Here is a 56,613-nt window from a genome sequence, read left to right on the forward strand (position 1 = left end):
GTGGGACAGCTATGACGACGACGCCTTCGTCCGCGACCGCGCCTCCGGGCGCTACCTGCTGCCCGAGAAGCTCCATTTCCTCGACCACCATGGCGAACACTTCGCGGTGCGCGGCCCGCTGAACATCGCCCGGCCGCCGCAGGGCTACCCGGTGCTGTTCCAGGCGAGCGCGTCGGATGTCGGCAAGGACCTCGCGGCGCGGATCGCCGAGGTGCTGTTCACACCGCTGCACGATCTCGAGCGGGCGCAGGCCTTCTACCGGGACATGAAGGCGCATGCGGCGACCTTCGGGCGCACCGCCGACGACCTTCTGGTCATGCCGGGCCTCAACGTCGTCGTCGGCACGAGCCGGAAGGAGGCCGAGGAGAAGCTCGACTTCCTCAACCGGTCGATCCATCCGGCGGTCGGCAAGGAGCTGCTCTCGAACGCGCTGGGCGGCATCGACCTTTCCGAGGTCGACGTCGACAAGCCGCTGCCCGACCACATCATCCCGGCCGAGCAGCGCCGCACCAACCCGCGCTATGCCTACCTGTTCAAGGAAAAGCTGACGGTGCGCCAGATGTACCAGCGCTACGGCGCGGCCCGTGGCCAGCGCACCGTGATCGGCACGCCGACGGAGATCGCCGACCAGATGGAGCGCTGGTTCGTCGAGCGCGGCGTGGACGGTTTCCTGGTGCAACCCCCTGTGCTGCCGCTCGGCCTGCGCGAATTCATCGAGATGGTGGTGCCGGAATTGCAGGATCGGGGCCTGTTCCGGACGGACTACACCGGCACGACGCTGCGCGAGCATCTGGGCCTGCGCCGTCCTGCGGGAATCCATGCGGTTCACTGAATGCGGCGCCATCGCGGGCCGCAACGTCGCGTGCGCGCACTGCGCGCCGATGCCGAAGCAGAAAGGATGATGGATGACGATGGCCCTGCCGATGAGGCGATCGTCCGCGCGGGCGGCAGAGCTGGCGCCGGCTCCGTCCACGGATGATCCCATTCTCCAGTTCCGCAATCTGTCGATGGACTATACCGGCCGCTCCGGCCGGGTGACTCGCGCCCTCGACGGCATCGACGCCAGCGTCGGCCGCGACGAGTTCGTCACCCTGCTCGGCCCCAGCGGCTGCGGCAAGAGCACGCTGATGAAGATCGCGGCAAGCGTGGTGCGGGCCACCGGCGGCGAGGTGCTGTTCGAGGGTCGCCCGCTGGCGAAGCCGACCTCGCGCATCGGCATGGTCTTCCAGCAGCCGATCCTGATGCCGTGGCGCAGCGTGCTCGACAACGTGCTGTTCCCGATCGAGATGATGGGCCGCTCGCCGCGCAAGCATGCCGAGCAGGCGCGCGAACTCCTGGAGCTGGTGGGGCTCAAGGGCTTCGAGAGCGCCATGCCGAGCGAGCTTTCCGGCGGCATGCAGCAGCGCGTCGCGATCTGCCGGGCGCTCATCTACGATCCCGTGCTGCTGATGATGGACGAGCCCTTCGCCGCGCTCGACGCCATGACCCGCGAGGATCTCGGCATCGAGCTGCTGCGCATCTGGAGCGAGCGGCGCAAGACGGTGCTGTTCGTCACGCACAGCATCCAGGAAGGCATCCTCCTCGCCGACCGCGTGCTGGTGATGACCGCCCGCCCCGGGCGCATCGCCGCGTCCATCCCGATCACGCTGCCGCGCCCCCGCGGCATGGACATGGTGTCAACCGATGAATACGGCCGCTACGCTCAGCAAATCCGCTCCATCATCGCCGGAGCCGGCCACTGACCGTCCCGTCCCCTCGCGGGTGATGCGCTTCGTGCGCGAGAACGCCGCCGCGGTGCTCGTCTTCGCAGTGCTGATCGCGGTGTGGGAGCTCTCCTGCGAGTGGGGCGACGTGCCGACCTGGCTGCTGCCCTCGCCGAGCCGCATCCTCGTCGAGCTGTGGGGCGCGCGGGCGATATTGCCGCTCCATCTCTACACCACGACCATCGAGGTGCTGCTCGGCTTCTGCCTGAGCGTGGTGGTCGGCGTGCCACTGTCGATCCTGATCGTGCTGTCGCCGCTGGCGCGCAAGGTGGTCTATCCGATCCTCGTCGTGCTGCAGTCGGTGCCGAAGGTGGCGCTGGCGCCGATTCTGCTCATCTGGATCGGCTACGGCACCGAATCCAAGGTACTGATCGCCTCGGTGACGGCGTTCTTCCCGATCGTCATCAACACCTCGGCCGGCATGGCGGCGGTGCCGCGTGAGCTGCTCGAGCTCAGCCGCTCGCTCGACTCGCCCAGCCTCAAGGTGTTCTGGAAGGTCCGGCTGCCCTTCGCCATGCCCTATCTGTTCAGCGGCATGAAGGTGGCCATGGCGCTGGCGCTGATCGGCGCCGTGGTCGGCGAGTTCGTCGGTTCGGACCGGGGGCTCGGCTACCTGATCCTGACCTTCTCCAGCACGATGAACACCGCCCTCGTCTTCGGGGCGATAACGCTGCTGGCGATCCTCGGCATCTGCCTGTTCTATCTCGTCAGCGGCGCCGAGCGCCTTTTCTGCCCGTGGTATGTCGGCAATGACGAGGGCCGGCTCTAGAGGGCCCTCGACGCGGCACGGCGCGCACCACTCGCAATGGCGATGCGCCGATAGGATGTCCGGCCGACCCTATTTCGGCAGGGCGTAGGCGATCACCTCGTCGCCGATCGGCGTTTCCATGAAGTGGTGGCCGCCGGTCATGATGACGACGTATTGCCGGCCGTTGGCCTCGTAGGTCATGGGCGTCGCCTGCCCGCCCGCCGGCAGCTTGTCCTCCCACACCGTCTTGCCGGTCTCGATGTCGATCGCCCGGATCAGGTCGTCGGTGGCGGCGGCGATGAAGATCAGGCCGCCGGCGGTGACGAGCGCGCCGCCATTGTTGGGCGTGCCGATGTTCACCGGCAGCATGGAGGGTATGCCGAACGGCCCGTTGTTGAGCGCCTGGCCGAGGGGACGGTCCCACAGCGTCTTGCCCGACTTCAGGTCGAAGGCCTGGATGCCTCCATAGGGGGGCTGCTTGCACAGCAGGCCGGTGAAGGGCAGGCGCCATCCGGCATTGACGTTGATGGCGTAGGGCGCGCCCGCCTGCGGGTCGCCGGCGCCCTCGGCGCCGCCGCCGAGATCGCCGCCACGCGCCTCGCCGCGCGGCGTCCAGCCCAGCTTGTCGGCCTCCGCGCGCGGCACCAGCCGGTTGTAGTTCGGCATGTCGTTGTAGTTGGCGATGACGATGCCGCGCTTGGGGTCGACCGCCACGCCGCCCCAGTCCGAGCCGCCATTATAGCCGGGATACTCCACCGAATGGGTGTCGCTGGTCGGCGGCGTGTAGAAGCCCTTGTAGGACGCCTCGCGGAACTGGATGCGGCAGGCCATCTGGTCGATCGGCGACATGCCCCACATCGAGGCCTCGGTCAGGTCGGGCTTGCGCAGCGTGTGGTAGAGCGAGAAGGGCTGGGTGGGCGAGCGCTGGTCCGGCTCCACCCCGCCCTGCGCCACCGGCCGCTCCTCGACGCCGGTCAGCGGCTTTCCGGTGCGGCGGTCGAGGATGTAGATGTCGCCCTTCTTGCTGGGCAGCACCAGCGCCGGCACCGTGCCGTTCGCCGTCGGGTAGTCGACCAGCGTCGCCTGCGAGCCGAGATCGTAGTCCCACACGTCCTTGTGCACGGTCTGGAACGTCCACACCGGCTTGCCGGTGGTCACGTCGATCGCGGTGAGCGAGGAGCTGTAGGCGTTCTCGGCGTCCGAGCGGCTGCCGCTCCAGTAGTCGACGGCCGAATTGCCGAGCGGCAGGTAGACATAGCCGAGCGCCTCGTCGCCGGTCGCGGTGGTCCACATGTTGGGCGTGCCGCGTGTGTAGATCTTGCCCTCCGGCGGCGGGTTGGGCAGGTCCGGCTGGGTCATGTCCCAGCCCCAGCGCTGCGCGCCGGTGACCGCGTCGAAGCCCTTGATCACGCCCGACGGGGCGTCGCGCTTCTGGCCGTCGAGTATCTGGTGCCCGATCACGATCACGCCGCGCACGATGGTCGGCGCGGAGGTCATCGACACCATGCCGGGCACGATGCTGCCCATGTTCTGAGAGGTCGAGACCTGCCCGTCCTCGCCGAAGTCGGCGCAGGGCTTGCCGGTGCGCGCATCGACCGCGATCAGCCGGGCGTCGAGCGTGCCCTCGATGATGCGCGTCGCGCAGGCGGCATCCGCGCTGGCGCCCGGCACCACGTAATAGGCCACGCCGCGGCAGGCCGCCGTGTAGGGAATGGCCTGGTCCGGCACGCCGGGGTCGTAGCGCCAGCGCTGCTCGCCGGTCGCCGCGTCATAGGCGATCATGATGTTCTTCGGCGTGCAGACATAGAGCAGCCCGCCGACCTTGAGCGGCGTGTTCTCGGCGCCGTACTTGCCGGCGGCGAAGTCGGACTGCGGCATGTCGCCGGTATGCACCAGCCAGGCGCGCTTCAGCTCGCCGACATTGCCGGCGTTGATCTGGTCGAGCGGCGAGTAGCGCCGGGCGCTGTAGGTGCCGCCATAGGCGGGCCAGTTCTCGCCCACCTTCTGCAGCGAGGGCTCGCCCATGCCGGCCTCGGTGGCGCCGGGAACCGGGCTCTTCAGGAAGGACGGGGCGCTGTAGGCGATGGCCGCGCCGACCACGACCGCGATCACCAGCACGCCGACGATCGCGCCCCAGGCGGTGCGCCAGCCACAGGTGTAGGGCCGCATCGCCGGCAGCGCGGCGAGCACGAAGACGAGCAGCACCAGCGGCGCCACGGTGCGCGGCACCAGGGCCCAGCCATTGGCGCCGACCTCCCAGAAGGCCCAGACGACGGTCGCCAGGAAGACAATCACATAGAGCCAGACGCCGAGGCTTCGTCGCATCGCAATGAGCACGCCCGAGACCAGGAGGCCGGCTCCGGCGAGGGCGTAATAGGGTGAGCCGCCGAGGCTGATCAGCCACACACCCCCCACGAGCAGGGTGATGCCGATCAGCGCGAGGACGGCGCCGAGGATGCGAGTCGCCCACACGGATGCGGTGCGCGCGTGATGGATGTCTGACATGGTCGTTCCGCGCTCTTCTGGGGGGACAGTGCAGAAGAAACCGGCCCCGGGCGCGTATGGTTCCGGATTTTCTGCCCTTCCCCAGCGCGAAAAGACTACTTACCTACCGGCATTTGCGGGCTCCGAAGCAACCTGCCGCGACGTCAGCGGCGCCTTGAAGTTCCACGATTTCCGACGGCCTGCGCGGGCGGTGTGGAGGTCCCCGCCTATTGCGGCGGCGGCGTCATGATGGGCGCGACGCCCGGCCCGACGGCGAACTCGTCGCTGACGAAGCCGATCACCGCGAGAATGAGCAGCATGATGACGAGGACGATGAGAAGACCCCGCATCCCGTAGGCGCGGTGGCCGAAGAAACCTCCCCCGCCGAGCAGGAGGAGGATGAGGATCACGATCAGAAGGGTCTGCATGGCGCTCTCCCCGATGGCCTGTCCCAATTGGGCTTGTGCCGACTGGGCCCTGTCCCGGAACCATCACGGCAATGCGCCGCGCCGGCTCCCGGTTCCCGGCCGTCGGTTCCCCTGGGTCGCGGGCCGCGGTTCGCGTGTCGCGCTAGCGGATGCAGCTTATGGCGGCGGAGAAGGACTGGGCCTTCTCCGCGAGATCCGCCGATTTGAGCGCCTCGCCGGGCGCCCCGGCCGTATAGCCGACGCCCTTCGCCTCGAGGAAGCTGACGGCGATCGCCGTCTTGATGGCGAAATTGATGTTCTGCGGGATGTCGTCGGTCACGGCGGCGACGGCGACGGCGTTGATCTTCGACACCACCACGCCAACCACGTTGCCAGCCTCGTCGAGCAGCGGCCCGCCGCTGTTGCCGGGCTGCACTGGCGCCGAGATCTGCAGGCGCCGCGTATCGTCGCCCATGCCGGCGGTCGCGGTCACCGTGCCCTTGGTGAAGTTGCCCGAGCTCGCCAGCAGGCCGCTGAGCGGATAGCCGAACACGGCGACGTCCTCGCCGAGCCGCACGCCGCTGCGCAGCTTCGCGACGGCACGTGAGCGCGCACTGGTCCTCACCAGCGCCAGATCGTTGGTCTCGTCGCGCCCGAGCACGGTGCCCGGCGCCCCCTCGCCGCCGACGGCGACCGTCACGCTGGTGCAGCCCCTGACCACATGCGCGTTGGTCAGCAGCTCGTCGGCGGTGACGAAGAAGCCGGAGCCGGTGGTCTCTTCGGTCGCGTCGGGGTCCACCGGCGCCGCGTGCGCGATGGTCGGCTCGGCGCGCCGGTCGGGGGCCAGCGCGACCTCCGCGAGAGGTTCGGGCGGCGAACGGCGCTGGCCGAGCTCGTTCTCGGCGCGGAACAGGTCCGACATCACGGTCGACAGGCGCTCGCCATGGACGGGCGAATCCGACGGCCAGATCAGGGTGAAGCCGACGACGCCCCCCGGCGTCTCCTCGAAGCGCGTGTACTGGGACATCTGGCCCAGATGCGAGCTGATGACGAAGAAGTCCGGCTTCACCACCGAATAGTCGATGACGTGCTCCTTCAACGCGCCGGTGAGGACCTGATAGCCGAAGATGGCCGAGACGCGCGGGAGGTAGGAGAAGGAGACCGACACGTCGTCCTGCGCCGAGCTGAAGGAGAGGCCGCCATCGGTGCGGGCGACGAGCGGAGCGAGGCCGCTCGGCACCCAAAGCGCGGCGCGGGTGCCGGGATGCGTCACCCGCTCGAGCGACCACATGCGCAGCAGTGGCGAAGCGGCCTGCCGTAGCGCCTCGTAGTCGCCGTCGCCGACGATGCCGCTCGGCACCCGCCCGAGGTCGCGCTGGAAGGAGCGGATCGCCGCCATCAGCTTCGGCCCGAAGCTGTCGCCCGCCACGGCGGGCCAGTATCCGGTCACGGCGAGCAGCACCTGGATGTCCTGCTGCTTCTTCAGCGGCATGGCGAGGAAGGCCGCGCGGGCCTGCTTCAGGGTCGTGGAGGCGGGTGGCTGGGTCGCGGGTGGCTGGGTCGCGGCGGTCGGGCTCTCCCCGCCCGGCGCATCGCCATAGCCGGTCTCCTTCATGAAGCGGCGCAGCCCCTCGGGAAAGGGCAGCTTGCGGCGGCTGGCGGCCGGGCAATCCTTCAGCGCGACCGACACGGCGCAGGTGTCGAGGCCGAAATCCGAGTTGCGGTCGTAGAGCGGCAGCATGCGCTCCCAGGCCTCATTGCCCTCGCCGATCCGGGTCCTGGCCGCGACCCATGCGGCGAGGAAGCCGTTGGCGTGCCACTGGTCGGGCTCCAGCTTCGCGTAGAACTCCATCCACCGCGCGTCCTGCACCAGACGGTGGCGGAAGGCGGGGCGCATCGTCACCTCGTCGAGCTCGGTGCCGTCCAGCCGGTCGATGAGGATCGGCTGCATCGATCCGGCATAGGAATCAAAGGTGTAGAGGAAGCGCTCGTCGCCGCGGACGATCTCCGCCGCGCCGTCGCCGTCCACGTCCTCGAAGTCCAGCCCGCCGCCGTCCCGCGTGCCGAGATCGACGAAGCGCCAGTCGCCCGCGCGCGAGCGGGTGAGCGCGATCGAGGTCGTGCAGCAATGCGCGCCGCCGGAGAAGGCGTCGAACACGATCTCGGGCGTGGCGTTGGTCCGGTCGAGCTCGACCAGCGTGAGGGAGGATTCGTAGTCGACCGCCTCCGGGAAAGCGTGGCGCAGGTCGAACGCCACCCCGCCGGCGTCGCGGCCGACGAGATGCGCGGTCCATCCCTCCGGCGCGCGCTCGCGGGTGAGCGTGACGCTGAGGCCGTCCATCCTCGCTGTGCCGGGCGTGTCCTTGGTGACCGTCGCGCGCGCCTGCTCCACCTCGGAGGCGCGCCAGACGGTCTGCATGTAGCCCGAGCCCTTCGACAGCAGCGCGTCGGCCGGCAGGGGCGGCCAGTCGATCTGGCGGCGGATCGCCTCCAGCGTGCCCGCGCGCGGCTCCAGCGTGACGGCGTACCAGCCGTTCTTCGCCTTCACCACCCGCGCCTTGCCGCCATAGGCGCGCGCGATGCCGATGGCGACATCGATGTCGCCGGTGCTGGCGAGCGTGACCCAGTGCGTGCCGGGAGGCGGCACGAAGCTTTCGGCGGCGGCGATGGCGGGGCCGAGCGGGGCCGTCGCCGCGACGAGCAGCAGGACCGGAAGACGACGCGCCATGCCACCTTGCCCCCTCTCTGGAACCGGCAGCATACCGCCCGGGAAGGCCCCCGCAATCCCGAGCGAGAGGTATCGAAGAGCTACGGCGTATTGGCGTGCGGCCCGCGGTGCCGCGGGCCGGCCGGATGCGGCGTCACTCGAAGGGCGCGAACTGCTCGGCGCGCCATTTCAGCGCCGCGGAAAGTCCCTCGCTGCGGCGGATGGTGTCGAAGGTCTCGGCCTCGGGCGAGCCGACCGCGTCCATGCTGGCGCAGATCTCCGCGCCGTACTCGATCGCGTTGCGCAGGCCCATGATCTCGAAGCTCTGGTTGATGGCCCGCTTGTTCGCCTTCAGGCACTCCATCGACACGCGCGACATGCGCAGCGCGATCTTGCGCACCTCGGCGGCGACGTCGGCCTTGGGGAACACCTTGTCGACGAGGCCGAGGCGGAACGCCTCCTCCGCATCGATCGTGTCGCCGGAATAGATCAGCGCGCGCGAGCGCTGGCCGAGCAGCCACGGCATGATCATGGTGGCGATGCCGGCCGAGAAGCGCGCCTCGATGGCGGCGAACTTCGAGACGTCCGAGCAGTAGCGCATGTCGCAGCACATCGCGAATTCGAGCGCGCCGGCGAAGCAGAAGCCGTCCACCATGGCGATGACGGGCTTGGAGCAGTCCCACACCGAATAGGTGAAGGTGATGTCCTTGTGCATGCGCGCGCGCCAGTCGGCCAGCGAGCGCTTGGGCAGCTCGGCGGATTCCTTGATGTCGTAGCCGGAGGAGAACGCCTTGCCGCCCGCGCCGGTGATGATCGCCACCCGAACCTCCGGGTCCGCGTCGACCTCCTTCATCACGGCGATGATCTCGTCGACCAGCGGCTGGCTCAGCGCGTTGTGGCGGTCGGGGCGGTTGAGCGTGATCGTGGCAACGCGGTCTTCGACGTCGTAGATGAGATGCTGGTAGGTCATGATCACGCCTTCGCGGTGTGGGTTTCGAACAGCACGTCGACGCCGGCCACGCCATCGGGGCCGACGATGAGCGGATTGATCTCGATGGCGGCGAAACGGTCGGCCAGCGCCGCGCCGACCTCCGACAGGCGCGCGATGGCGCGGGCGGCGGCGTCGAAGTCGAACGGCGCCTTGCCGCGAACGCCGCGCAGCAGCGTGCCGGCGACGGTCTCGTCCAGCATCCGGCGCGCCATCTCCTCGTCGACCGGGCCCATGCGCAGGCTCGACTGCGCTGTGACCTCGACCAGCACCCCGCCGGGGCCGGCGAGGGTGAAGCTGCCGAAGCCGGGCTCGTTGCGGATGCCGAGGATCAGCTCGACGCCGGGGCTCGCCATCGCCTGCACCACCACCATCGCGTCGGGTCCCGCCCCGTTGGCGGCGAGGATCGCCGACAGCTCGGCGAAGGCCGCGCGCACGCCCGCCTCGTCGCCGAGGCCGAGCTTGACGAGGCCGAGCTCAGTCTTGTGCGGCAGCGAGGGCGCGACACCCTTCAGCACGACGGGGTAGCCATAGGCGGATGCCAGCGCGACGGCCTCGTCGGCGTCGGCGGCCTTGCCGGTCTGCACCATCGGCACGCCGGCCTCGCGCAGGAAGGCGAAGCGGGAGGGCTCGTCCTCGGGCAGCGGCGGCAGGGCAGGCGCCGGCGCGATCTCCCGCGCCAGCGGGGTGCGCAGCGCCTTGATGGCGGCGAGCGCGGGGCGCATGCCGGACAGATAGGCGATGCCGGCGGTGTCGAGCACCGCGCGCACCTCGGCATTCACGCCGGTGCCCGAGGTGTTGTTGATGAAGCAGAACCGCTTGTCGGTGGGGATCGAGCCGCAGATCTCGCCCATGATGATGGCGTAAGGCACGTCGCCACCGCCCTGGCCCGGCGCATCGACCGAGACGGCGACGATGCCGACGCTCGGGTCGGCGGCCAGCGCCTCCATCTGCAGCCGGAAGCGCTCGGCGTTGAAGCCGAGCCCCCAGGCGTCGAGCGGGTTGCCGATGCGCGAATAGGGCGGGAAGGCCGGGCGCAGTGCCGCCAGCGTCTCGGGCGCCAGCGGCGGATAGGGAAGGCCCATGTCGTGGCCGAGATCGGCGAACAGCGCCGCCTCGCCGCCCGACAGCGTGACGACCACCGTGTTCGGGGTCGGCGGCGGCGCCGGGTTGGCCGCCAGCAGGGTCGCGGTCTCCAGCATCTCGTCGAGATCGTGCACGCGGATGATGCCGAGCGCGTCGAAATAGGCGTCGTAGAGCTTGTCGTCGCCGGCGAGGCCGCCCGTGTGGGCCTGCACCGCGACGCGCCCGCCCTCGCTGCTGCCGAGCTTGACGGCGATCACCCGCTTGCCGGCTGCTGCGGCGGCTCGGGCGGCGGCGGCGAAGCGCTCCGGCTCGCGGATGGTCTCCACGAACAGCATGATCACCGACACGCGGGGATCGGCGGCGACGCTCGCCAGATAGTCGGCGACGCCGACCACAGCCTCGTTGCCGGCGGTGATGACATAGGCGAGGCCCAGCTTGCGTTCGTCCTCGCTGAGGATGATGGCGACCGAGCCGCTCTGCGAGATCACCGCCACCGGGCCGGGGCGGATCGGCGTCATGTAGCGCGGCGTCCAGATCGCGGCGCGGTCGTGCACGTTGACGAGACCGATATTGTTGGGGCCGGAGATCGCGATCCCCTCGGCGCGCGCCACCGCCTCGATGCGCTGCTGCAGCGCCACGCCGTCGGCGTCGCCGTCGGCATAGCCGTTGGCGTTCAGGAACAGCGCCTTGATGCCGAGCTTCGCCGCCTCCTCGACCAGATCGGGACCCGCCGTCGCCGGCACGGCGAGGAAGGCCGCGTCCGGCGGCTCCGGCAGCTCGGAGAGCGAGGGGTAGCAGGGAAGCCCGAGTATCTCCTCATAGCGCGGGTTGACCGGCAGGATCCGGCCCTCATAGCCCATGACCTGCAGGTTCTTGACCACGCGGGTGCCGGTGGCTTCCTCGCGCTGCGAGGCGCCGACCACGGCGATGGAGCGTGGGCTCAGCAGGCGTTCGATGGCACTCACAGGACTTTCCCTCCATCAGCGACGGACGGGGCGTCCGTGAAGATCTGATTGCGTTCGACCCAGGTCTCCAGGAACTGCGCCAGCCGCTCGCTGCCGGGGTTGCGGAACAGCGTCTGCGGCGGCCCCTGCTCGACGATGGCGCCGTGATCGATGAAGATCACGCGGTCGGCGACCTGCGCCGCGAAGCCCATCTCGTGGGTCACGACGACCATGGTCAGCCCGTCGTCGGCGAGCCGCTTGATGACCTGGAGCACCTCGCCCACCAGCTCGGGGTCGAGCGCGGAGGTCGGCTCGTCGAACAGGATCAGCTCGGGGTCGATCGCCAGCGCCCGGGCGATGCCCACGCGCTGCTGCTGGCCGCCGGAGAGCTGGTTCGGGTAGGCGTCGAGCTTGGCGGCGAGGCCGACGCGGTCCAGCACCTGGCGGGCCTTGGCCTCGGCCTCGGCGCGCGGCTTGCGCTGCACCACGACGAGGGGCTGGGCGACGTTCTCCAGCACCGAGAGGTGCGGCCACAGATTGAACTGCTGGAACACCATCGAGATGCCGCGGCGCACCCGCGCCACGTTCTCGCGGCTGTCGGGCACGCGCCGGCCCTTGAGGTCCTCGCGATAGCCGAGCAGGCGACCGCCCACCCGCACCTCGCCCTCGGCGAAGTCCTCGAGGAAGTTCACGCAGCGCAGCAGCGTGCTCTTGCCGGAACCGGAGGGGCCGATGATGCACAGCACCTCGGAGCGGTTCACCTCCATCGAGACGTTGTGCAGCACCTGGTGGGCGCCGTACCACTTCGACAGGTTGCGGACGACGACCAGCGGCTCGCGGTCCGGGGCGGCGGAGGTTGGGGTGGTCATGCCGATGTCTCCAGATACCGTGCGGCCCGGATCTCGGCGCGGCGTCCCAGCGAGGCGGTAAGCTCGACCAGGACCCAGTAGCCGACCGACAGGGCGAGATAGGGCTCGACGAAGGCGAAGGTGTCGAGGGTCAGTCCGGTCACCTGGAAGGTGAGCTCGGGCACGGTGATGATGGACAGGATCGCCGTGTCCTTGAGCACGAAGATCGCGATGTTCACCAGCGGCGGCAGCACCAGCACCAGCATCTGCGGCACCACGATGTGGCGCAGGGTCTGGCTGCGCGAATAGCCGAAGGCGCGGGCGGCGCCGATCTGTCCCGGCGGGATCGCCTCGAGGCCGGCGCAGACGATCTCCGTGCAGTAGGCCCCGCCATAGAGGCCGAGGCCGATGATGCCGGCCGGCAGCGCGTCGAGCGTGATGCCGATGGACGGGCCGGCATAGTAGAGCACGAAGAGCTGCACCAGCAGCGGCGTGCCGCGGAAGAACTCGACATAGGCGCGCACCAGCGCCTTGGTCGGCCGCCGCCCCGCCGCCAGCAGGAAGCCGAGCGGGGCGCCGATCGCCATCGCCAGCGCGCAGCCCGCCAGCCAGATCTCGACGGTGAGCAGGAAGCCGCTCAGCAGGCTCGGCCAGGCGTCGGTGAAGATGCTGAAATCGATCACAGCCGGAACTCCGGCCGGCCGCGCCGCAACCTGCCCACCGAACGGTGGCTGAAATGGGCGAGCGTCAGGTTGATGGCGAGGTAGATGAAGGCGATGGCCGGGTACCACAGCAGCGGCTGCACGTCGCGGGCGACGATGTTCTGCGCCACCCGGGTCATGTCCGCCACCCCGACGACGGAGACCAGCGAGGACGCCTTCAGGATGGCGATCATCTCGTTGACCATCATCGGCATGGCGGCGCGGATCGCCTGCGGCAGCAGGATGTGGCGCCAGCTCTGGTAGCGGGAATAGGAGAAGGCGAGCGCTGCCTCCCTCTGCCCGGCCGGAATGATGAGGAAGCCGCCGCGCAGATTCTCGGCCTGGTAAGCGGCCGTGCACACGCCGAGCCCCAGCGCCGCCGCCGCGAAGGACGGCAGCTCAAGCCCGACGAAGGGCAGCAGGTAGTAGATCAGCAGCAGCAGCACCAGCAGCGGCACGCCGCGGAAGAAGCTCACATAGAAATGCCCGAGCAGGCGGGCGATGCGGCTTCCCGACATGTTCGCCGCGCAGACCGGCAGCGCGATGGCGAAGCCGATGGCGATCGCGCACAGCGAGATCGCCACGGTGACGCCGGCGCCGGTCGCGATGAGGCGCAGCCCGGTCAGATAGGCGGAGTGGTCCAAGATCAGCCTCGTCCAGGTCCCGCGGTGCGGCGGGCAGGACCGGACGCGCGGCCCGGTCCTGCGTCGTCCGGTGGATCAGTAGTTGGGCTCGGGCACCTTGTCGTAGGGCAGGGGCATTTCCGCGCCGAACCACTTGATCTGCAGTTCCTTCATCTTGCCGTTCTTGTTGTACTTGGCGATGCCTTCGTTGATCGCCGCCAGCAGCGACTCGCTCTCCGGCTCCTTGCGCAGCGGCCAGGCCTGGTAGCTCGGCTGGCCGAAGGCGGGCTTCACGACCTCGAATTCGGGCCGGGTCTTGGCGAGATAGGTCAGGTTCGGCAGCGAGCCGGAGGCCGCGACGGTGCGGCCGGCGAGCACGTCGGCATAGGCGTTGGTGCTGCCGATATAGATCTTGATGTCCGCCGGCGGCTTCAGCGTGGCGGAGAACTCCTCCAGCGTCTTGAGCTGGGACGAACCCTTGGTGCCGCCCACCGGCTTGCCGGCGATGTCCTCGGGCTTGGTGATCGAGGTGTCGCCGGCGCGCTTCACCAGCGCGACCGTCGCGTCGCCGATCGGCAGCGTGAAGTAGTAGCGCTCCATGCGTGCCTTGTTGATGGTGGTACCGGCGACCACCATGTCGAACTTCTTGGCCTCGAGCGCGGGCAGGACGCTGGCCCAGGGAAGGTCGATCCACTTGACCTTCAGGCCCATGTCCTTGGCGATCAGGGTGATGAGGTCGACGTCGAAGCCGACCGGCTTATCGCCGTCGAGGAATTCGAACGGGGCGTACTGGAATTCGGTGCCGACGACGAGCTCGCCGCGCGCCTTGGCGTCGCTCAGGACGTCGGCCTGGGCGCCCACCGCCATGGCGGAGACGAACAGAACCGTTGCCACGCAACGCTTCATCACACCTTGCATGCTGAACATGATCGTTCCCCTTTGGTTGGGTCTCTGGAATTTTGTCGATGGCGGGCTTGGCTGCCCGCTTCAGTGTTCGGGAAGCTTGACGACGACGCGCCCCCGCACGGCGCCGCGTACGATGTCGGCCGCCTTGTCGGCGACCTCGCCCAGCCCGATCTCCTCGACCACCTCGCCCGGCAGGCCGTCGGGAAGCAGCTCCGACAGCCGCCGCCAGGCGGTGGTCCGGCGATCGATGGGGCAGCGCACGGAATCGATGCCGAGCAGGCTGACGCCGCGAATGATGAAGGGCATGACGGTGCCGGGAAGATCCGCGCCGCCGACCAGCCCGCAGGCCGCGACCGCCCCGCCATAGGCGGTGGCCGCCAGCGCCGAGACGAGGGTCTGCCCGCCGACCGTGTCGACCGCCCCGCCCCAGCGCTCGGACGCCAGCGGGCGGGAAGGCTGCGCGAGCTCGGCGCGCGGCACGATGGTCTCGGCGCCGAGTTCGCGCAGATAGGCCCCGTGCTCGGGACGCCCGGTGGCGGCGGCGACGCGGTAGCCGAGCTTCGCCAGCAGCGCCACCGCGACGCTGCCGACCCCGCCGCTCGCTCCGGTCACCAGAACCTCGCGGGCGCGGTCGATGCCGTGGCGCTCCAGCGCGTCGACGCACAGCATCGCGGTCAGGCCCGCCGTGCCGAAGCTCATGGTCTGTTCCAGCGACATCGCCTGCGGGCGCGCGACCAACCAGTCGCCCTTGGCCCGCGCCTTCTGCGCCATGCCGCCCCAGTTGGTCTCGCCCACGCCCCAGCCGGTCAGCACCACTTCGGCGCCGGCGGGAAAGCGCGCGTCGCGGCTCTCCTCGACCACGCCTGCGAGGTCGATGCCCGGCACCATGGGAAAGTTGCGCACGATCCTGCCCTTGCCGGTGATCGCCAGCCCGTCCTTATAGTTCAGGCTGGAATAGCGCACGGCGATGGTGACCTCGCCGGCCGGCAGGTCGTCGTCGCGCATCGTCTCGACGGAGGCCGTGGTCGCGCCGTCGGCCTGGCGCAGGACGAGGGCTTGGAATGCGTTACCGGACATGGGGCACCTGTGACTGCGAACCTCTTCGAGCGTGTTGCAGTGCATCAGTTTCGACGGCCGTTGCTATTTGTCAAACAAATATTTTATTAGAGAGATAGACATTGCTTCAGCGTCCGGCACCGCCGATGCGCGTTGCCCATGGCGGGCGGCGCGGCACGCACGCCGGCCTTTTGCGGAATGCGCACGCAGGCTCCAGAATGCCGGCATCTGCGCACTGATTCACAGGCCCGTGGCGGCGGACACCGCCAATGGAGTTACGATGCCGATCGAGATCGAGCCCGTGGTCACAACGGGAGTCGCCAAGCAGATCGCCGAGAATATCCGCTCCGCGATCATGGACGGGCGGCTGAAGAGCGACGAGCGCCTGCCGACCGAGAGCGAGCTGGCCGAACAGTACGGCGTCTCGCGTCCCACCATCCGGGAGGCGCTGAAGCGGCTGGCGGCGCAGAACCTCATACGCTCGCGGCGCGGGCCGGCGGGCGGCAACTTCGTCGCCCGGCCGCAGCCCGACGACCTGGCCGAGGGCCTGAGCAGCGCGGTGCGCCTGATGGTCGGCGTGGGCGCCTTCGACCTCGACGAGATCGCCCGCACCCGCATGGAGATGGAGGCGATCTGCTGCCGGCTGGCGGCCGACAACCGCACCGACGAGCATCTGGCGCGCATGCGTGCGGAGCTTGAGGTGCAGCGGTCGCACGAGACCAGCGACGTCGACTTCTGCGCCTCGGACGTGCGCTTCCACCGCGCGCTGGTGGATGCCGCCGGCAACCGCCTGCTCGGCTTCCTGATGGTCACGCTGATCGAGGCGCTGCTGCCGGTCTCCAACCTCATCGCCTTCCTCATCCCGGAGCGCGAGCAGATCATCGCCTTCCACCGCGCCATCCTCGCCGGCCTCGAGGCGCATGACGCCGAGGCGGCCGTGGAGGCCTCGAACGCCCTCATCGCCTATCTGCGCGACCGCCACGAGCGCGCCATCGCCGTGCCCCGCACGCGCCACGCGGTCCAGCAGGCCAAGAGCTGACGCGCGCCTGAGGGAAACCGCTCGGCCCCGGGACGCGCCCTCACTTCGGCGGCGCGACCGAGCCGCCGCCGGCGATGGTCGGCTCCAGCCTGAAGGCGGGCGCGGTCGGGCGGCCTTCCACCCGCGCGGCGATGTAGTCCAGCGCCGCGCGGCCGCAGGTCTCGAGGCCGAGATCGACCCGCGTCATGCGTGCGCCCCACTCGCCGATGGCCCGCCCGCCGATGCCGATGACGGAGATGTCCTCGGGAACCGACCGCCCGGTCGCCGTCACCGCGCGTATGACGTTGATCGAGGTCACGCCGGAGGCCGCGACGATGGCGGTGATGGTCGGGCGCTGCTCGAACATCTGGGCGATGGCCGGCGCCACCCACGAGGCGCCGAACTCGGTCTCGACCAGATGCACCGAAAGGCCCGCCTCCTCGCAGGCCGCGGTGATGCCGGCTACGCGCTGGGTGAGGACGCGGTTGCGGATCGGTCCGACCAGGATGCCGATCTCACGATGGCCGACCGAGATCAGCTCGCGCGCAGCGCAGCGCCCGGCCTCGACATTGTCGGTGTGGAAGGCGGGGCTCTCGAGGTCGCGCGGGCTCAGCGTCGTCACGATCACGCCGCTGCGCTCCATCTTCTCGACCAGCAGGGCGAGGTCGTCGTGATAGGTGAACTGGTCGAAGCCGCCGCCGGCGAGGATCAGACCGGCCACGCGGTGCTCCCATAGCCGGCGGCAGTAGTCGAGCTCCAGCCGGGGATCGCGCTGCATGTTGCAGACCATGGTCAGCATGCGGCTGGTGGTCTCCGAATAGCAGGTCACCGTCTCGGCGATCTCGCCATAATAGGGATCGAGCATGTTGCCGATGACGAGGCCGACCAGGGCCGGCGCGCCGGCACGCAGGGTGCGGGCCATCACGTTCGGTACGTAGCCGAGCTCGATCGCGGCCGCGCGCACCCGCTCCTTCAGGCTTTCCTCGACCGGCCAGCCCTGGTCGCGCAGCACCCGGCCGGCGGTGCTGACCGACACGCCGGCCGAGGCGGCGACGTCCGCCAGGGTCGGCGCGCGCATCGCCCGGCCCGTCTTCGTCGCGTCTTCCCTGCCGATCGCCATCCCGCGCTCCGGTCCTCTCGTCACTCGAATTCGATATTGACAATTTAAGCGTTCGAGACAACGTTATCTCACGTCAGACAACGTTGTCTCAACAACGGAATTTAATCAGCGCCCGAATGGGCGCGCATTTTCGGGAGGAATCATGCTTTCAGCGCTCATCCTCACGGGAGCGGCCGGCCGTCGCTCGTCCGTGCTCCTGCCGTCCGTGCTCCTGCGCGGCGCCGCGGCCCTCGCGCTCGCGACCTGCCTCACGACCTCTCTCGTCGGCACCGCCAGCGCCCAGGACGGCTTCACGCCCAAGGGCCCGGTCACGATGATCGTCCCCTTCGGCCCCGGCGGCGGCAGCGACCTGATGGCCCGCTCCATGGCGGCCGGCATCACCACGGTCCACCCCGACGTGCAGGTCGCGGTCGAGAACCGTCCCGGCGGCAACGGCGTCATCGGCTACAATTATCTGCGCCAGAACAAGGGCAACCCGCAGATGCTGCTGGCCTCGGAGACCGCGGCGGTCGCCCTGCCGCTACTGATCCAGCCGCCGCCGTTCCAGTGGACCGACTTCACGCCGGTCGCCCAGATCGCCGCCGATTCCCAGCTCCTCGTGGTGCCCTACAACGCACCTTACAAGGGGCTCGACGACTTCCTCGCGGCGGCGAAGCAGAAGAAGTTCCGCGTCGGCCTGACCTCGACCACCAGCTCCGACGCCATCGTCGCCAACCTGCTCTCGCGCAGCCAGAACGTCGCGTTCCAGCCGGTGGTGCTCGAATCCGGCTCGGCCTCGGTGGCGCGGCTGCTGAACGGCGACATCGAGTTCACCATCCTCAACCCGAGCGAGACCATCGGCCAGCTGAAGGCCAAGATGCTGCGCCCGCTCGCCGCCTTCTCGGAGGTGCGCTACCCGGCCGACTCGCCGCTGGGCTCGGTGCCGACCGCCAAGGAGCAGGGCGTCGACGTGTCCTTCGCCCAGTATCGCGGCCTCTACGCCGCCGGCGGCATCACCAAGGATCAGGCCGACTACTGGGCCGACACCATGGAAGCCTGGACCAAGACCCCCGCCTACAAGGACTACATCGCCAAGAACAACCTGTTCCCGGAGTTCCGCCGCGGCGACGACTTCAAGGCCTACCTTGAGAAGACGCAGGCGACGCTCAAGCAGGCGCTCAAGAAGGATTGAGCACCATGAAGTTCCTGCGGACGTCGGAACGGTCGGCCGGAGAAGTCATCTGCGCCCTCTCGTTCCTGGCTCTGGGTGCCTTCGTCGTTCTCGACGGGCTCCAGTATCCGGTCATGGCCGACGGTATCGTCGGCCCTGGCCTCATGCCTCTGGTGTGGGGCGCCAGCCTGGCGGCGGTCGCCGTCGTGCTCGTGGTGAACGCGCTCCGGGGCGCGTCCGTCATGGACGACCTGCCGCCGCCGGTCGACGGGGAGAACCTGTCGATCGCCGACTTCGCCGAGGACGACACCGAGGCGGCCGGAAAGCCCACCACGGTCGCCGGCATCCTCATCCTGATGGGCCTGTCCGTGGTGCTCGCGCCCGCGGTCGGCCTCATCCCGATGCTCGGCGTGCTGGTCTTCGTGTGCGTTTTCGCCTTCGAGCGCGAAGGCTTCCTCACCGCCGCGCTGATGGCGATCGGCTCGATGGCCGCCGCCTGGGCGCTGTTCGTCTGGCTGTTCGAGGTGCCTGTGCCGGTCGGGTCGGTCTGGCAGGCGATGGGGTTCTGACCATGGATTCCTTCTACGCGATCATGGGCGGCTTCAGCTCCGCCCTCACCTTCTGGAACATCGTCTACTGCGCCTTCGGGGTCACGCTCGGCACCGTCATCGGCCTGCTGCCGGGGCTCGGCTCCTCGACCGGCGTCGCCCTCCTGCTGCCGCTGACCCTCGGGCTCGACCCTCTGGCGGCGATGATCCTGCTCGCCGGCATCTATTACGGCGCGCAGTATGGCGGCACGATCTCCTCGGTGCTGGTGGCGACGCCCGGCGAGGCGAGTTCGGTGCCCACCGTGCTCGACGGCTACAAGCTGGCGCGGCAGGGGCGCGGGGGCGCGGCGCTCGCCGTCGCCGCCATCGCCTCCTTCCTGGCGGGTACGATCAGCATCGTCTTCCTCAGCGTGCTGCTGGTGCCGCTCGCCCAGATCGCCCTCAAGTTCGGCCCGCCCGAGACCTTCGCGCTGATGCTGTTCGGCATCATCAGCGTGGTCGGGCTCGCCAGCGGCGACCGGTTCAAGGGCTTCGCCATGGCCGCCACCGGGGTGCTGATCTCCACCATCGGCATCGACGCCATGACCGGCACGGCGCGCTTCACCTTCGGCTTCACCGAGTTGCTGAACGGCTTCGACTTCCTCTATGTCGTCATCGGCCTGTTTGCCATCAACGAGGTGCTCAAGGCCGTCGGCACGGGCCAGCCGGAGCCGCTGCGCACCCGCTTCCGCGACATGATCGTCACCCGCGAGGACATGCGCCGCTCGGCCATGCCGATCTTCCGCGGCGGCCTGCTCGGCTTCTTCTTCGGCATCATCCCCGGCGCGGGGGCGACGCTGGCCTCGTTCTTCTCCTACGACATCGAGCGGCGCATCGCCCGCAAGAAGGGGATCATGCTCGGTACCGGCCGGATCGAGGGCGTCGCCGGGCCCGAGGCGGCCAACAACTCCTCGGTCAACGGCTCCTTCATCCCCACCCTCGCGCTCGGCATTCCCGGCTCGGCGACGACGGCGATCCTGCTCGGCGGCTTCCTGCTGTTCGGCATCCAGCCGGGGCCGCTGCTGGTGCGCGAGCAGCCGAGCCTGGTCTGGGGCCTCGTCGCCTCCTTCTATGTCGGCAACGTGCTGCTGCTGATCCTCAACCTGCCGCTGGCCCCCGTGTTCGCGCTGATGCTGAGGTTCCGCTACTGCTTCCTCTATCCCGGCATCCTGGTGGTCAGCATTCTCGGCGCCTACTCGCTCGAGAACGACCTGTTCGGGATCTGGATCGTCATCGGCTCGGCGGCGCTCGGCCTCGGCCTCACCTCCTACGGCTACCCCGCCGCGCCGCTTATCCTCGGCCTCGTGCTCGGGCGCCCGCTCGAGACCTCGCTGGTCCAGACATCCTCGATGGGGACCGGCAGCCTGCTGTTCTTCTTCGAGCGGCCCATCGCCGTGGTGCTGCTGGCGCTCTCGCTCGCCAGCGTGATCGTACCCCCGCTCATGGCGCATCTGGACCGGCAGCGCAAAGCCCGATCGGACCAGGCGCTGGCCCGGCCCTCTCGCTAGGCGCGCCCCGGCGCGCGACCCCGGCCAGCCCCATCAAACTCTTCTGTTGTGAATTGGAGACCTCAATGAAAATTACGGCCGTCGAAACCTACCTCGTCTCGGCACCTCTCGACGTCATCTGGAACACCGGTATCGGCTCCGGTACCCGCCGGGACGAACTGCTCGTGGTGGTGCGCACCGACGAGAACGTCTACGGGCTCGGCTCGTCCTATCACGCCCATGCGCCGCTGGCGGTAAAGGCGCTGATCGACGAGAAGCTGGCGCCGATGGCGATCGGCGAGGACGCGCTCGACATCCAGGGCGTGTGGGAGAAGCTGCATTACGGGTCGGTCTATCTCGGCGCCGCCGCAGTCTCCGCGCTCTCGGGCATCGACATCGCGCTGTGGGACATCCTCGGCAAGGTGACCGGCCAGCCCATCGCCCGCCTGCTCGGCGGCGGCGGCGTCGACCGGGTGGTGGCCTATATCGGCTGCATGGTGCTCGGCCACAAGCCGATGGAAGACCTCCTCGCCGAGGCCAAGTCCTATGCCGACATGGGCTTCAAGGCGCTCAAGGTGCGCGGCGGCGCCGGCGTCGAGCGCGACATCGAGGTGGTGCGCGAGACCCGCAAGCTGCTCGGCCCCGGCGTCGACGTGATGATCGACATGAACGCCAGCTACAGCTGGCCGGAAGCCGTGCGGGTGGCGCGCGGCCTCGGCGAGGTCGGCGCCTTCTGGATGGAGGACCCGTTCGACTACACCGTCGCCAACCATCACGACGATGTCGGCCGCCTCACCAAGATGGCGCTGGTGCCGATCGCCTCGGGCGGCAACGTCTATACGCGCTACGACGTGCGCAACCTGTTCGAGCGCGGCGGCGTCGACTTCATCACGCCGGACGCGGTGAAGTGCGGCGGCATCTCCGAAGCGATGAAGGTCGCGCATCTGGCGAGCGCCGCCAACGTGCTGGTCGCGCCGCACACGCTGAACGGCCTCGGCCAGGTCGCCAACGTCCACTTCGCGGCGGCGATCCCCTCGCATGTGCGCGCCCATGTCGAATGGGACCCGGGCTCCAACAACCCGCTGCGCGACGACATGCTGACCAACCCCATCAAGGTGGTGGACGGCTTCCTGAAGGTGCCGACCGGCCCGGGCCTCGGCACCGACCTGAAGTGGGACGTGGTGCGCCAGCTTCCCTTCAGCACCGGCGAGGAGATCAAGGGACACGGCAAGCGCCGCTCGCGCCGCTGGAACCAGTCCGCCGCTGCGCCGGCGCCCTCGAAGGCCGCCGAGCCGGTCAACGCCTGAACGGACACGTCCACTCATGCCCGGGGGAGCCGTCGAGGCTCCCCCTTTTTTTCGTGAATTCGCCGGCCGCGGGGCCCGGCCACTCAGCGCGCCGAGGCCATCATGTGCAGGCGGTACTCGCCCTGCCGCTCCAGCATCCAGCCGGGATATTCGGACGGCAGCGCGCTCGCCGCGTCGAGCGCCGCGAGTTCCTCGTCCGACAGGCGCACCTCGACCGCGGCGAGGTTGTCGGCGAGCTGGTCCGGCCGCTTGGCGCCGATGATGACGCTCGTGACGACCTGCTGGTGCAGCAGCCAGGCGAGCGCGATCTGCGCGACGCTCACGCCATGGGCTTCGGCGATCGGGCGCATGGCGTCGATCACCGCATAGCCGCGGTCCCGGTTCACCGGCGGGAAGTCGAAGCTCGCGCGGCGCCCTTCGCTCGCGCCCTCGTCGGCCCGGCCGTACTTGCCCGAAAGCAGGCCGCCGGCGAGCGGGCTCCACACCATCAGCCCCAGCCCCTCGGACTTCAGCATCGGCACGATCTCGCGCTCGAGGTCGCGCCCGGCCAGCGTGTAATAGGCCTGCAGCGACAGGATCGGCGCGAGCTGCCGGGCCTCGCCGATGCCGATCGCCTTGACGATCTGCCATGCCGCCCAGTTCGAGAGGCCGATGTAGCGCACATGCCCGTGGCGCACGAGCGTGTCGAGCGCCTCCAGCGTCTCGACCAGCGGCGTCGCCGGGTCGAAGCCGTGGATCTGGTAGAGGTCGATATGGTCGATCCGCAGCCGCTCCAGGCTCGCCTTGCACTGGTCGAGTATGTGCTTGCGCGAGGCGCCCCGCGCATTCGGGCCCTCGCCCATCGGGCCGAGCACCTTGGTGGCGATGACGAGGTCGTCGCGCGACAGGCCGAGATTGCGGATGGCGTTGCCGAGGATGCGCTCGCTCTCCCCGCCCGCATAGACGTTGGCGGTGTCGATGAAGTTCACGCCCGCCTCGACGGCGGCCTTCACCAGCGCGTCGGCCTCCTCCTGGCGGAGCTGGCCGATCTGGCCCCATATGCCTTCGCTGCCGCCGAAGGTCATGGTGCCGAGGCAGAGTTCGGAAACGAAAAGGCCGCTGGGGCCGAGCTGGCGATAGCGCATGGTCACGCTCCTTGTGCCGGGAAACGGGGTCGCCAAGAGATAGGCGCCGAGGGGCCCCGCCGCGACGCGGATCGTCGCAGTCTCTTGCCCGATTCTCTCAATCGCGCATTTGCGACTTTTCCCGTCCGCCTCCTGCGCTAGGAGTGAAGGCATGAACGACGATCTCCTGCGCCGTCCCCGCGAGCTGCTGCTGAAGCAATGGCGATGCTTCGGCCGCGAGACCCCGCTCGACGGGCTGACCTTCACGGTGGCCGAGGCGCCGTCCGGCCTCATCCATTCGGTCTACCGCACCTCGTTCTGCGGCGTGCTGCAGGGCGCCAAGCTCAGCCTGCTGGGCGAGCGGGCCTTTCGCTACGATACCGGCAAGTGCCTCGTCGCCTCGATGGACCTGCCCATCACCGCCCAGATCGTCGAGGCCAGCGCCGAGCGGCCCTACATGGCGTTCAGCCTCGCCATCGACCCGGCGATGATCGCCGAGCTGCTACTGGACGAGCCCGAGCTGCCGGGCGCCGCCACCCTCACCACCATCGCGGTGGGGCGGATGGAGACGGAGCTCGTCGACCCACTGGCGCGGCTGTTCGCGCTGCTCGACCGGCCGCGGGACCTCGCGGTGCTGGCGCCGCTGATCCGGCGCGAGATCGTCTGGCGGCTGCTCAACGGCCCGCACGGGGCGATGCTGCGGCAGGTCGGCCTCGCCGACAGCCGCATGGCGCGGATCGCCCGCGCCGTGGCGTGGATCCGCGATCACTATGCCGAGCCGCTCACCGTGCCCGACCTCGCCGCGCGGGCGGGCATGAGCGTGGCGAGCTTCCACCGCCATTTCCGCGCCGCCACCACCATGTCGCCGATCCGGTTCCAGAAGCAGATCCGGCTGCAGGAGGCCCGGCGCATGCTGCTGAGCGAGGGGATGGAGGTCGCCGCCATCGGCTTCTCCATCGGCTATGAGAGCCCCTCGCAGTTCAGCCGCGACTATCGCCGCCAGTTCGGCGAGCCGCCCGGCCGCGACGGGGCGATGATCCGCGCCGGCGTGCTGGCTCCGCCCGCGCCGTGGGAGGCGGCCCGGCGGCCGGCGGAAACGCTCTAGATCAGTGCGTTCGGGCGTATTCCCGGCCCGCAAGCGCACTCACAGATGGCCGGCGCGGCGCAGCAGGGCGCGGGCGGCCGGCGGCATGACGAGCAGCGTCACCAGCATGCGGGTAGCCTGCACCGCGAGCACGAAGGCGAGGTTGGCCTTGATGCCGGTGGCGATGATGGCCACCGTGTCGATCCCGCCCGGGCTCATGGCGAGGTAGCAGGTCATCGGGTCGAGCCCGAACATCAGCGACACCGCGACGGCGACGAGCCCGCACAGGGCGATGAGCGCCACCGTCGCCGCAATGAGCTGCGGCAGCCGCGCCAGCACCGCGCGCAGCAGGCGCGGCTCGAAGCGCAGCCCGACGCTCCAGCCGATCAGCGCATAGCCCGCGAGCAGCACCGCCTGCGGCATGGCGAGGTGCAGCCCGAACACCGCCTGCACGGCGATGCCGATCAGCATCGGCAGCAGCATCGCGCCCGCCGGGATGGGGAGGAAACGGGCGGCGACCAGACCGAGCACATAGACGCCCGCGCCAACCGCATAGGGCCCGTAGGCGCCGTCGGCATGGGCCACCGGAACCGGCGCCGCGCCCGGCGTGGAGAGATAATGCGCGACCATCGCGGCGGTGGCGGCGACGCTCGCCACCCGCAGATACTGCATGAAGGCGACGAGCCGGGCATCGGCGCCCGACGCATCGGCGATCGCGATCATCGCCGAGGCGCCGCCCGGCAGCATGCCCCACACCGCCGCGCGCACGTCAACCGTGCCGGTGACGACCAGCGCCTTGGCGATCAGAAGGCTCACCGTGAGCGTCAGCGCGCTGGCGACGACCACCTCGGTCGCATAGTCGGGAATGGCGAGCAGCACCTCGGCGGGCAGGGTGCTGGCGATCAGGCAGCCGACCGCGCACTGCCCGGCATGGAAGAAGCCGCGCGACACGCGGATGCGGTGCTCGATGCCGCAGAACGCCGCCGCCGCGAACATCGGGCCGAGCAACCCGCCGGCGGGCACCTCGAAATGGAGAAAGGCGGCGGTGACCACCACCGTGACGACCAGCACCGCTGCCCATTGCAGGGCGGGCGGCGAGGCGGCGAAACGGGCGGCGAGGCTGGGAGAAGTGCCCGGGCCGTCGGATGAAGGATCGCGCTTCGCCATCTCAGCGCAGTCCCCACGCCGGAAGGCGCCAAGGGTCGGCGCCCGGACGGCGACGGGTGCGGATGCGCTGGAAAGCGTCGCGGCCGGCGCTCCTGGCAAGGGCGCCGAAGGTGGCAGTCGGAAAGCGTGGGTGCATTGGCTGGCGTGTTGGACTACGGCATGGACGGAACGGGTAGTCCAAGCAGAATCGAGAATATACGATATCGACCCGCCGAAAAGTCATGGCGGACGGACAGCCGTCGTGCCTGCGCGTCCGCCTCCGCCAGCCGCAAGCGTCGGAAAGACTTGGCATCCGGCCATCCGCGGCGCGGCCGACCGGCGCCGCGACCCACTTCAGACCCCCGATATTTGCATAGGTGTAATGCGCAATTACCCGGGGCGAAGGGTGCCGGGCGGCCGGCTCCGTGCCGTCGCCCCGCCCTCACGCGGCCGGCGGGCGCGCGGCCTAGTCCTCCAGATCCTCGCTCTCGATGTCCGAGGAGAGCTCGGGCGAGGCTTCCTTGATCGGCTGGTGCGTGAAGCCCTTGAGGTTGGCGGTCGGCTGGAAATCGCGGGTGATCTCGACCGGGCTCAGCACATAGGCCGTCACCAGCTCGGCGAGCGAGCGCAGAGCGTGCATGTGGATGCGCTCATAGCCGTGCGAGCCGTCGACGCCGAAGGTGATGAGCGCCGTGCGCACATCCGCGCCCGCCACCACCGCGCTCGCCGAATCCGAACGGTAATAGCGGAACACGTCCTTCTGGTAGCGGATGTCGTTGGTCTGGCACAGCTCCTTGAGCTTCTTGGTGAGGTGGTAGTCGAACGGCCCGCTCTGGTCGGCGGTGGAGATGGTCACGCCGAACTCGTCGGAGTTCTGCCCCGGCGCGGTGGTGCCGTTGTCGATCACCACCAGCGAGGCGACGTCGGCCGTCAGCACCGAGGACGCGCCCACCCCCACCTCCTCGGCGATGGTGAACAGCCAGTGGATATCCACCGGCGTCTCGGCCTTCTCGTCGTGAATCGCCTTCAGCGCCGCCAGCATCACCGCGACGCCCGCCTTGTTGTCGAGATGGCGGGAGACGATGAATCCGCTGTCGAGGAACTCGGCCTGCGGGTCGATGGCGACGATGTCGCCGACCTCGATGCCGAGATGGGCAAGGTCGCCGGCGTTACGCGCCCGCGCATCCACCCGCATCTCGACGAAGTCCCAGCCGATCGGGAGCTGATCCACCTCGTCGTTGAAGGTGTGGCCGGAGGCTTTCAGCGGCAGGATGGTGCCGCGATAGCCGCCCTTCTCGGTGAAGACCGTGGTGCGCGCGCCCTCGGCGAAGCGCGCCGACCAGGTGCCGATCGGCACCAGCGCGAGCCGGCCATTCTCCTTGAGGAACTTCACCTGCGCGCCGAGCGTGTCGACATGGGCGACCAGGGCCCGCGCACCCAGATGCGTGCCGCCATGGCGCACCGCGCGGATCGCGCCGCGCCGGGTCAGCTCGACATTGAGGTCGAAGCCCGCCAGCTCCTTGGCGACGAAGCGGACGATGGTATCGGTGTAGCCCGTGGGGCTGGGGATCGAGAGCAGCTTCTTGAGGATCTTGGCGAGATAGTCGGCGTCGATGGTCAGGCGTGTCATTACTCCGCTCTCGCTTGGGGCGCCTCCAGCACCTGGCGCACGCTAGCGGGGATGGCCAGCGGGAACAACAGATCGATGAAGCGCTCGGCCGTCGGCTGCGGCTCGTGGTTAGCGAGGCCCGGACGCTCATTGGCTTCGATGAAGGCATAACCGGGCTGCATCGGCGACTTCACCATCAGGTCGACGCCCACCACCGGGATGTCGATGGCGCGGGCGACCTTCACCCCGGCATCGACGAGCAGCGGATGCACCACGTCTGTGACGTCGTGGATGGTGCCGCCGGTGTGCAGGTTGGCGGTGCGGCGCACCTTCAGCTCCTGGCCCGCCGGCAGCACCGCGTCGAAGGCGAAGCCCGCCTCGCGCACGGTGCGCTCGGTCTCGCCGTCGCAGGGAATGCGCGATTCGCCCCCGGTCGCCGCCGCGCGGCGCCGGCTCTGCGCCTCGATCAGCTCGCGCACCGTGCTGCGCCCGTCGCCGACCACGGCCGCCGGCCGCCGGATCGCCGCCGCCACGACCTTGAAGTTGATGACCACGAGGCGCAGGTCCTCGCCCTCCACGCATTCCTCGACCAGCACCTCGCTCGACACGCGGCGCGCCTCGCCGATCGCGGTCTTGAGCTCGGCCAGCGAGGTGATTCCGACCGAGATGCCCTGCCCCTGCTCGCCATGGGCCGGCTTCACGACCAGCCGCCCGTGGCGTTCGAGAAAGGCGACCATCTCCTCCATCGGCACGGCGGTGGTGATCTGCTCGGGCACGCGCACGCCGGCCTCGGCGACGATGCGGCTCGTCACGGCCTTGTCGTCGCAGATCGACATCGCCACTGCCGAGGTGAGCTCCGACAGGCTCTCGCGGCAGCGTACCGAGCGCGCGCCGTAGGTCAGGCGGAAGAAGCCGCTCGCGGCGTCGATCGCCTCCACCACGATGCCGCGGCGGCGCGCCTCGTTGATGATGATCCGGGCATAGGGGTTGAAGCCCTCGAGCAGTTCGGGGCCGGCGAACAGCTTCTCGTTGATCGGGTTCTTCCGCTTCACCGTGAAGTAGGGCACCCGCGCGAAGCCGAGCTTCTCGTAGAGCGCGATCGCCTGCGCGTTGTCGTGCATCACCGAGAGGTCGAGAAAGGCCGCGCCGGCTTCCGCCAGATGCTCGGCGAGCCGGCGCACCAGCGCCTCGCCGATGCCGGGCTGGCGCGCCTGCGGGTCCACGGCGAGGCACCACAGCGAGGCGCCGCGCTCGGGATCGTCGAAGGCGCGCACATGGTCGACGCCGGTCACGGTGCCGACTACCTGATGCGTCGTCTCGTCCTCGGCCACGAGATAGACGATCGGGTCGGGGTCGCGCTCCCTGTCGAAGAACTGCGGGGGCACCGTCACCATGCTGCGGGCGGCATAGATGCGGTTGATCGCCTCCGCGTCGGCCGGCGTCTCCACCGGCCGGATGACGAAGCCCGACAGCGGCCGATCCGAGGGGCGGTAGGCGGAAAGGTCCAGCCGGTAGGTGTGGGAGGGGTCGAGGAACACCTCCTGCGGGGCATGGGCCAGCAGCACGTGCGGGTCGAGCACATAGACCGCGATGTCGCGCCGGTCCGGCCCTTCCTCGCGCAGCGTCTCCAGAAGGTCGGACAGCTTCTCGAAGGTCTGGCCGAAGATCAGCCGTCCCCAGCCGACGTCGAATGCGCAATTGGGCGTCACGTCGTTCCCCCTCCTTTGCGCTCAGATGCCGTGCGACTGGAGCCACATCTCCAGAAGCGCGACCTGCCAGAGCTCGGAGCCGCGCAGCGGCGTGATGTGCGACACCGGGTCGGCGAACAGCGTGTCGAGATAACCCTGCCGGAACAGGCCGCGCTCGCGCGCCTTCTGCGAACCCAGCACGTCCTGCACCATGGTGAGGTACTCGCCGGAGATGTATTTGAGCTGCGGCACCGGGAAATAGCCCTTCGGCCGGTCGATCACCTCATGCGGCACCACGAGCCGCGCCGCCTCCTTGAGCACGCCCTTGCCGCCATGGGCGAGCTTGAACTCCGGCGGGATGGTCGCGGCGAGCTCGACCAGCTCGTGGTCGAGGAAGGGCACGCGGGCCTCGAGGCCCCAGGCCATGGTCATGTTGTCGACCCGCTTGACCGGGTCGTCGACCAGCATCACCTGCGAATCGAGCCTCAGCGCCCGGTCGACCGGCGTGGCCGCGCCCTCGGCCAGCAGATGGGCGGCGACGAGGTCGCGGCTGGCATCGGTGTCGGCGATCCAGTCGTCGCCAAGCTGGCTCGCGAGCGTCGCGTGGTCGCGGTCGAAGAACACGTTGGCGTAGTCGCCGACCACGTCGTTGCTGTTCGCCAGCGGCGGGTACCAATGATAGCCGGCGAACACCTCGTCCGCGCCCTGGCCGGACTGCACCACCTTGATCGACTTCGCCACCTCGCGCGACAAAAGGTAGAAGCCGATATTGTCGTAGGAGACCATCGGCTCCGACATGGCATGGATGGTGTCGGGCAGCGCGCCCATCAGGTCGCTGGAGGGCACGAAGATCTTGTGGTGGTCGGTGGCGAACCGCTTGGCGATGAGGTCCGAATAGATGAACTCGTCGCCCTTCTCGCCATTGGCTTCCTCGAAGCCGATGGAGAAGGTGGCGAGGTCCTTCTGGCCCTCTTCCGCCAGCAGCCCGACGATGATGGATGAATCCACCCCGCCTGAGAGCAGGACGCCCACCGGCACGTCGGCCACCATGCGCCGGCGCACGGCGGTGCGCAGCGCATCGAGCACCCGGTCGCGCCAGTCGTTGGCGGTAAGGCCGGAATCCTCCGCGCGGCGCTGGTAGGGCGGCGCCCAGTAGACCGTGTCCTTGTAGCTGCCGTCCGGCGCGTAGCGGCGCACCGTCGCCGGCGGCAGCTTGCGCACGCCCTTCAGGATGGTGCGCGGGGGCGGCACCACGGCGTGGAAGCTCATGTAGTTGTGGAGCGCGTCGCGATCGATCGAGGTGTCCACGTCGCCCGCCGCCAGCAGCGCCGGCAGGCTGGAGGCGAAGCGCAGCGTCCCGCCCTTGTGCGAATAATAGAGCGGCTTGATGCCGAAGCGGTCGCGCGCCAGCGTCACCGCGCCGGTGTCGCGCTCGACGATGGCGAAGGCGAACATGCCGTGGAAGCGCTCCACGCAGGCCGGGCCCCAGGCATGGTAGGCCTTGAGGATGACCTCGGTGTCGCCATGGGAGAAGAAGCGGTAGCCCTTCGCCTCCAGCGCCGCGCGCAGCTCGGGGTAGTTGTAGATGCAGCCGTTGAAGGTCAGCGTGAGGCCGAGATCGGGGTCCACCATGGGCTGGGCGGCCTTGTCCGACAGATCGATGATCTTGAGGCGCCGGTGGCCGAGCGCGGCCGCGCCGCGCGCCTCCACCCCGGCGCCGTCGGGCCCGCGCGGCGCCAATACGTCCATCATCGAAGCGATGGCGCGCGTATCGGCGAATGTTCCATCAAAGCGAATCTCCCCGGCAATCCCGCACATGCTGGTTCTCTGTCTCCTTCAGGCTGAAACAATGAAGAGTGGCGTATCGGATGATTGTGAGCGTTTGACGATCCTTAGCAAAAATACAGCACGAGACCAAACCTTCACCGATGGACAGCACCCTCGCGACTTGTCGGCCGGCGCAATATGTCTTCGCGCCGGCAGGGAAGAACCATCGGAGGCCGAAAAAGTTCACGCGCGTGGTGAGATGGCCGCCGCACCGGCCGGAATCGCGTGCGGCGCTACGGGGACGCGGGCAGCGATGAGCGGGACGCGCGCGGCACGGCCTATTCGGCCCGTCCGCAGGCGGCGTAAGTTCCTGCAGCTACGGGACAATAGGTTATGTTGGCGAGATAGCCGGACGAACGGCGCAGCGCCGCGAGATCAGCGTCGGTAATGCGGTAGCCCGACGGATGGCCGAGCTGTGCGTCGTCGCGAAACGCGTCGAGCGCCTCCATCACCGCCAGCGGCGGGGACGGGGAGGCGGGAAGATAGCGCAGCGCGACGAGCAGCCGCGCCGCCTCGGCCAGCGTCGCCTCGGGAATGGGCGATCGGCGCTCGACCAGCGTTGGCGCCACGGCGTCGGTCCATCGCGCGTTGAGGAACGAGCGCCCGTCGCCGACCGCGCAGGAACGGCCGGCATAGACCAGCAGCGTCAGCCCCTCGTCCATCTCGAGCGTCACGCGGTAGGGGCGGCAGACCTCGGTGCATTCGTTGCAGACCTGCCCGGTGCGCCGGGAGACGGCCTTTTCCGGCACCACGGTCGCCTGGACGCGCGGCGACAGCGGTCCGGCGAGAGGCCGCCCCGAGGCGCCCTTCGCCACCGCATCGCCGACCAGCGCGCGCAGCGCCGCGCGCTCGCCCTCGCTCAGCTCCTGCTGGCCGAGGGCGAGCCGCGCCGGCGGCAGGAAGAGGGCGGCGAGCAGCGCCGCCGCGAGGGCGAGAGCGCGCGCCCTCATCGCGTGCACCGCACCTTCACCACCACGTCCGCGACCTGACGGCTCGCGGGCACGCCGCCGGCATAGCGGGCGATGTCGGGATCTGCGGCGTGCACGGGCGAGGCGAAAGCCCTGCGCGCATCGCGGGTCAGCCGCCCGGACAACACGCCGACGACGGCGCCCTCACGCTCGCTCACCGGCCCGCCCGAGAGGCCATGGGGCAGCGGGCGCGGCAGGTCGAGCATGAGGATCGCGTCGCCGGCCCCCGGCGCGAGCTTGGCCTCGTAGGACTGCGGAAGCGCGTCGCCGGGATCGTCGGCGCGGTAGCCGTGGACGTTGAGCCGCGGCCCGGGCCGGAAGGGCGAGAGGGCGGCGAATTGGGCGCTCGCCTGCTGCGTCACCAGCACCGCGATGTCGCGGTCGCCATTGATGTAGTCCGGCTGTGCCATGGCGTAGCCGAAAAGCGGGCTCTCCACCGAATAGGCGGCGCAGCCGCTGAGCACATGGGCGCTGGTCAGCACCGCGCGGGGGCCGATGAAGACGCCCGAGGCGGCGACGACCGCGTTCTCCGCCAGCCCCTCGCGGGCCGCCTGCCGGTAGGATTCGCGCAGCAGGTTCACCTCGCCACGGGCCGGGCCGCCGGATGCCCCGAGCCAGACCGTGACCAGGAACGCCGTGACGAGGAGCGCCGCGGCGAGAAGCACGCCCCGGCCGGCATCGAGCCGGCCGGGGGACCCGTGGGGCGGGCGCGGGGCGCTCATGCGCGTCAGCCGCAGACCGTGGTTTCCCCGGAGATCGGCTCGCCGTTCTTGAAGTACAGCTCCTTCACCACCCGGCACTGGCGTCCGCCCTGGTTCACCGCGCGCAGCGGGGTGATGGTGCCGCTGTTGCCGGTCTGCGGGTTCTTCCACGAGACGGTGCCGGAGCTGCGCCGCGCCTGCTCGAGCGCCGCCTGCCGGCGGGCACGGTCGCGCTCGTCGATCTGCGCGCCGATGGCGCCGCCGATGATCGCGCCGGCGCCCGCAAGGGCGAGGCAGGCGCCCGGCTTGCCGCCCAGCGCCGCGCAGCCCAGCCCGCCGACGGCCGCGCCGAGGCCGGCGCCGACGATGGCGTTCTGGTGGTCCGTGCCCGTGGTCTGGCAGGCGGCGAGCAGCGGAGGCAGCAGGGCAAGGATGACCCAGGTTCGGAATGTGGTCGCGGCACTCATCGTCTTCTCCGGTGGGGTTGAGGAAGCGGCAGTCACGAAAGCGGGGGAGGCGGGGGAGGCACCGGCGTGGCCGGCGCCAGCAGCCCTTTCAGCGCCGGCACCTCGCCGACGGTGACCCAGGCCTGCGTCCCTTCCGGGCAGACCTTCAGCTCGGCGCTGAGCTGGCCGAGCTCGGCCAGCATGCGGAAGGCGGAGGCGTCATAGGGGCCGGCGACCTGCCCTTCCGCGTTGAACAGCCAGTAGCGCTGGGCCGGCGCGGCCGGCGGCGCTGGCGGGGAGATGCCCGGGGAGACCCCGGCGCCCGGCAGAGCCACGGCGACGCCGTTCGGCCCCGCGTGATCGGCCGCGCCGGCGCCCGACGCGATGCGCGCCAGCGTCGCCTCGTCGAAGCGGCTCCAGTTGACGGTGCGCTTGTCGGTAGCGCGCCGGTGCGCCGGCGCCTCGGGGTCGCGCGACACCTCGGTGTCGTCGACATCGTCCAGCGTGCCGCCGATGGCGGTGGTCCAGTCGGGGACCGCGTCGAACAGGTTCTCCAGCGCGGCGCCGGCGGCGAGATCGCCCGGCAGCGCGCCCCCCGTCTGGCGCGACTGGCGGCAGCTCGACCCCCTTGTCGCGGATGACGAAGAAGGTCCCGCCATCGCCGCGCGCCAGCGCGTCCTGCAGGCGCAGCGTGTCGGCGTCCAGCACCGAGAGCAGGCTGCGCACCCGCTTGCGCCTGGCCTGGAACTCGCCGATCAGCCCGCTCCAGCTGGTCTCGCCGCGCTCGTCCATGTCCTGCGGCACGCCGAGGAACTGGGCGACGTGTTCCAGCAGCACCACCGCCTCGCGGCAGGCGATGGCACGCAGCCGCGCCTGCAGCATGGCGATGAGGTCGTCGCGCACCTGGTTGAGGTATTTCTCGCTCGCCTTGCGCCCGCCGCCGGTGAGGAAGGAGCTCTGGGCCGCCTGCTGGAGGCGGTCGATCGAGGCCTGGAGCTGCTCGGCGTTGAGCCGGCTGGCGCGCTGGGCATAGGCCTCCTCGGCCGCACGCAGGCGGGCGATGATGCCGCCACCGGCATCGTCGAGCCGGGCGTGCAGCTTGGCGACGAGGTCGATCGTGTATTCGAGCCCGCCGCGCTCCTGGTCATCGAGCAGCCGGTAGAGCTCGGCATAGAGCCCGCCCTCATCGAGGTTGCGGCTGAGCAGCGCCGCCTCGAAGCGCTCGCGTGCGTGGGCGACTTCCGCGCCCTTCGGGCCATAGGCGGTGCCGGTGCCGACCCGCCCGTCGACGTCGCGCTGGCGCATCGCGACGATGCGGCGGACCTCGCCTTCCCAGGCCCGGTGGTCGGGAACGCGGCCGAGCAGGCCGGCGAAATCCTGCTCCACCTCGGCCGAGACCATGCCCGTGATGGCGCTCTTGTCCTCGCGCAGCAGGATGTAGTCGACCAGCGCGAAATCGGTGATCGGCTGCTGGGCGAAGCGGGCACGCTCGTCATAGTCGTCGACGAAGGCCTTGGGCGTGATCCGCACCCAGTCCTGATGCCGCCCTCACGGGCTGCGCCATGCTCGCTATGGTTGCTTAAATGTTGGGCGGATGTCGAGCCATCTCACGCATGCGTCGCGCGTGAGGACCCGCCGGCGACGGCAATGTCGCCGGCTACGCACTGCCGGCCCGCCCGGGAAACGCGATCAGCGCGTCCAGGTCGCGAGCCCGTTGGTGTCGAGATAGTCGACCGTGAACGACACCGCCTTGCCGTCCTTCACCACGAAGCGCAGCGAGGACAGCGAGCCGTCGGGCGCGTTCTCGGTGCGCGGGGCGAGCGAGAAGGCGTCACCGTCCCAATGCGTCATGGGAAGCGCGAAGTTGACGGGCCCGACATGGAACACCAGCCCGTCGCCCTGCTTCACGATCTCGGCGCGGCCGAAATAGGCGTTCTGGTAGGTGCCCACATAGTCCTCCAGCGCGCGGGCGGGGGCCGCATCCGCCTGCGGGCTCTTGCCGGCGAGGTCGCCGACCGGCTCGTAATAGTGGAGCAGGCGCGGATTGAGCAGGGCGAACCAGTCCCTCGTCGCCACGCCGTACTGGGCAATGTCCATGAACTGGCCGGCGATCGCCTCCGCCGCGCCGACCGGCCCGGCATTGGTCAGCACCACGATGGCGAGGTTGGCCGAGGGGAGGATCTGCACATTGGTCGCGGCGCCGAGCGTGAAGGCGCCCGAATGGCTCGCCGTGGTGCGCCCATTGGCGTTGACGCCCACCCCGAAGCCGAAGCCGTAGAAGCTCGAGCGGGTGTCGAGCGCATGGCCCGGCCCACTGAAGGCCTGCGGACTCATGGCCGGCAGCAGCGCGGCCTCGGCGATCATCTGCTCGCCATTATGGCTTCCGCGCGCGAGCAGCAGCGTGAGCCACCGGGCGAGGTCGCTGGCGCTCGAGGAGACGCCGCCGGCCGGCGCCTGCGCGTCCGCGTCGCGCGTGTAGAGTGGCTGGAAGCGCCCGCCGACAAGCGCGTGCAGCGTCGCCCGGTTCGCCCGCTTCAGGAAGTCGGCATGGCGGTAGCTGGTCGAGGCCATGCCGAGCGGCGCGAACAGCGCTTCGTCGGCGAGGTCCTCCCAGCTCCGGCCGGCCGCGCGGGCCACCGCCTCGGCGCCGGTGGTGATGCCGAAATTGGCGTAGTGGTAGGAGATGCGGAACGCGTCGAGCGGCAGCAGGTGCAGCCGGGCCAGGATCGCGGCGCGGTCGAAGCCGATATCCTCGAGGTCGTCGCCGGCGGCGAGCGGCAGGCCGGTGCGATGCGCGTAGAAATCGCCGATGGTCGCGTTCTGCGTCACATAGGGCGAGGCGAGGCTGAACGCGGGAAGGTATTTAACCACCTTGTCGTCCCAGCTCACCACGCCCTTCGTCACCTCGATGGCGGCAACGGTGCCGGCGATCGGCTTGGAGAGCGAGGCGATCTGGAACACGGTGTCGGCGTCGACCGGGTCCGGCTTGCCGAGCTCACGCACGCCGAAACCGCGCAGGAAGACGGTCCTGCCGCCCTGCACAACGGCGACCGCCGCGCCAGGCACGCCGCTGCGCCCCATAATGTCGCCGACCATGTCCGGCAGCGCCGCGAGGGCCTTCTCGACGCCGCCCTTCGCCATCGGCACGACATCGTCGGGCGGAATGGGGCCAAGATCGAGCGGGATCACGTCCGGCGCCGCCGTCTGCGCCCGCGCGGGCACGGGCGCGCCGGCCATGGCGAGCGCCAGCGCGAGGCCCAGCGATCCGGCCCACCGGAGGACGCGCGATGCCGGAGACACCGTTCCGGCGCGAGAGACGCCGCGCCGCGCTATCGTCCCGCCATCCGCGTTCCGCACATATGAAATGCCTGACATTCGCCCGCTCCTCATCAAGCCGATCCGCCCGTAACCGGATTACAGGGCTTTGCGCCCCGTCTCCACCCGCGCCGCAAGACCCCGCGCCGCAAGACAAGGCGCGTTCCGGCGAACAGGCTATCCGCTTCCCGCAGCCTTGAGCCACGGAACGCCGCCGGCCGCACGAGATCCGCGCCCCGGTTGTTGCCCTCGCGCTCCGCGTGGGAAGCTGCGGCGGTCCGCCCGAGGGGGCCTCAGGGGAGAGAGCGGGGCATGAATCCGGCAGAGCTCGTCCACATCCTTTATCTCGTCGCCATCGTCGCCGAGGCCATGACCGCCGCGCTCGCGGCGGGGCGCCGGCAGATGGACTGGGTCGGCGTCGCCCTTCTCGGCAGCATCACCGCGCTCGGCGGCGGCTCGGTGCGCGACGTGCTGCTGGGGCGGCACCCGCTAAGCTGGGTCGAGCACCCTTCCTATCTGCTGATCACCGGCGGGGCGGCGCTGGCGACCATCGCGCTCGCCCGGCAGATGCCCCATCTGCGCCGCGTCTTCCTGTTCCTCGACGCGGTCGGGCTGGTGGTCTTCACCGTCATCGGCTGCAACGTGGCGATCGCGCTCGACATGCCGGTCGTCATCGTCATCGCCGCCGGCATGATCACCGGCTGCGTCGGCGGCGTGCTGCGCGACATGCTGTGCGCCGACATCCCGCTGCTGTTCCGCGCCGAGCTCTACGCGACGGTCTCCGTCGTCACCAGCCTGGTCTATCTCGGCGGCCAGCGGCTCGGCTTCCCGCACGATCTCGTCATGCTGTCGGCCATGGCCGTCGGGCTGGCGCTGAGGCTGCTCGCGCTGCGCTTCGGCTGGAGCATGCCCAAATTCGTCTACACCGAATCCCTGCACTGACGCCTGCGCCGGCCTCAAAGGAAGGTCTCCGGCATGGGCACCCACTGGCCGGCCCTGGCACGGAACTGGGGGATGTGGCCGAGGCTGCGGATCAGCGCCCGGTCGGCGCCGAGCGTCGCCTGCCATTCGCGCGCCTCGGTGAGGATGACGCCGACGCCCACCACATCCGCGCCGGCGCTGCGCAGCAGCTCGAGCGAGCCCTTGAGGCTCGAGCCGGAAGCCACCACGTCGTCGACCATCACCGTCCGCTTGCCCGCCAGCAGCGGGATCGTGCGGCGGTCGAGCAGGAGGCGCTGCTCGCCCTTCGAGGTGATGGAGGAGATCTTCTGCTCCAGCGCGTCCTGCAGGTGGACCTTGGGCGACTTCTGCAGGATCACGTAGCGGTCGAGGCCGAGCGCGCGGCTGACCTCGATGGCGATCGGGATGCCGAGCGTCGCCGCGCCGACCACGACCTCCGGGTGGAACGGCGCCAGCTTGCTGGCGAGCCGGCGGCCGACGAACTCGCCGAACTTCACCCCGAGGTCGATCACCATCATCAGCGAGATGGCGAAGTCGGGCCGGATCGGCACGATGGGAAGATCCACGCGCATGCCGCCGACATCGGCGGCCCAGCTCTGGCCACTCAAGACCGGGCTGCCGCTCATTTGATCGCCGATCGCAGGCGAATTCCCGTCGGCCGTCATCGTGCGCGCCTCCCCCTCATTCGGCGGGTACGCTCCATACGCGAATGCCGCCGGCTCGATTTGTGGGCCGGTATCGCCGCGCTTTCCAGTGCGATCTTGTCCGGCGCGGGCGGGACGTACCGGCGGAGGGCACGGATGTGGCCGGAAATCATTGCGCGCAAAGGCGCCGAAGGGCCGTGCCGGACATAGATCCGACATTTTCCGGGGGGATTAGCTCGCCGGTTTTTCGAATGCCGGTGCGGCAAGCCGCGCTCCGGAACCGTCCCCGATCCCTGCCTGAGGCCGCCCGCGGCGCACCCCGTCGCGGTCCGGAAATGCGCCGCCGCGAGGCGGGCATGGGAACATCGGGCGGTCCGGAAGCGTTTGCCAACCCCGCCTCACACGTTTTTCGGTCCACACCTTCCCCAGCATTTCCTAGCTTCGCCGCGCGTCAGGCGATGATTCGCGTCAAGGAGAGCCAAGTTCATGAATGCCAAGTGGTGGCAGCGGGGCATCTTCTACCAGGTCTATCCCCGCTCGTTTCAGGACACCAACGGCAACGGGATCGGCGACCTCGAGGGCATCCGCGAGCGGCTGGACTATCTGGTCGAGCTCGGCATCGACGCCATCTGGATCTCGCCCATCTATCCCTCTCCGATGGCCGACCATGGCTACGACGTGTCGGACTATTGCGGCATCGACCCGGTGTTCGGCGATTTCGCGACCTTCGACCGGCTGGTCGAGGACATCCACGCGCACGGCCTGAAGCTGGTGCTCGACTTCGTGCCCAACCACACCTCCAACCAGCATCCCTGGTTCCTGGAGAGCAGCTCCTCGTGCGACAATCCCAAGCGCGACTGGTACATCTGGCGCGATCCCGCGCCCGATGGCGGGCCGCCGAACAACTGGGTGAGCTATTTCAGCGGCTCGGGCTGGGAGTTCCACGAGCCCACCGGCCAGTATTACTACCACGCCTATCTCAAGGAGCAGCCGGACCTGAACTGGCGCAATCCAGAGGTGCGCGAGGAGATGCACAACGTGCTGCGCTTCTGGATGAAGCGCGGCGTCGACGGCTTCCGCGTCGACGTGATCTGGCACCTCATCAAGGACGCGCTGTTCCGCGACGACCCGCCGAACCCTGACTACAAGCCGGGCGACCCGGAGAACAACCGCCTGATCCAGGCCTATTCCGCCGACCAGCCCGAGGTGCACCCGGTCATCGCCGGCCTGCGCCGCGTGGTCGACGAATATCCCGACCGCGTGCTGATCGGCGAGATCTACCTGCCGGTCAGCAGGCTCGTGACCTATTACGGCGAGGATCTCGGCGGGGCGAATCTGCCCTTCAACTTCCAGCTCATCGGGGCCGGCGGCCACGCCAAGGACCTGTCGAAGATCATCATGGACTATGAGGCCGCGCTGCCGCCCGGCGGCTGGCCGAACTGGGTGCTGGGCAACCACGACCAGCCGCGCATCGCCTCGCGCATCGGCCCGGAATTCGCGCCGCTGGCGGGCATGCTGCTGCTCACCCTGCGCGGCACGCCGACCATGTATTACGGCGACGAGCTCGGCATGGAGGACGTGCCGATCCCCAAGCGCGCCACGCAGGACCCGTGGGAGATCAACGAGCCCGGCATCGGCGTCAGCCGCGACCCGGAGCGCACGCCGATGCAGTGGGACGCCTCGCCCAATGCCGGCTTCACCACCGGCACGCCCTGGCTGCCGGTGTCGCCGGACTATGCGCAGCGCAACGTCGCCACGCTCGACGCCGACCCGCGCTCCATGCTGACGCTGCATCGCCGGCTGATCGAACTGCGGCGCTCGCATCCCGCGCTCGAGATGGGCTCCTACCGCACCGTCTCGGACGAGGACGAGGTGCTGGTCTATCTGCGCGAGCTCGACGAGCAGCGGGTGCTGGTCGTGCTCAATCTGAGCCGCGAGGCCCGCACCTTCACCCTGCCCGAAGAGATGAGCGCGGCCCGCGCCCTGCTCTCGACCCGGCTCGACGACCCGGACCGTTCCGGCCCCGAGATCCGCCTGCGGGTCCATGAGGGAATCATCCTCGAAATCGAGTAAAGGCGGGGCCTTCGAGCCCCATCTCGTCCTTGGCACGCGGATTCCGCTGCGGTAAGTTGATTCGCAGGGCAGCGGGCGGGCTGCCGGGGGCGAAGTCTTGCGGCAGGTCGTTTTCGACAGCGCGGATCTGCGTGTGGTCTGGGTGCCGGCGCATTGCGACGTCGTGCGCCCGAACAATACTTGCCCCAGCGGCATGATCGCGGGGCCCGGGGCCGTGGCGAATGGCGCGATGCCTGCCCGGCCCGATGTAGTGTTCGTCACCTTCGAATCGATGATGCCGGTGCGCGATCCGGACCGGCCCGGCTTCGCCGAACACTTCCTGCAGAGCCGCGGCTACGGCGCCTATCACATGCAGCCGAAGACCAATTCCTGGTACCAGTACCCGGAAATGGCGGAGGCGCTCGCCATGGTGCGCAAGGCCATCGCGCCGGGCACACGGGTCGTCACCTATGGCTCGAGCATGGGTGGCTACGGCGCCTACCGCTTCTCCGCGCCACTGCGCGCGGACAAGGTCATCGCCTTCTCGCCGCAATACAGCATCAACCGGTTCCGCACCTGGTGGGAGCGGCGCTGGGCCGCGGATGGCCGCCCCCTCATCTGGGACCGGCAGGCGCCGCATCACGGCGGCGACCTCTTCATCTTCTACGACCCGCTGAACACCGACCGCCACCACATACGCGGCATGCGCCGGGAGGCCGACATCCGGCCGGTGCGGATGTTTTTCAGCGGCCACGCCTCCATCGCCTATGTGCAGGAGCTCGGCTTCCTGGAGAAGGCGGTGCTCGACATCGCCGAGGACCGGTTCGACGCCGCCGCCTTCGAGGCCTTGCTGTGGGAGCGCCGGCTCGGCTCGTCCACCTACCAGCGCATGCGCCGGCGCAAGCGGACCGGGGTCCTGCGCCGGCTCAAATACGCGCTGATCGAGGCGCGGCTCGAACGCCACTTCTCCGGCACGCCCGCGCTGCCCCTGCCGGCAAAGGACGCGCCGGTGGCCGGCTGACGGCCCTGCAGGGCCAAGGCGACTTGAAACGCCAAGGCGCCTTGCAAATCCAAGGCGACTTGCAGGGCTGCGGCGCGCCTCAGGCCCTCAGGGCGATGCGGTAGGCGTGGGCCGGGTAGACGCCGAGAATGCGCACCTCCTTGGAGAAGAAGCTCAGCTCCTCCAGCGCGTTCTTCAGCCCGCGGTCCTCGGGATGGCCGTCGACATCGGCGTAGAACTGGGTGGCGAAGAACTCGCCGTCGAGCTGATAGCTCTCCAGCTTGGTCATGTTCACGCCGTTGGTGGCGAAGCCGCCCAGCGCCTTGTAAAGCGCGGCCGGCACGTTGCGCACCCGGAACACGAAGGTGGTCACGGTCGGCCCGTTATTGGCCGGCGCCCAGTCCGCCTCGCGGGCGAGGATGATGAAGCGGGTGGTGTTGTGCGCCTCGTCCTCGATGTTCTCGGCGATGATGTCGAGGCCGTAGATCTCGGCGGCGAGGCGCGAGGCGATGGCGGCCTGCGTCGGGTCGCCCTCCTCCGCCACCAGCCGCGCCGCGCCGGCGGTGTCGACGCCCACCACCGCCTTCAGCCCCAGCTTGCGGATGATGTTGCGGCACTGGCCGAGCGCCATGACGTGGCTGGTCACGCTCTTCACCGTGGCGAGCGTCGCACCCTTCACCGCCATGAGCTGGTGCGAGAGCGGCAGGAAGAACTCGCCGGCGATGTTGAGCCCCGATGTCGGCATCAGGTGATGGATGTCGGCCACCCGGCCGGCGACGGAATTCTCGATCGGGATCATGCCGAGATCGGCCTCGCCCGCCTGCAGCGCGGCGAAGGCATCCTCGAAGGTCGCGCAGGGCACCGCCTCGAAATCGGGATAGACCTCCCGGCAGGCGATGTGGGAGTTGGCTCCCGGCTCGCCCTGGAAGACGATGGTGCGCTTGGTCATGGGGTCGTCCTCGACTCAGCGGCGAGGATCGCCCTCGCCTTCTCAAGATCGTGCGGCGTGTCGACGCCGAGCGGCACCGTGTCGACCACCGCGACGTCGATGCGCATGCCCGCCTCCAGCGCGCGCAGCTGCTCCAGCTTCTCGCGGCTCTCCAGCGGCGAGGGCGGCAGCGCGACGAAGCGCTCCAGCGCCGGGCGGCGATAGGCGTAGAGCCCAATATGGTGGAACAGCGGGCCCTCGCCGAAGGGCGCCGTGGCGCGGGTGAAATAGAGCGCGCGCAGCCGGCCCGGCGCGACCTCGCTGCCGACCGCCTTCACCACGTTCGGATTGGTGCGCTCCTCGTCGACGGTGATCTGCGCCGCCAGCGTGCCGATGTCGACCGCCGGGTCGTCGAGCAGGTCGAGCGCGGCTCGGATCAGGGCCGGGTCGATGGTGGGCAGGTCGCCCTGCACGTTGACGATGCGCGTGACCTGGCCCGCGGGGTCGACCCGCCCCAGCGCCTCGAAGATGCGGTCCGAGCCGGTGGTGTGGTCGGCGCGGGTCATCGAGACGGCGAATCCCGCCGCCTCGACCGCCGCGCGCACCCCGTCATCGTCGGTGGCGACCACAACCTTGCCGATATCTGCCGCGGCGGAACGCCGCGCCACCTCGACGATCATCGGCCGGCCGCCGACATCGGCGAGCGGCTTGCCGGGCAGACGGGTGGAGGCCATGCGGGCTGGAATCAGTATAAGCGTGTCCGTTGGGGACATTTCTCAGTGCCTTGACGGAATTCCTCAGCGGAACGGCCCACGCCGAGAGTGGCGAAACGTAGCAACCACGGGGCGGCTTATACGGGTTGCACGCCAACCGTCAAAATGATTAGTTCCGCCCGCCAATGGCGGCGGCATAACGCGGCTGGTACAGTGCGTTAGGGGTGCGGAGAACTGGCCGGACAGTTCGCCGCACCGGCGGGAGGGAGCTAAAGTTTCGATGGACAGCTTCGAGCTGAATAAGATCGCTGGGGCCGTGCTGGGCGTGTTGACCTTCACGCTCGGGCTGAATGTCTTCGCCGACATATTGTTCTCCGTTCACGAGCCGGAGAAGCCCGGCTTCGAGATCGTGGTGCAGGAAGGCTCCAGCGGCGAGGCGCAGGCCGCCGCCCCCGCCGACGTGCCGATCGCCAACCTTCTCGCCACCGCCAGCGCCGAGAAGGGCGCCAGCCAGGCCAAGAAGTGCGCCGCCTGCCACAATCTCCAGGAAGGCGCCGGCGCCAAGGTCGGTCCCGACCTCTATGGCGTGGTCGGCCGCAAGGTCGCCAGCGCTCCGGGCTTCGCCTATTCCGAGGCGATGAAGGCGCATGGCGGCGAGTGGACCTTCGAGCAGCTCAACCACTTCCTGACCAACCCGAAGAAGTACATCCCCGGCACCGCGATGGGCTTCGCCGGCCTCGCCAAGGAGAGCGACCGCGCGGACCTGCTGGTCTATCTGAACACGCTGTCGCACGACCCGCTGCCGCTGCCCAAGCCCGAGGCCACCCCGGCCGCCGCCGAAGGCGCCGCCCCGGCTGAAGGTGCGGCTCCCGCCCAAGGCGCGGCCCCGGCTGAAGGCACGGCTCCCGCCGAGAAGGCGACGCCGGATGCCGGCGGCACCGCCCCCACTGGCGGTGAAGCGGCTCCTGCGGCCCCCGCCGCGGGCGCTCCCGCCCCGGCCGAGGGTGCCGCGCCGGCCGAAAAGCCGGCCGAGGCGCAGCCGGCCCCGAGCGAGCCCGCTTCCGGCGAGCCCGGCGGCAACACGCCGCCGACCGAGGGCGCTCCCGCCCCCGCCAACCCCTGAGCGCCGCGTCCGGGCCGCGACCGCATGGCCCGGACGACGACGCCGTTTCACGATCACGTCAGGCCGGTGGCGCTTCGCGCCCCGGCCTTATTCTTTTCCGAAGGTAACGGTTCATAGTCCCCGCCGACCCGCGCGTCCCGGCGCGCGACGGGCCGTTTCATCCGCGCGCGCCCGATCGGTGCGCCCCGTCGCGGCCCCGTCGCGGCCTCTTGCCGGGCGCCGCCGACGGGCACAACGTGCCGAGCGTCACATTGCCGACGCGCCAACAGGGATAAGTGCATGACGATCCGTCCTCCCGCCCCGTCCGTCCGCCCCGGCTCCGCCACGTTCCGTCCGGCTGGCCGGACCGACCGGGAGGGCCTCGTCTGTCCGACCCGCCGCGCGCTTCTCGCCAGCACCGTGCTCGGGCTCACCTTCGCCGCGCTCCCCGCCTTCCTGCACGGCGCCTTCGCGCAGGACGCCGCCGCCCCGAACGCCACCTCACCGGGCACCGCCCCCGACGCGGCCAAGTCCGCGGGAGCCGCTGCCGGCGAATGGCGGCACGGGTTGTCCCTGCTCGGCTCGCCGAAATATCCCGACGGCTTCAAGCGCTTCGACTATGTGAACGCCGACGCGCCCAAGGCCGGCCTGCTGCGGCTCTCGGTCGACGGCACCTTCGATTCGCTGAACGACATCATCACCCGCGGCACCCCGGCCGCCGGCATGCAGCTCGTCTACGACACGCTCATGTCCCCCGCCCTTGACGAGGTGGCGACCGAGTACGGCCTGCTGGCGGAGGCGGTCAGCTTCCCGGCCGACTTCTCCTCCGTCACCTACCGCCTGCGCGCCGAGGCCAAATGGCATGACGGCGAGCCGGTCACGGCGGACGACGTCGTGTGGTCGTTCGAGGAGCTGATCAAGAACAACCCGCGCCAGGCCTACTATTACAGCCACGTCAAATCGGTGGCGAAGACGGGCGAGCGCGAGGTCACCTTCACCTTCGACCAGGCCGGCAACCGCGAGCTGCCGCAGATCGTCGGCCAGATCCGCATCATGCCCAAGCACTGGTGGACCGGAACCGATGCCAGCGGGCGCAAGCGCGACATCAGCCAGACCACGCTCGAAGTGCCGCTCGGCTCGGGACCCTACAAGGTGAAGGAGGTCTCCCCCGGTCGCTCGATCTCGTTCGAGCGCGTGGCCGACTACTGGGGCAAGGACCTGCCGGTGAATGTCGGCACCAACAATTTCGACGAGCAGCGCTACGAGTATTTCCGCGATTCGACGGTCGAGCTCGAGGCCTTCAAGGGCGACCAGTACGACTTCCGCATCGAGACCTCGGCCAAGGACTGGGCGACCGCCTACGACTTCCCGGCGGTCAAGCAGGGCCGGGTGGTCCTCGAGGAGTTCCCGATCCGCTCCTCCGGCTCCATGCAGGCCTTCATCCCCAATCTGCGCCGCGCCAAGTTCCAGGACCAGCGCGTGCGCCGGGCGCTCAACTACGCGCTCGACTTCGCGGGCATGAACCGCACCCTGTTCTACGACCAGTACAAGCGGACCACGAGCTTCTTCCAGAACACCGAGCTCGCCTCCTCCGGCCTGCCGAGCGGGCTGGAGCTGGAGATCCTGAACAGCGTCAAGGACAAGGTCCCCGCCGACGTCTTCACCAAGCCCTACGAGAACCCGCCCTCGGGCGGGGAGGACGTGCGCCGCGCCAATCTGCGCGAGGCGATGAAGCTGCTGCGCGCGGCGGGCTACGACGTGAAGGGCGGCAAGCTGGTGAACGCCCAGGGCGAGCCCTTCACCATCGAGTTCCTGCTGGCGAGCCCGGCCTTCGAGCGGGTCGTGCTGTTCTACAAGCCCTCGCTGGAGCGGCTCGGCATCACCGTCACGGTGCGCCTCGTCGACACCTCGCAATACATCAACCGGCTGCGCGCGCGCGATTACGACATGATCATCACCGGCTGGGGCCAGTCGCTCTCGCCGGGCAACGAGCAGCGCGACTTCTGGGGCTCGGCCGCCGCCGACCAGGATGGCTCGAGCAACTATGCCGGCATCAAGGACCCCGGCATCGACGAGCTGATCGAGAAGGTCATCTACGCCAAGGACCGCGACGAGCTGGTGGCGGCGACCCACGCGCTCGACCGGGTGCTGCTGGCACATGACTACGTCATCCCGAGCTGGACCTACCCCAACATCCGCACCGCGCGCTGGAACCGCTTCGGCCATCCCGAGAAGCTGCCGGAATATTCCTTCGGCTTCCCCGACATCTGGTGGTGGGATGAGGCCAAGGCGGCGAAGACCGGGGGCACGCGGTGAGCGCACGCAGCCTCGGCGTCAGCCGCCGCCACCTGCTAGCGCTCGGCGGGGCGGTGGGCGCCGCGCTGGCGCTGCCGCGCCCACTCGCCGCGCAGCAGGCGACGACGCCGGATACGGCTGCCGTTCCGGGGGCGATGCCGGCCGGCGAGCGACATGGCCTCTCGGCCTTCGGCGACCTGAAATACCCGGCCGACTTCGCCCATTTCGACTATGTCGACCCGGACGCCGCCAAGGGCGGGATGTTCTCGCAGATCGGGCCGACCGGGCTGTTCAACCAGTCGCTCCAGACCTTCAACTCGCTGAATGGCTACATTCTCAGCGGCGACGCCGCGCAGGGCATCGGCCTGATCTTCGACACGCTGATGAAGCGGGCGCTCGACGAGCCCGATGCGGTGTACGGCCTCCTCGCCAGCTCCGTTGCCATCTCGCCGGACGGCACGCAGTACCGCTTCCGCCTGCGCCCCGAGGCGCGCTTCCATGACGGCACTGCGCTCACCGCCGAGGACGTCGCCTTCTCGCTGAACCTGCTGAAGGAGAAGGGGCACCCGATCATCGTGCAGAACCTGCGCGAGATGGAGGAGGCGCGGGCCGAAGGCGAGGACACGGTGCTGGTGCGCTTCACGCCGAGCCGCGCGCGCGACGTGCCGCTGTTCGTCGCCTCGCTGCCGGTGTTCTCCAAGGCCTATTACGGCACGCACCCGTTCGACCAGAGCACGCTGGAGCCGCCGCTCGGCTCGGGCCCCTACAAGGTCGGCCCGTTCGAGGTCGGGCGCTACATCGCCTATGAGCGGGTGCCGGACTACTGGGCCGCCGGGCTGCCGGTGAACCGGGGCGTGAACAATTTCGACACGCTGCGCTACGAGTATTTCCGTGACCGCGAGGTCGGCTTCGAGGCCTTCAAGGCCAAGGTCTACCTGTTCCGGCAGGAGTTCACCTCCCGCACCTGGGCGACCGGCTACGACTTCCCCGCGCTCAAGGAAGGCAAGGTGAAGCAGGCCGTGCTGCCGGACACCACGCCCTCGGGCGCGCAGGGCTGGTTCCTCAACCTGCGCCGGCCGCAATTCGCCGATCCGCGCATGCGCGAGGCGCTCTCCTACGCCTTCGATTTCGAGTGGACGAACAAGTACCTGATGTTCGACGCGTACAAGCGCACCACCTCGTTCTTCGAGAATTCGGACCTCATGGCGGAAGGTCCCGCAGGGCCCGAGGAGATCGCGCTGATCGCCTCGCTGGGCGACAAGCTCGCCCCGGCGGACGTCGCGGCACTGAAGGCGCCGCCCTGGTCGCCGCCGGTCTCGGACGGCTCGGGCCAGGACCGCAAGCTGCTGCGGCAGGCCACCAGGCTCCTCGCCGAAGCCGGGTTCCGGGTCGAGGGCGGTCGCCTCGTCGGCCCGGACGGCAAGCCCGTCACCATCGAGTTCCTCGACGATGAGAGCGGGCTCGAGCGCCACACCTCGACCTTCATCAAGAACCTCAAGCTGCTCGGCATCGAGGCGCATTTCCGCCTCGTCGACTCGCCGCAATATCAGCGCCGGCTCAACGATTTCGACTTCGACACCACGGTGCGGCGCTTCTCCCTCAGCACCGTGCCGGGCGAATCGCTGCGCAGCTTCTTCGGCTCGCGCGCGGCGGCGACGCCGGGCTCGAACAACCTGTCGGGCATCGCCGACCCGGTGGTCGACCTGCTGATCGACCAGGTGATCGCCGCCGACACGCGCGAGAAAATGCGCACCGCCTGTCATGTGCTCGACCGGCGCCTGCGGGCCGGGCGCTACTGGGTGCCACACTGGTACTCGGCCGAGTTCCGCATCGCCTTCTGGGACGAGTTCGCCTGGCCAAGCGCGCCGCGCCCGGTCTATGAGCGCGCCATTCCCGACATCTGGTCGGCACGCAGCCGGCCGGCGCAGTGAGGGACGGCGATCTCGAGCCGCTCCGGCGGGCGTGCCTTCCTATGACCTAACAGGACGTTAAGTTGACGGCATGACGCGCCATGGCCACCCTGTGCGCCGCTTGCCGAGAACCGCCGGCGGAGGAAGCCCGATCGCATGCTCGCCTATATTGTCCGTCGCCTCGCGCTGATGGTGCCGACCATCGTCGGCATCATGCTGGTGTCCTTCGCGGTCGTTCAGTTCGCGCCCGGCGGTCCGGTCGAGCGGGTGATCGCCCAGATCACCGGCGAGGGCGGCAACGCCACCGACCGCATCGCCGGCTCGAGCGGCGGCGATTTCGGCGGCATGCAGTCCGGCGCCGCGGCCGGCGACCCGGTCAACTCGAAATATCGCGGCGCGCAGGGGCTCGACCCCGCCTTCATCCACCAGCTCGAGAAGCAGTTCGGCTTCGACAAGCCCGCCCCCGAGCGCTTCCTGAAGATGATGTGGGACTACGCCCGCTTCGATTTCGGCCGCTCCTATTTCCGCGACATCTCGGTGATCGAGCTCATCAAGGAGAAGATGCCGGTCTCGATCTCGCTCGGCCTGTGGATGACGCTCATCACCTACACGATCTCGATCCCGCTCGGCATCGCCAAGGCGGTGCGCGATGGCTCGCGCTTCGACGTGTGGACCTCGGCGGTCATCATCGTCGGCTATGCGATACCGAGCTTCCTGTTCGCGATCCTGCTGATCATCCTGTTCGCCGGCGGCTCGTTCTTCTCGTGGTTCCCGTTGCGCGGGCTCACCTCCGACAACTGGGAGCAGCTGAGCTGGGGCGCGCGCATCCTCGACTATTTCTGGCACCTGGTGCTGCCGATCACCTCCATGGTGCTCGGCGCCTTCGCCACCATGGCGCTGCTCACCAAGAACTCGTTCCTCGACGAGATCCGCAAGCAATACGTCGTCACCGCGCGGATGAAGGGCCTGTCGGAGCGGGCGGTGCTCTACCGCCACGTGTTCCGCAACGCGATGCTGATCATCATCGCCGGCTTTCCCGGCGCCTTCGTCGCCGCCTTCTTCTCCGGCTCGCTCCTGATCGAGACCATCTTCTCGCTCGACGGGCTTGGCCTGCTCGGCTTCGAGAGCGTGCTCAACCGCGACTATCCGGTGGTGTTCGCCAATCTCTACATCTTCTCGCTCGTCGGGCTGCTGGTGAACCTCATCTCCGACCTCACCTACACCTGGGTCGATCCGCGCATCGACTTCGAGACGCGGGACGTGTGAGCCATGGACGCGTCCAACACGCAGGCCGCCGAGGCCTTGCCGGAGATGCCGGCGGCGCGCGCGCGGCTTTCGCCCATCAACCGGCGCCGGCTCGCCAATTTCCGCCGCAACCGTCGCGGCTGGTGGAGCTTCTGGATCTTCATGGTCCTGTTCGTGGCGAGCCTCGGCGCCGAGTTCATCGCCAACGACAAGCCGTTCCTGGTCGAATATGACGGCGGCTACTACTTCCCCGCCTTCAAGGCCTATCCGGAGACGGCGTTCGGCGGCGACTTCGAGACCGAGGCCGACTACCGCGACCCCTATCTGCAGAACCTCATCGCCTCCAGCGGCGGCTGGATGATCTGGCCGCCGATCCGCTACAGCTACGACACGCACAATCTCGACCTGCCCACGCCCGCGCCCTCGCCGCCGACCTGGATGCTCACCAACGAGCAATGCGCGCCGGTGGTGGAGCGGCTCGGCCTCAAGGGCGGATGCGACGCGCTCGAATGGAACTGGCTCGGCACCGACGACCAGGGCCGCGACGTGCTGGCCCGCCTCATCTACGGCTTCCGGCTCTCGGTGCTGTTCGGCCTCATCCTGACGGTCATCTCCTCGGTGATCGGCGTCGCCGCCGGCGCGGTGCAGGGCTATTTCGGCGGCTGGACCGACCTGCTGTTCCAGCGCTTCATCGAGATCTGGACCTCGATCCCGGCGCTCTATCTGCTGCTCATCATCTCCTCGATCCTCGCGCCCGGCTTCTGGGTGCTGCTCGGCATACTGCTGCTGTTCTCCTGGGTGTCGCTGGTCGGGCTGGTGCGCGCCGAGTTCCTGCGCGCGCGCAACTTCGAATATGTGCAGGCGGCGCGCGCGCTCGGCGTCTCAAACGGCGTCATCATGTGGCGGCACATGCTGCCCAACGCGATGGTGGCGACGCTGACCATGATGCCCTTCATCGTCTCCTCCTCGGTGATGACGCTGACGGCGCTCGACTTCCTCGGCTTCGGCCTGCCGCCCGGCTCGCCCTCGCTCGGCGAATTGCTGGCGCAGGGCAAGGCGAACGTGCAGGCGCCCTGGCTCGGCCTCACCGGCTTCTTCACCGTCGCCATCATGCTGAGCCTGCTCATCTTCATCGGCGAAGCGGTGCGCGACGCCTTCGACCCGCGGAAGACCTTCCAATGAGCGAGGCCATGTCGGAACACGCGCCGGACGGCCGGCCCCCGCTCCTGTCGGTGCGCGAGCTGTCGGTGGCCTTCGCCCAGGGCGAGCGGGAAACGCTCGCGGTCGACAGGGTGTCCTTCGACATCGCACGCGGCGAGACGCTGGCGCTGGTGGGCGAATCCGGCTCGGGCAAGTCGGTCACCGCGCTCTCCGTCCTCAAGCTGCTGCAATACCCCGCCGCCAGCCACCCTTCCGGGCAGGTGCTGTTCACCGGCGGCGGCGAGGGGCCCGAGGATCTTCTCGCCATGAGCGAGCGGCAGATCCGGCGTGTGCGCGGCAACAACATCACCATGGTGTTCCAGGAGCCGATGACCTCGCTCAATCCGCTGCACACGGTCGAGCAGCAGATCGCCGAGATCCTGTTCCTGCATCGCGGCATGCGCGGGCCGGCCGCCCGCGCGCGCGTCATCGAGCTGCTGACCGAGGTCGGCATACCCGAGCCCGAGACCCGGCTCGGCTCCTATCCGCACCAGCTCTCCGGCGGCCAGCGCCAGCGGGTGATGATCGCCATGGCGCTCGCCAACGAGCCGCAATTGCTGATCGCCGACGAGCCGACCACCGCGCTCGACGTCACGGTGCAGGCGCAGATCCTCACCCTGCTGAAGGAGCTGCAGCGTCGGCTCGGCATGGCGATGCTGTTCATCACCCACGACCTCGGCATCGTGCGCCGCATCGCCGACCGGGTCTGCGTGATGAACCACGGCAAGATCGTCGAGGCCGGCCCCGCCGCCGAGATCTTCGCCGCGCCCTCCCATCCCTATACGCGCGCGCTGATGGAGGCCCAGCCCAAGGGCAACCCGGCCCCGCCCGACCCGCAGGCGCCGATGGTGCTGGAGGCGGACAAGCTCAAGGTCTGGTTCCCGATCAAGGCCGGGGTGATGCGCAAGACCGTCGGCCACATCAAGGCGGTGGACGGCGTCTCGGTCGCCATCCGCAAGGGCGAGACGCTCGGCGTGGTCGGCGAATCGGGATCGGGCAAGACCACGCTCGGCCTCGCCCTGCTGCGGCTCATCTCATCGCAGGGGCCCATCGTCTTCATGGGCAACGCCATCGACGCGCTCGGCTTCCGGCAGATGCGGCCGAAGCGGCGCGAGATGCAGGTCGTGTTCCAGGACCCGTTCGGCTCGCTGAGCCCGCGCATGTCGATCGCCGACATCGTCGGCGAGGGGCTCAAGGTGCATCATCCCGAACTCAGCGCGGAGGAACGCGACGCGCGGGTGGTGGCGGCGCTGCGCGATGTCGGGCTGGAACCGGAGACGCGCCACCGCTACCCGCACGAATTCTCCGGCGGCCAGCGCCAGCGCGTCGCCATCGCCCGCGCCATCGTGCTGGAGCCCTCCTTCGTCGTGCTCGACGAGCCGACCAGCGCGCTCGACATGCTGGTGCAGGCACAGATCGTCGATCTGCTGCGCGACCTGCAGAAGAGCCGCGGCCTCACCTACCTGTTCATCAGCCACGACCTGCGGGTGGTCGCCGCCCTCGCCTCGCGGCTGATGGTGATGAAGCAGGGCGTGGTGGTGGAGGAAGGCCCGGCGCAGGAGCTGTTCGCCCATCCGAAGACCGACTATACCCGGGCGCTCTTCGCCGCCGCCTTCAATCTGGAGACGGCGGACGAGGACGCGCCGGCCGCCGGGCCGGCGGAAAACGGCTGAGCACGGAGGCGACATGAGCGAGCACGCGCGGGTCGAGACGGTCGAGGACCGCGCGGTGGAGGTGGAGGTATCGGCGCCGGAGCCGATCGGCCACGGCTTCCGCGCCTATCACCATTTCACCGCCACGCTCCCGGGCCATGGCGGCGCGCCGCTGACCCAGAACCGCGACATCATCCGGGTCGGACGGGTGGTCGCCGTGATCGCCTACGACCCCGATGCCGGCTGCGTGGTGATGATCCGCCAGTTCCGCCTCGGCGCCCATCTCGCCAACGGGCGGGGCGAGATCGTCGAACTGGCCGCCGGGCTGGTGGAGGACGGCGAGGACCCGGCCGAGGCGGCCCGACGCGAGTGCCACGAGGAGATCGGCGTCGCGCCGCGCGCGCTGCTGCCGGTGCTCACCTTCATGCCGAGCCCCGGCGTCTCGGACGAGATCGCCACGATCTATCTGGCGCTGGTCGATTCGCGTGGCGTCCCGGCCGAATCCGGCGCGCCGGGCGAAGCCGAGCACACGCGCCCCTTCCTGGTGCCGGTGGCGGACGTGGCGGCCAATCTCGCCGCGCCGTTCCCGGGCACCTTCAGCAACGGCTTCGTGCTGATCGCGCTGAGCTGGTTCATCCTCAACCGCGCCAAGGTCGACGCCTTCGTGCACGAGGCCGGCTGAGCGCCCTCGGGGGCCGTCCTAGAGCCGGCGCACGCTTCGAAGTGGCGTGCCGGTGGCCTCGATCCGGGCCAGCGCCGCGCCGAGCGGCTCGCGCACCACCGACATGAAATGCGCGGTGGCGTGCAGCAGCGTGACCGCATCCTCGACGATGCCGACATGACCGGGCCAGAACAGAAGGTCGCCGCGCCGGAGCGTCCCGATGTCGCCGTCGAACGCGACCGCGGTGCCGAGCGCCGCCTCCTGCATGTCGCTGTCGCGCGGGCAGGCGAGGCCGCAGGCATTGAGCGCGACCTGCACCAGGCCGGAACAGTCCAGCCCGAGGCTCGAGCGCCCGCCCCACAGATAGGCGGCGCCGAGGAAGCGCGAGGCGACCTCGACATAATCCGCCTCGACCGTATCGAGCGGCGCCAGATGGCCGACGAAGATGAAGCCGCCCTCCGGCGTCACCGCGAAGCGCTCGCGCGTGCCGGCAATGGCGAGGCGGCTGCCGAAGGAGAGCAGTTCGCTCGGCGGCAGCTTGATGCTGGGGCCGGGAAAGACCGGCGTGCGCAGGGCCCGCACCCGGTGCGTCGCCGCGGGCCCCGGCTGGCCCAGCGCCTCGGCCGCGATCCAGCCGACATAGCCGTCGGCGTCGAGCTGGCCCCAGGCCCAGCCTTCCTCATTCGTCTCGTAGACGGTCACGCCCTCGCCGAACAGCGCCTCGGTGACGAGCGGCGCGCCGGGCTGGGGCTCGCGCGTCACCCCCGCGCGGGCGGCCACCACCCGGCGGCCGGTGCCGGCGACGAAGCGGGCGGCCTCGACCACGCCCTCGAGATGCGCGGCGGCGAGGTCGGGGCGCGCCGGCGTCAGCCGGGGATCGAGGGTCCTGGTCGCTTCATCGATCGCGGACATGGGCGGCCTTCGTGTCAGCGCGGAAGGTTGCGGGCGGTGGCGACGACGAGGTCGCCGAGCCGCTCCAGATAGAGCGCGCCCTCCACCGTACGCTGAATGATGACGTTGCGCTTGTCCGCCTCGTCACGCCGGCGCGAGACGAAGCCGAGCTCGCCCATCGTGTCGAGCGCGCGGGTGATCACCGGCTTGGTCACGCCGAGCCGCGCGGCGAGCCCGCGCACCGTGTGGGGCGGGGATTCCAGATAGACGCAGAGCAGAATGGCGAGCTGGCGGGTCGACAGGTCCGGCGCGTCGTCGTGCACCTGCGCCAGCGAGAACTCGTGCAGGAGACGCAACGCCTGCGATGGGCGCATCTCGACGGCCATTTTCCCGGCTCCGGCCCAAATCGTTACGGCAGCGAATTGTTCGCCGGACTATGGCGCCGATGGGGCGAAGAAATCCTTAACGCGACCGGCCGGCCCAAGCCGCCGCGTTAACCCGCATAGCGCTCGGCCAGCAGCGCGTCGAGCGCGCGTATGGTCTGCGCCTCCCCGCCGTCGGGGCGCCCGGGGCGGGCGCTGGGATTCCAGGCGAAGATGTCGAGATGGAGCCACGCCCCCGCCCGCTCGACGAAGCGCTGCAGGAACAGGGCGGCGGTGATCGAGCCGGCGAAGCCGCCGGCCGGGGCGTTGTTGAGGTCGGCGATCGGGCTGTCCAGCATCGCCATGTAGGGTTGCCAGAGCGGCATGCGCCAGGACGGATCGGCCTCGGCCGCGCCATGGCGGGCGAGATCGGCGGCGAGCCGGTCGTCGTCGGTATAGGCGGGGGGGAGCTGCGGGCCGAGCGCGACCCGCGCCGCGCCGGTGAGGGTGGCGAAGTCGATCAGCAGCTCGGGCGCCTCCTCGTCGGCGAGGCTGAGCGCATCGGCCAGCACCAGCCGCCCCTCGGCGTCGGTATTGCCGATCTCCACCGAGAGCCCCTTGCGCGAGGGGAAGATGTCGCCCGGCCGGAAGGCCGATCCGTCGATCGCGTTCTCCACCGCCGGGATCAGCAGCCGCAGCCGCACCGGCAGCTCGCGCGCCATCACCATCTGCGCGAGGCCGATGGCGTTCGCCGCCCCGCCCATGTCCTTCTTCATCAGCAGCATGCCGCTCGGCGGCTTGATGTCGAGCCCACCGGTGTCGAAGCACACGCCCTTGCCGACCAGCGTGACCTTCGGTGCGTCAGGCGCGCCCCAGGTCAGGTCGATGAGGCGCGGCTTGCGCGGGCTCGCCTTGCCAACCGCGTGGATGAGCGGGAAATTGGCGGCAAGCAAATCATCGCCCGCCGTCACGCCCACCTGCGCGCCGAAGCGGGCGGCGAGGGCGCGCACGGTGGATTCGAGCTCGGCCGGACCGAGATCGTTGGCCGGCGTGTTGACGAGGTCGCGGGTGAGCGCGACCGCCTCGGCGATGCGCGTCACGTCCTCGCCGTCCACCCCGTCGGGCACGACGAGCCGGACCGCATTGGCGTTGCGCGCGCGGTAGCGGGTGAAGCGGTAGGCGCCGGTGAGCCAGCCGAGCGCAGCGAGACGCGGGTCGGCGGGCGCGCGGGCGAGCACGTAGTCGCCGGCGGGAAGACCGGTCGCCAGCCTGCCGAAGGAGAGCGGGTCGCGCGGCGTCTCCTCGACGCCGAACAGCACGCCGGCGATGGAGCCGTCGGCCGCCGGCAGCACCAGCAGCGCACCGGGCTCGGCCTTGAAGCCGCTCGCCTCGGCGAAGGCGCGGGCCGGCGCGGCGATGCCGGCGGCGACCTCATGCCAGTTCTGCGTGGTGACGCACCAGATCGGGCGCGGAGTGGAGGCCTCTTCGGCCCTGATCAGTGTCGCGCCCATCGTGCTTTCCCCCTTCGGCCGTCAGGCGACGGCAAGCTCGAACGCCCCGTTCTCAACCAGATAGACCGCGCCCTGGCGCACCGGCAGCCAGACTGCTTCCTCCGGCGGCATGCCCGCCAGCACGTGAAGCATCGCCCGCACCACGCCGCCATGGGTGACGACCACGCTGTCGCGCTCGATCTCGCCGATCGCCGCCATCACCCGCTCGGCCAGCATCGCGTAGCTCTCGCCGCTCGGCGGCACGAAGTTCCACGGGTCGGCCTTGCGGGCGGCGAGGCTCACCGGGTCGCGCCGGCGCAGTTCGGTCCAGGTGGCGCCCTCCCAGCGGCCGAAGGAAATCTCCTTCAGCCGCGCGTCGCGGCGGAAGCCGTCCGGCGCCAGGCCGAGCTTGGCGCGCAGGATCGCCATGGTCTGGGAGGTGCGGCTGAGCGGGCTCGACACGTAGTCGAGCGGCGCCCCGGCGTCGCGGCTCAGGCGCTCGATCACGCGCGCGGTGCCGGCCGCCTGCTCGCGGCCGAGATCGTTGAGCGGAATGTCCTGGTTGCCCTGAAGGCGGCCGGCGAGGTTCCAGTCGGTCTCGCCGTGGCGAACGAGGTAGATGCGCGGCTTCATCTGGCGGGAATGCTCACCACATGCGTGTAGCTGCGCCCGCCATTGCGGCCGACGAGCGGCCAGGAGACGCGGACCGTGACGTTGCCGCCGGCGCGCGGGGGGCGGCCGGAAAGCACCAGCCGCGTGCCGCGGACGGTGCGGCCGAGGCAGTAGGTCGAGCCGGCGTCGTTGCCGGTGGCGACGAAGCGGCCGTAATCGGTGGAGAGCTTCAGCCCCGGCGAGGCGCTGAGCACGGTCAGCCTCGGCGCGTCGGCCGGCTGGCACAGCGAATCGGCCATGCCGGCGGCGAAGAGCACGCCGTTCGCGCCGCCGCCGGTCAGGGATGCGAGGCGCTGGTAGCTGTTGCCGTCGCCGACCGGCGAGGTGTAGCCGGGGAAGACCGCCCCGCCCGGGCCGAGCAGGCGGTTGAGCAGCGGATATTGCTGCAGCGTCGGCGGCAGGCCGCTGTCCTGCGTCGGCGATCCCGGCGTCGCCCAGTCCGGCAGGCCGGAGCCCGGCGGCGGGTAGACGGTGACCGAGGACCGCGCGGCGGCCGGCTGCATGGCCGCGCCGGCGCCGATGAGGAGCGCCGCCGCCACCGCGACGCGCGCGGCGCGCCGCCAGATGCCGCGCCTGCCTAGGGAAGGCTCGATTGGGGAAGCCTCGATCGCGGAAACCTTGATCGCGGAAGCCTTGATCATCGTCCGTCTCCTGCTCGCCAGCCTGCGCGTTCCGTCGCCGGACTGGAGCATGTCCTGTTCATATACGGACCCGCGGCACGCTTGCCGCGCATCCCGCCGGAACTGCTCTAGTCGCGCTCGAGGGTGAGGTCGGGCGCTTCGGGGTTCTTCATGCCGACGATATGGTAGCCGGCGTCGACGTGGTGAACCTCGCCGGTGACCGCCCGGCCGAGATCCGAAAGCAGGTACATGCCGGTGTCGCCGACCTCGTCGATGGTGACGGTGCGGCGCAGCGGCGCGTTCAGCTCGTTCCACTTCAGGATGTAGCGGAAATCGCCGATGCCCGAGGCGGCGAGCGTCTTGATCGGGCCGGCGGAGATGGCGTTGACGCGGATGTTC

50 protein-coding genes (2 of these 50 running past the window's edge) are annotated in these 56,613 nt (G+C 69.7%); 19 read left to right on the forward strand and 31 right to left on the reverse strand.

Going from position 1 to position 56,613, the window contains the following annotated elements; genetic code table 11:
- The 3 genes from NVS89_RS06670 to NVS89_RS06680 all read left to right on the forward strand — a co-directional run.
- Positions 1-832 carry the 3' portion of an LLM class flavin-dependent oxidoreductase gene (locus NVS89_RS06670; protein ID WP_258731814.1) on the forward strand. It extends 506 nt beyond the left edge of the window, so only the last 832 of its 1,338 coding nucleotides appear in the window; its start codon lies off the left edge, out of view; it ends in the stop codon at positions 830-832.
- A 91-nt stretch (positions 833-923) separates the two neighbouring features.
- Positions 924-1,742, forward strand: a complete 819-nt coding sequence (locus NVS89_RS06675; protein WP_258731815.1) for an ABC transporter ATP-binding protein — start codon at positions 924-926, stop codon at positions 1,740-1,742.
- A 31-nt stretch (positions 1,743-1,773) separates the two neighbouring features.
- Positions 1,774-2,532 (forward strand): ABC transporter permease, encoded by a 759-nt coding sequence (locus NVS89_RS06680; protein ID WP_258731816.1) that lies wholly within the window; start codon positions 1,774-1,776, stop codon positions 2,530-2,532.
- 69 nt (positions 2,533-2,601) lie between these two features.
- Here the strand turns inward: NVS89_RS06680 and NVS89_RS06685 are convergent, their stop codons facing one another.
- From NVS89_RS06685 to NVS89_RS06730, 10 genes are all read right to left on the reverse strand, one after another.
- On the reverse strand, positions 2,602-5,016 hold the full coding sequence (locus tag NVS89_RS06685; RefSeq protein ID WP_258731817.1) for a membrane-bound PQQ-dependent dehydrogenase, glucose/quinate/shikimate family: 2,415 nt from the start codon (positions 5,014-5,016) through the stop codon (positions 2,602-2,604).
- Positions 5,017-5,222: 206 nt separating this feature from the next.
- Entirely contained in the window at positions 5,223-5,423 is a 201-nt protein-coding gene (locus NVS89_RS06690; protein WP_258731818.1) for a DUF3309 family protein, read from the reverse strand.
- Between the two features lie 142 nt (positions 5,424-5,565).
- On the reverse strand, positions 5,566-8,130 hold the full coding sequence (locus NVS89_RS06695) for a serine protease (RefSeq protein WP_258731819.1): 2,565 nt from the start codon (positions 8,128-8,130) through the stop codon (positions 5,566-5,568).
- A 133-nt stretch (positions 8,131-8,263) separates the two neighbouring features.
- Positions 8,264-9,079: an enoyl-CoA hydratase/isomerase family protein gene (locus NVS89_RS06700; RefSeq protein WP_258731820.1), complete on the reverse strand. Its 816-nt coding sequence runs from the start codon at positions 9,077-9,079 to the stop codon at positions 8,264-8,266.
- A 2-nt stretch (positions 9,080-9,081) separates the two neighbouring features.
- A complete protein-coding gene (locus NVS89_RS06705) occupies positions 9,082-11,148 on the reverse strand; it encodes an acetate--CoA ligase family protein (RefSeq protein ID WP_258731822.1) in 2,067 nt (688 codons plus the stop codon).
- Positions 11,145-11,996 carry an amino acid ABC transporter ATP-binding protein gene (locus NVS89_RS06710; protein WP_309486176.1) on the reverse strand — a complete coding sequence of 284 codons (852 nt, stop codon included), beginning with the start codon at positions 11,994-11,996 and terminating at the stop codon, positions 11,145-11,147. Before NVS89_RS06710 ends, NVS89_RS06705 begins: the two co-directional genes overlap by 4 nt.
- Positions 11,993-12,658, reverse strand: coding sequence for an amino acid ABC transporter permease (locus NVS89_RS06715; protein ID WP_258731823.1), 666 nt, complete (start codon positions 12,656-12,658; stop codon positions 11,993-11,995). The genes NVS89_RS06710 and NVS89_RS06715 overlap by 4 nt, the downstream gene beginning before the upstream one ends.
- Positions 12,655-13,320 (reverse strand): amino acid ABC transporter permease, encoded by a 666-nt coding sequence (locus NVS89_RS06720; protein ID WP_258731825.1) that lies wholly within the window; start codon positions 13,318-13,320, stop codon positions 12,655-12,657. Before NVS89_RS06720 ends, NVS89_RS06715 begins: the two co-directional genes overlap by 4 nt.
- A 75-nt stretch (positions 13,321-13,395) precedes the next feature.
- A complete protein-coding gene (locus NVS89_RS06725; RefSeq protein ID WP_258731826.1) occupies positions 13,396-14,193 on the reverse strand; it encodes a transporter substrate-binding domain-containing protein in 798 nt (265 codons plus the stop codon).
- Positions 14,194-14,286: 93 nt separating this feature from the next.
- On the reverse strand, positions 14,287-15,282 hold the full coding sequence (locus NVS89_RS06730; protein WP_258731828.1) for an MDR family oxidoreductase: 996 nt from the start codon (positions 15,280-15,282) through the stop codon (positions 14,287-14,289).
- Between the two features lie 259 nt (positions 15,283-15,541).
- On the opposite strand from NVS89_RS06730, the gene NVS89_RS06735 reads away from it, so the two are divergent.
- Positions 15,542-16,300, forward strand: coding sequence for a FadR/GntR family transcriptional regulator (locus NVS89_RS06735; protein WP_258731829.1), 759 nt, complete (start codon positions 15,542-15,544; stop codon positions 16,298-16,300).
- A 40-nt stretch (positions 16,301-16,340) separates the two neighbouring features.
- On the opposite strand, the gene NVS89_RS06740 is transcribed toward NVS89_RS06735, so the two are convergent.
- Complete coding sequence (locus NVS89_RS06740; protein WP_258731830.1) at positions 16,341-17,399, reverse strand: LacI family DNA-binding transcriptional regulator; 1,059 nt, start codon at positions 17,397-17,399, stop codon at positions 16,341-16,343.
- Between the two features lie 142 nt (positions 17,400-17,541).
- On the opposite strand from NVS89_RS06740, the gene NVS89_RS06745 reads away from it, so the two are divergent.
- The 4 genes from NVS89_RS06745 (at position 17,542) to NVS89_RS06760 (ending at position 21,930) form a co-directional block, all read left to right on the forward strand.
- Positions 17,542-18,570 (forward strand): tripartite tricarboxylate transporter substrate binding protein, encoded by a 1,029-nt coding sequence (locus NVS89_RS06745; protein ID WP_258731831.1) that lies wholly within the window; start codon positions 17,542-17,544, stop codon positions 18,568-18,570.
- Between the two features lie 5 nt (positions 18,571-18,575).
- Entirely contained in the window at positions 18,576-19,118 is a 543-nt protein-coding gene (locus NVS89_RS06750; protein ID WP_258731832.1) for a tripartite tricarboxylate transporter TctB family protein, read from the forward strand.
- A gap of 2 nt (positions 19,119-19,120) precedes the next feature.
- Positions 19,121-20,644: a tripartite tricarboxylate transporter permease gene (locus tag NVS89_RS06755; protein WP_258731833.1), complete on the forward strand. Its 1,524-nt coding sequence runs from the start codon at positions 19,121-19,123 to the stop codon at positions 20,642-20,644.
- A 65-nt stretch (positions 20,645-20,709) separates the two neighbouring features.
- Positions 20,710-21,930: a mandelate racemase/muconate lactonizing enzyme family protein gene (locus tag NVS89_RS06760; RefSeq protein WP_258731834.1), complete on the forward strand. Its 1,221-nt coding sequence runs from the start codon at positions 20,710-20,712 to the stop codon at positions 21,928-21,930.
- A gap of 83 nt (positions 21,931-22,013) precedes the next feature.
- Here the strand turns inward: NVS89_RS06760 and NVS89_RS06765 are convergent, their stop codons facing one another.
- A complete protein-coding gene (locus NVS89_RS06765) occupies positions 22,014-23,054 on the reverse strand; it encodes an aldo/keto reductase (RefSeq protein WP_258731835.1) in 1,041 nt (346 codons plus the stop codon).
- 151 nt (positions 23,055-23,205) lie between these two features.
- Here NVS89_RS06765 and NVS89_RS06770 point away from each other — a divergent pair, with 151 nt between their 5' ends.
- Entirely contained in the window at positions 23,206-24,138 is a 933-nt protein-coding gene (locus NVS89_RS06770) for an AraC family transcriptional regulator (RefSeq protein WP_258731836.1), read from the forward strand.
- Between the two features lie 39 nt (positions 24,139-24,177).
- Here the strand turns inward: NVS89_RS06770 and NVS89_RS06775 are convergent, their stop codons facing one another.
- From NVS89_RS06775 to NVS89_RS06820, 10 genes are all read right to left on the reverse strand, one after another.
- Positions 24,178-25,284 carry an AbrB family transcriptional regulator gene (locus tag NVS89_RS06775; RefSeq protein ID WP_258731838.1) on the reverse strand — a complete coding sequence of 369 codons (1,107 nt, stop codon included), beginning with the start codon at positions 25,282-25,284 and terminating at the stop codon, positions 24,178-24,180.
- Between the two features lie 445 nt (positions 25,285-25,729).
- The gene (locus NVS89_RS06780; RefSeq protein ID WP_258731839.1) at positions 25,730-26,893 is read right to left on the reverse strand and encodes an osmoprotectant NAGGN system M42 family peptidase; all 1,164 of its coding nucleotides are present in this window, start codon (positions 26,891-26,893) and stop codon (positions 25,730-25,732) included.
- Positions 26,893-28,581: an N-acetylglutaminylglutamine synthetase gene (gene ngg / locus NVS89_RS06785; RefSeq protein WP_258731840.1), complete on the reverse strand. Its 1,689-nt coding sequence runs from the start codon at positions 28,579-28,581 to the stop codon at positions 26,893-26,895. Before ngg ends, NVS89_RS06780 begins: the two co-directional genes overlap by 1 nt.
- Positions 28,582-28,602: 21 nt before the next feature.
- The gene (locus NVS89_RS06790) at positions 28,603-30,378 is read right to left on the reverse strand and encodes an N-acetylglutaminylglutamine amidotransferase (protein WP_258731841.1); all 1,776 of its coding nucleotides are present in this window, start codon (positions 30,376-30,378) and stop codon (positions 28,603-28,605) included.
- A 287-nt stretch (positions 30,379-30,665) separates the two neighbouring features.
- On the reverse strand, positions 30,666-31,337 hold the full coding sequence (locus NVS89_RS06795; protein WP_258731842.1) for a hypothetical protein: 672 nt from the start codon (positions 31,335-31,337) through the stop codon (positions 30,666-30,668).
- A complete protein-coding gene (locus NVS89_RS06800) occupies positions 31,334-32,077 on the reverse strand; it encodes a S1 family peptidase (RefSeq protein ID WP_258731843.1) in 744 nt (247 codons plus the stop codon). Before NVS89_RS06800 ends, NVS89_RS06795 begins: the two co-directional genes overlap by 4 nt.
- Positions 32,078-32,082: 5 nt before the next feature.
- Positions 32,083-32,523, reverse strand: coding sequence for a YMGG-like glycine zipper-containing protein (locus NVS89_RS06805; RefSeq protein ID WP_258731844.1), 441 nt, complete (start codon positions 32,521-32,523; stop codon positions 32,083-32,085).
- Between the two features lie 32 nt (positions 32,524-32,555).
- Positions 32,556-32,705, reverse strand: a complete 150-nt coding sequence (locus NVS89_RS06810; protein ID WP_258731845.1) for a hypothetical protein — start codon at positions 32,703-32,705, stop codon at positions 32,556-32,558.
- 16 nt (positions 32,706-32,721) lie between these two features.
- Positions 32,722-34,032 carry a hypothetical protein gene (locus tag NVS89_RS06815; protein ID WP_258731846.1) on the reverse strand — a complete coding sequence of 437 codons (1,311 nt, stop codon included), beginning with the start codon at positions 34,030-34,032 and terminating at the stop codon, positions 32,722-32,724.
- A 159-nt stretch (positions 34,033-34,191) separates the two neighbouring features.
- The gene (locus tag NVS89_RS06820) at positions 34,192-35,739 is read right to left on the reverse strand and encodes a serine hydrolase (protein WP_258731847.1); all 1,548 of its coding nucleotides are present in this window, start codon (positions 35,737-35,739) and stop codon (positions 34,192-34,194) included.
- A gap of 390 nt (positions 35,740-36,129) precedes the next feature.
- Here NVS89_RS06820 and NVS89_RS06825 point away from each other — a divergent pair, with 390 nt between their 5' ends.
- A complete protein-coding gene (locus tag NVS89_RS06825; RefSeq protein WP_258731848.1) occupies positions 36,130-36,759 on the forward strand; it encodes a trimeric intracellular cation channel family protein in 630 nt (209 codons plus the stop codon).
- A gap of 14 nt (positions 36,760-36,773) precedes the next feature.
- On the opposite strand, the gene NVS89_RS06830 is transcribed toward NVS89_RS06825, so the two are convergent.
- Positions 36,774-37,403: a phosphoribosyltransferase family protein gene (locus NVS89_RS06830; RefSeq protein WP_258731849.1), complete on the reverse strand. Its 630-nt coding sequence runs from the start codon at positions 37,401-37,403 to the stop codon at positions 36,774-36,776.
- Positions 37,404-37,907: 504 nt separating this feature from the next.
- Between NVS89_RS06830 and NVS89_RS06835 the strand changes: the two genes are divergently transcribed.
- Both NVS89_RS06835 and NVS89_RS06840 read left to right on the forward strand, forming a co-directional pair.
- Positions 37,908-39,494, forward strand: a complete 1,587-nt coding sequence (locus tag NVS89_RS06835) for an alpha-amylase family glycosyl hydrolase (RefSeq protein WP_258731850.1) — start codon at positions 37,908-37,910, stop codon at positions 39,492-39,494.
- 97 nt (positions 39,495-39,591) lie between these two features.
- Positions 39,592-40,494 (forward strand): alpha/beta hydrolase, encoded by a 903-nt coding sequence (locus tag NVS89_RS06840; protein ID WP_258731851.1) that lies wholly within the window; start codon positions 39,592-39,594, stop codon positions 40,492-40,494.
- A gap of 79 nt (positions 40,495-40,573) precedes the next feature.
- On the opposite strand, the gene NVS89_RS06845 is transcribed toward NVS89_RS06840, so the two are convergent.
- Both NVS89_RS06845 and NVS89_RS06850 read right to left on the reverse strand, forming a co-directional pair.
- Positions 40,574-41,422 (reverse strand): prephenate dehydratase, encoded by an 849-nt coding sequence (locus tag NVS89_RS06845; RefSeq protein WP_258731853.1) that lies wholly within the window; start codon positions 41,420-41,422, stop codon positions 40,574-40,576.
- The gene (locus NVS89_RS06850; protein WP_258731854.1) at positions 41,419-42,174 is read right to left on the reverse strand and encodes a 3-deoxy-manno-octulosonate cytidylyltransferase; all 756 of its coding nucleotides are present in this window, start codon (positions 42,172-42,174) and stop codon (positions 41,419-41,421) included. The genes NVS89_RS06845 and NVS89_RS06850 overlap by 4 nt, the downstream gene beginning before the upstream one ends.
- Before the next feature lie 220 nt (positions 42,175-42,394).
- Here NVS89_RS06850 and NVS89_RS06855 point away from each other — a divergent pair, with 220 nt between their 5' ends.
- The 7 genes from NVS89_RS06855 to NVS89_RS06885 all read left to right on the forward strand — a co-directional run bounded on the left by NVS89_RS06855 (position 42,395) and on the right by NVS89_RS06885 (position 52,200).
- Positions 42,395-43,237 carry a c-type cytochrome gene (locus tag NVS89_RS06855; RefSeq protein WP_258731855.1) on the forward strand — a complete coding sequence of 281 codons (843 nt, stop codon included), beginning with the start codon at positions 42,395-42,397 and terminating at the stop codon, positions 43,235-43,237.
- A gap of 279 nt (positions 43,238-43,516) precedes the next feature.
- Positions 43,517-45,532, forward strand: coding sequence for an extracellular solute-binding protein (locus NVS89_RS06860; RefSeq protein ID WP_258731856.1), 2,016 nt, complete (start codon positions 43,517-43,519; stop codon positions 45,530-45,532).
- Positions 45,529-47,442 (forward strand): extracellular solute-binding protein, encoded by a 1,914-nt coding sequence (locus NVS89_RS06865; protein ID WP_258731857.1) that lies wholly within the window; start codon positions 45,529-45,531, stop codon positions 47,440-47,442. Before NVS89_RS06860 ends, NVS89_RS06865 begins: the two co-directional genes overlap by 4 nt.
- A gap of 135 nt (positions 47,443-47,577) precedes the next feature.
- Positions 47,578-48,687 (forward strand): microcin C ABC transporter permease YejB, encoded by a 1,110-nt coding sequence (locus NVS89_RS06870; protein ID WP_258731858.1) that lies wholly within the window; start codon positions 47,578-47,580, stop codon positions 48,685-48,687.
- Positions 48,688-48,732: 45 nt separating this feature from the next.
- A complete protein-coding gene (locus NVS89_RS06875; RefSeq protein ID WP_258732353.1) occupies positions 48,733-49,848 on the forward strand; it encodes an ABC transporter permease in 1,116 nt (371 codons plus the stop codon).
- Entirely contained in the window at positions 49,845-51,539 is a 1,695-nt protein-coding gene (locus NVS89_RS06880) for an ABC transporter ATP-binding protein (RefSeq protein WP_258731859.1), read from the forward strand. Before NVS89_RS06875 ends, NVS89_RS06880 begins: the two co-directional genes overlap by 4 nt.
- 13 nt (positions 51,540-51,552) lie before the next feature.
- Entirely contained in the window at positions 51,553-52,200 is a 648-nt protein-coding gene (locus NVS89_RS06885; RefSeq protein ID WP_258731860.1) for an NUDIX domain-containing protein, read from the forward strand.
- An 18-nt stretch (positions 52,201-52,218) separates the two neighbouring features.
- Here NVS89_RS06885 and NVS89_RS06890 read toward each other — a convergent pair whose 3' ends face one another.
- The 6 genes from NVS89_RS06890 to fabI all read right to left on the reverse strand — a co-directional run.
- Positions 52,219-53,091 carry a C40 family peptidase gene (locus NVS89_RS06890; RefSeq protein WP_258731861.1) on the reverse strand — a complete coding sequence of 291 codons (873 nt, stop codon included), beginning with the start codon at positions 53,089-53,091 and terminating at the stop codon, positions 52,219-52,221.
- Between the two features lie 14 nt (positions 53,092-53,105).
- Positions 53,106-53,456, reverse strand: coding sequence for a MarR family transcriptional regulator (locus tag NVS89_RS06895; RefSeq protein WP_258731862.1), 351 nt, complete (start codon positions 53,454-53,456; stop codon positions 53,106-53,108).
- A 107-nt stretch (positions 53,457-53,563) separates the two neighbouring features.
- The gene (locus tag NVS89_RS06900; RefSeq protein WP_258731863.1) at positions 53,564-54,943 is read right to left on the reverse strand and encodes a leucyl aminopeptidase family protein; all 1,380 of its coding nucleotides are present in this window, start codon (positions 54,941-54,943) and stop codon (positions 53,564-53,566) included.
- 21 nt (positions 54,944-54,964) lie between these two features.
- Positions 54,965-55,555 carry a histidine phosphatase family protein gene (locus NVS89_RS06905; RefSeq protein WP_258731864.1) on the reverse strand — a complete coding sequence of 197 codons (591 nt, stop codon included), beginning with the start codon at positions 55,553-55,555 and terminating at the stop codon, positions 54,965-54,967.
- A complete protein-coding gene (locus NVS89_RS06910; protein WP_258731865.1) occupies positions 55,552-56,235 on the reverse strand; it encodes a hypothetical protein in 684 nt (227 codons plus the stop codon). The genes NVS89_RS06905 and NVS89_RS06910 overlap by 4 nt, the downstream gene beginning before the upstream one ends.
- 107 nt (positions 56,236-56,342) lie before the next feature.
- Positions 56,343-56,613 carry the final stretch of an enoyl-ACP reductase FabI gene (fabI, locus tag NVS89_RS06915; protein WP_258732354.1) on the reverse strand. The gene runs 545 nt beyond the window's last position, so 271 of the gene's 816 nt are visible here — the last part of the coding sequence; its start codon lies off the right edge, out of view; its stop codon occupies positions 56,343-56,345.

It is taken from the genome of Ancylobacter mangrovi (genome assembly GCF_024752355.1).
In the GTDB taxonomy this organism is placed as follows: domain Bacteria; phylum Pseudomonadota; class Alphaproteobacteria; order Rhizobiales; family Xanthobacteraceae; genus Ancylobacter; species Ancylobacter mangrovi.

Coding starts and splice junctions, on each gene's coding strand:
- NVS89_RS06675 (WP_258731815.1), top strand. CDS start 924: ATGAGGCGATCGTCCGCGCGGGCGGCAGAGCTGGCGCCGGCTCCGTCC.
- NVS89_RS06685 (WP_258731817.1), bottom strand. CDS start 5,016: ATGTCAGACATCCATCACGCGCGCACCGCATCCGTGTGGGCGACTCGC.
- NVS89_RS06690 (WP_258731818.1), bottom strand. CDS start 5,423: ATGCAGACCCTTCTGATCGTGATCCTCATCCTCCTCCTGCTCGGCGGG.
- NVS89_RS06695 (WP_258731819.1), bottom strand. CDS start 8,130: ATGGCGCGTCGTCTTCCGGTCCTGCTGCTCGTCGCGGCGACGGCCCCG.
- NVS89_RS06700 (WP_258731820.1), bottom strand. CDS start 9,079: ATGACCTACCAGCATCTCATCTACGACGTCGAAGACCGCGTTGCCACG.
- NVS89_RS06710 (WP_309486176.1), bottom strand. CDS start 11,996: ATGACCACCCCAACCTCCGCCGCCCCGGACCGCGAGCCGCTGGTCGTC.
- NVS89_RS06730 (WP_258731828.1), bottom strand. CDS start 15,282: ATGTCCGGTAACGCATTCCAAGCCCTCGTCCTGCGCCAGGCCGACGGC.
- NVS89_RS06735 (WP_258731829.1), top strand. CDS start 15,542: ATGCCGATCGAGATCGAGCCCGTGGTCACAACGGGAGTCGCCAAGCAG.
- NVS89_RS06740 (WP_258731830.1), bottom strand. CDS start 17,399: ATGGCGATCGGCAGGGAAGACGCGACGAAGACGGGCCGGGCGATGCGC.
- NVS89_RS06745 (WP_258731831.1), top strand. CDS start 17,542: ATGCTTTCAGCGCTCATCCTCACGGGAGCGGCCGGCCGTCGCTCGTCC.
- NVS89_RS06750 (WP_258731832.1), top strand. CDS start 18,576: ATGAAGTTCCTGCGGACGTCGGAACGGTCGGCCGGAGAAGTCATCTGC.
- NVS89_RS06755 (WP_258731833.1), top strand. CDS start 19,121: ATGGATTCCTTCTACGCGATCATGGGCGGCTTCAGCTCCGCCCTCACC.
- NVS89_RS06760 (WP_258731834.1), top strand. CDS start 20,710: ATGAAAATTACGGCCGTCGAAACCTACCTCGTCTCGGCACCTCTCGAC.
- NVS89_RS06765 (WP_258731835.1), bottom strand. CDS start 23,054: ATGCGCTATCGCCAGCTCGGCCCCAGCGGCCTTTTCGTTTCCGAACTC.
- NVS89_RS06770 (WP_258731836.1), top strand. CDS start 23,206: ATGAACGACGATCTCCTGCGCCGTCCCCGCGAGCTGCTGCTGAAGCAA.
- NVS89_RS06775 (WP_258731838.1), bottom strand. CDS start 25,284: ATGGCGAAGCGCGATCCTTCATCCGACGGCCCGGGCACTTCTCCCAGC.
- NVS89_RS06780 (WP_258731839.1), bottom strand. CDS start 26,893: ATGACACGCCTGACCATCGACGCCGACTATCTCGCCAAGATCCTCAAG.
- NVS89_RS06790 (WP_258731841.1), bottom strand. CDS start 30,378: ATGTGCGGGATTGCCGGGGAGATTCGCTTTGATGGAACATTCGCCGAT.
- NVS89_RS06795 (WP_258731842.1), bottom strand. CDS start 31,337: ATGAGGGCGCGCGCTCTCGCCCTCGCGGCGGCGCTGCTCGCCGCCCTC.
- NVS89_RS06800 (WP_258731843.1), bottom strand. CDS start 32,077: ATGAGCGCCCCGCGCCCGCCCCACGGGTCCCCCGGCCGGCTCGATGCC.
- NVS89_RS06805 (WP_258731844.1), bottom strand. CDS start 32,523: ATGAGTGCCGCGACCACATTCCGAACCTGGGTCATCCTTGCCCTGCTG.
- NVS89_RS06810 (WP_258731845.1), bottom strand. CDS start 32,705: ATGCTGGCCGAGCTCGGCCAGCTCAGCGCCGAGCTGAAGGTCTGCCCG.
- NVS89_RS06820 (WP_258731847.1), bottom strand. CDS start 35,739: ATGGCCGGCGCGCCCGTGCCCGCGCGGGCGCAGACGGCGGCGCCGGAC.
- NVS89_RS06825 (WP_258731848.1), top strand. CDS start 36,130: ATGAATCCGGCAGAGCTCGTCCACATCCTTTATCTCGTCGCCATCGTC.
- NVS89_RS06830 (WP_258731849.1), bottom strand. CDS start 37,403: ATGAGCGGCAGCCCGGTCTTGAGTGGCCAGAGCTGGGCCGCCGATGTC.
- NVS89_RS06835 (WP_258731850.1), top strand. CDS start 37,908: ATGAATGCCAAGTGGTGGCAGCGGGGCATCTTCTACCAGGTCTATCCC.
- NVS89_RS06845 (WP_258731853.1), bottom strand. CDS start 41,422: ATGACCAAGCGCACCATCGTCTTCCAGGGCGAGCCGGGAGCCAACTCC.
- NVS89_RS06850 (WP_258731854.1), bottom strand. CDS start 42,174: ATGTCCCCAACGGACACGCTTATACTGATTCCAGCCCGCATGGCCTCC.
- NVS89_RS06855 (WP_258731855.1), top strand. CDS start 42,395: ATGGACAGCTTCGAGCTGAATAAGATCGCTGGGGCCGTGCTGGGCGTG.
- NVS89_RS06860 (WP_258731856.1), top strand. CDS start 43,517: ATGACGATCCGTCCTCCCGCCCCGTCCGTCCGCCCCGGCTCCGCCACG.
- NVS89_RS06870 (WP_258731858.1), top strand. CDS start 47,578: ATGCTCGCCTATATTGTCCGTCGCCTCGCGCTGATGGTGCCGACCATC.
- NVS89_RS06875 (WP_258732353.1), top strand. CDS start 48,733: ATGCCGGCGGCGCGCGCGCGGCTTTCGCCCATCAACCGGCGCCGGCTC.
- NVS89_RS06880 (WP_258731859.1), top strand. CDS start 49,845: ATGAGCGAGGCCATGTCGGAACACGCGCCGGACGGCCGGCCCCCGCTC.
- NVS89_RS06885 (WP_258731860.1), top strand. CDS start 51,553: ATGAGCGAGCACGCGCGGGTCGAGACGGTCGAGGACCGCGCGGTGGAG.
- NVS89_RS06890 (WP_258731861.1), bottom strand. CDS start 53,091: ATGTCCGCGATCGATGAAGCGACCAGGACCCTCGATCCCCGGCTGACG.
- NVS89_RS06895 (WP_258731862.1), bottom strand. CDS start 53,456: ATGGCCGTCGAGATGCGCCCATCGCAGGCGTTGCGTCTCCTGCACGAG.
- NVS89_RS06900 (WP_258731863.1), bottom strand. CDS start 54,943: ATGGGCGCGACACTGATCAGGGCCGAAGAGGCCTCCACTCCGCGCCCG.
- NVS89_RS06905 (WP_258731864.1), bottom strand. CDS start 55,555: ATGAAGCCGCGCATCTACCTCGTTCGCCACGGCGAGACCGACTGGAAC.
- NVS89_RS06910 (WP_258731865.1), bottom strand. CDS start 56,235: ATGATCAAGGCTTCCGCGATCAAGGTTTCCGCGATCGAGGCTTCCCCA.